The organism is Seminibacterium arietis (assembly GCF_042675725.1).
GTDB classification, from domain to species: domain Bacteria; phylum Pseudomonadota; class Gammaproteobacteria; order Enterobacterales; family Pasteurellaceae; genus Seminibacterium; species Seminibacterium arietis.
In genome coordinates this window covers 1-57,671 of the sequence record NZ_JBHTJN010000011.1, presented here as the reverse complement: position 1 = coordinate 57,671, position 57,671 = coordinate 1, and the positions used below count along the sequence as shown (strand labels likewise).

The following is a 57,671-nucleotide window of genomic DNA, read 5'->3' as shown; positions in this document are numbered from 1 at the left end:
TGAGCCAACTAAAGTTGCTTCATAAATTTTGCCATCTTGCAAAGCAACAACAATTTGATCTGCATTTTGAATAACATGTTTGTTAGTGAGAATATATCCATCTTTTGACATAATTACACCAGATCCTAAGTTATTTACTTGAGCTTGGTAATTATTATTTATAGAAGTAAACGATTGGTTATATACATTAACTACAGCAGGTGAAGCAATTCTAACGGCATCTTTATAAGATAAAATATCTTTCAAGAAAGGAGCTTGATTGTAGAAAAAAGGCGAAACAAAAATAATAATTATGGCAGTAATTAAACCAATTATTACAGCTTGTAGTAGCTTTTTTAACATTTTTATTCCTTATTTTGTTTTATAACGGTAAATTAGTTTAACGTCATCTTCTATTTGTTCTATTGATTTTAGTGTCCACAAAGGTGCATCTGCTAATTTATTTAAATAAGGCAAATCACATAATCCTTTTGCTTGATTTCCCAGTAGCTTTGGAGCAATATAAACAATTAGTTCGTCAACTAACTTTTCTTTAATTAGTGAGCCTGCTAAAGTGGCACCTCCCTCAACCCAAAGATGATTAATGTGGCGTTTACCTAATTCAATCATCAGTGTTTCTAAATAGGATTTCGTAGTGATATTAATCTGAATGTGTTTACAATATTCAGGAAGTGCGGTCATGTTTCTTGTTGTGTCGCTTATCAACCATATAGGTGACGCTATAGTAAATAAACGATGGTTAGAATTTATTTGATGCTGACGATCTAAAATGATACGTATAGGCTGACGTAAATTTTCTATTTGATATTCTTGTTGAACAGAATGAGGAAGCTGTTCCCAACGTACATTTAATAAAGGATTATCAGCCAAAACAGTCTGTGCAGTAGAAAGAATTGCACAAGCTTTAGCCCGTTCTTGTTGTACATCCTCTCTGGCTGCTTGGCATGTAATCCACTTGCTTTCACCACTTGCCATTGCTGTCTTACCATCAATGCTCATTGCTAATTTGAGTTGTACGAAGGGCTTGCCTGTTCTCATGCGTTTTAAAAAACCTTTATTTAAGATTTCTGCTTTTTCTTCTAATAAACCAACCGCACTTTCAATGCCAGATGCTTGTAGCATTGATAGTCCTCTACCCGCTACTTGTGGATTAGGATCTTGCATTGCTACAATTACTTTTGTTATACCAGCTTTAATTAGACTTCTCGCACAGGGTGGGGTCCGACCAAAATGAGAACAAGGCTCAAGCGTTACATAAGCTACGGCACCTTTCGCATTTTCCCCCGCGTGATTTAATGCCATCACTTCTGCATGGGGTTCACCAGCCTTAAAGTGGAAGCCTTGTCCAACAATTTCATTATTTTTTACTAATACACAACCAACTGAAGGATTTGGCGTAGTAGTGAATTGCCCTTTAGTCGCAAGATCTAATGCAAGTTGCATAAATTTTTCATCTTGTTTAGTAAATTTAGTCACATTAATCCTTTAATTTGTCAATTTCTTTAATAAATTCATTAATATCATCAAAACTTAAATAAATAGAAGCAAAACGGATGTAAGCAACTTTATCTAATTTTTTTAACTCGTTCATTGCAAGTGTTCCAACTAATTTACTTGAAACCTCCCGTTCTCCAGTCGCTTGCAATTGATGAACAATATAACTAATAGATTTTTCGACATCATCTGAACTCACAGGGCGTTTTTCTAGTGCATGTAGCATGCCTCGCCGTAATTTATTTTCATCAAAAGGTTGTCTGCTGTTATCACTTTTGATGATTTTAGGAATCACCATTTCAGCACTTTCAAAAGTAGTAAAACGTTCTTTACAATGACCGCACTCGCGTCGACGGCGAACTTGAAAACCATCAGAAACTAAACGGCTGTCGATAACCTTAGTTTCTTCTGTATAACAAAAAGGACAACGCATAAAATATACTCGATTACTAGCACATTAAATAGCATCATTCTAGCAAGATTTAAAAATATTGACGATCTATTTTATTAAGATTAGGAAATAGATATTGAATTTCACGATGATACTCAAATAACGTCATTATAAAATTAAGACTGCTGATAAAAAACCGCTTCCTACAAAAATATATTTAGTAGAGAAGCGGTATGAGGACTAACTCTCTGTTATTGGATAATTAAATAGAAATTTGAATTATCACGTAAAATGTTTAATGCAACAGCGGAAGGATTGTTTTCTAGTAATTTACGTAATTGACCTAGGTTCTCAACTTTTTGTCGATTCACTCCAATGATAATATCACCAGTTTTTAATCCACGGCGATCTGCTAAAGATTTAGGTTTGATTTTAGTAATAACAATACCTTTCAAATCTTTTTCATTATAGTTACTTAATTCAGCCCCATCGAGTTCAGGTAAAATTCCGTTCGCTCCCGTTTGACTTTGATCGTCTGATTGCAAGGTAACTTTAACATCTTTCGATTTACCATCACGTAGATAAGTTAGCTCTATTTCTTTATTTGCACCTGTTGTAGCAATTTTTGCACGTAGTTCAGCAAAACTTGATAGTTTTTGACCATTAATTGCGGTAATAATATCACCTGCTTTTATTCCAGCTTTTTCTGCCGCAGAATTAGGTAAAACTTCACTGACAAACGCTCCTTGTTTAGCTTCTACATCGAAAGCATCAGCTAAATCAGCATCTAATTCTCCTCCTTTGATCCCTAGAAAACCACGGCGAACTTCGCCAAATTCTAAAATTTGTTTCACTAAGCTTGTAGCCATATTGCTAGGAATTGCAAAAGCTATTCCTGCATTGCCACCACTTGGTGAAATAATCGCCGTGTTAATCCCTACTAATTCACCATTTAAATTAATTAGTGGACCACCTGAATTACCTCGATTTACTGCGGCATCGGTTTGAATGTAATTTTCATAAGTATTAATATCAGAACCTGTTGAACGTCCTAAAGCAGAAATAATACCAGATGTTACTGTTTGACCAAGTCCGAAAGGGTTTCCAATCGCTACAGTGAAATCTCCAACTCGTAGTTTGTCAGAGTCTGAAATTTTAATTTCTGCTAGATTTTTTGGATTCTTCAGTTGGATTAGTGCTACGTCAGACATTTCATCTTTGCCTACTACTTTGGCAGAAAATTCACGTCCGTCTTCTAGTTTTACAGTGATTTTATCAGCTTGGTCAATAACATGATTATTGGTTAATACATAACCTTTTTCTGCATTAATTATCACTCCAGAGCCAAGACCTCTAAATTTATTTGGTGCATTATCTTGGAAAGCATCTGGTCCAAAGAAAAATTTAAATTCCTCAGGAATGTCATTGTATTGGTAACGGGATTTTTGTTTTCCTTCTACAGAAATAGATACAACAGCAGGTAAAACCTTTTCTAGCATTGGGGATAGACTTGGTAATTGTTGTTCACTTACAAACGCAGGTAATGCAGCTTGAGTAGTTACTGAAGTTGTCAGTAAACTTAGTCCAAGGGCAATACTGGTTAATAAGATTTTTTTTGTTTTCATTTTCTCTCCGTTTAACAATAGTAGTTAATTTATGTATAAGGTGTGTACTAAGACAAAACAAATTAAAAAATGTTCAGTGATTTATATGAAATATTGAAGAAATATCAGATGTGTTTAAAAAGTAAATCCGAATTCTTATCAAAAAACCACCGCACTTTATTTGAAACTTCAAAAAAAAGTGCGGAGAAAAGATAGTTATTTTCTAATAAAGAACAGTATGAAGTTAGCTGAACATTGCAGAAATAGATTCTTCATTACTGATGCGACGAATGGCTTCAGCAAGCATGCCTGATAGAGTTAGTACGCGTACTTTATTCAATGCAATTATTTCTGGTGAAAGTGGAATTGTATCTGTTACGACAATTTCATCTAATACATCACTTGCGAGATTCTTAGCGGCTGAACCAGAAAATACAGCATGAGTTGCATAAGCAAAGATTCGTTTAGCTCCATTATTTTTTAATGCTTCCGCCGCTTTGCAAAGTGTACCACCAGTATCGATCATATCATCAACCAAAATACAATCACGGTCATTAATGTCACCAATAATATGCATAACTTGGGCTACATTAGCTTTCGGACGACGTTTATCAATGATCGCAATATCTGTATCATTAAGTAATTTTGCTACCGCTCTTGCACGAACTACACCACCAATGTCTGGAGAAACTACAATTGGTTTTTCCATATCGGTTTTTTTCAGAATATCATGAATGAGGACTGGAGTTCCAAATACATTATCAACAGGAACATCAAAGAATCCTTGAATTTGTTCTGCATGAAGATCACATGTTAATACTCGATCGACACCAACGCTAGATAAAAAATCAGCGACGACTTTAGCTGTAATAGGTACACGAGCAGAACGTACACGACGATCTTGACGAGCATAGCCAAAATAAGGAATTACAGCGGTAATACGTCCAGCAGAGGCTCTACGTAAAGCATCAACCATTACGATTAATTCCATTAAATTATCATTAGTTGGTGCACAAGTGGATTGGATAATAAATACATCACAACCCCTCACATTTTCGTTGATTTGGACTTGAATTTCGCCATCGCTGAAACGACCTACAGTCGCATCACCTAGGGAAATATACAAGCGGTCAGAAATTCGCTTTGCGAGTTCTGGCGTGGCATTACCAGCAAAAAGTTTGATATCAGGCATTTAAATTTAACCTCAGAATGTCATAAGATCTAATAATAATTTATTGATTTTATTAAGCTAAATCTTCCAGTTGTCGTAACGGTGAAATATTTAAGCCTTTTGCAACAAAACCAAACAAATTTTTCGGTTTAGCTCGAAACACTGCTTGTGCAGAATTTTCATTATCAAATTCAGCAAAGACGCAAGCACCAGTTCCAGTCAATCTTGTCGGTGCATATTTTAGCAACCACCGACTAGCTGCTTCAACTTCAGGGTAGTGACTGCGAACAATTTGTTCACAATCATTAGTATATTTTCCATGTAATAGTTCAGCAAAGGGTCTTTTAGGTGTATTACGAGGCAGATTAACTTCATTGAACACAGCCGCAGTAGAAATAGATACATTTGGTTTTAAGATTACATAATATTTTTCTAAAGGTTCACAGTAAGTGATTTTTTCACCTACCCCTTCAGCAAAAGCAGCTTTACCATGAATAAATACGGGAACATCTGCACCTAGTTGTAATCCTAATTCAGCTAATTCATGGGTTGTTAATCTTGTATCCCATAATTTATTAAGAGCTACAAGTGTAGATGCAGCATTAGAAGAACCACCACCGAGACCTCCACCAACTGGTAATATTTTATCTAAATGAATATTCGCACCAAGATTACATTTTGTTTTTTGTTGTAGCAAATGAGCAGCTCGATACACTAAATTTTGCTCGGTTCTTAAGTCGCTCATATTGGCTTGCAAGGAAATAATTTTATCGTGACGTAAATCGATATGTAACCAATCTCCAAAATCTAAGAATTGGAATAGTGTTTGCAACTCGTGATAGCCATCGGCACGTCTACCGTTAATGTAAAGGAATAAGTTTAACTTGGCTGGGCAAGGGAAACTTTTCCTTGTTTTTTCGGCTGTTAGCAAAAGTGAGGTTGAAAATCGGTAATTTTCCATTAGTACTTCCAGCTATCCACTTTAATTTTTAGCGTTTGATCCGCATTCTTTAATAAAATATCTTCTGGCAATGGCACTGACCCTGTCGAATATTTTAAATAATCTATGGTCCATAATTGATTCTCTATAAAGTAAAAGAAATCAGCTAATAAATGATTTTTACCTACATGATAATCAATTTGTTCATTAGGCTGACCTTTTAACCATGATGTTAATTGAGAAAGCGGAATAGCGATACCAATTATTTCTTTTAATAAAGTTTCTGTATTTTCAGCAGTGCGGTAGTGACCTTGAGTATCAGTAATACGTATATCTTTTTCATTTTTTTCTAAGACAACTTGGTCACCAGTTAGAGTCGATGATAAAGTTAAAGTATAAAACTGCGGATTGTTATATTGCCAGCGGAAATGAGTTGAAAAACGTTTTTTTGAGCTAATATAGCCAACTTTTCCTTCAGCTGTATAAGATTGAATTTGTTTAATTTTGTGTAAGTGCTGTTGCCAAGTGCGGTCATGTTTATCAATATATTGAACATTGCTTGGACGTTGTGTTTCCATATGTAAACTACATCCGACTAGTGCAATACTAATCGATAAGAGCAAAAAAAAACGTTTGAGGCGATTCATAGTTAAAGAAAAGTTAAACAAATTGGTCATATTTTACGTGGTTAATTTTAATTAGTAAAGTATGGCAATATTGTTAACCGTTTTTTAGTGAGAATATTTAGTCGACGACAGTTCAATTCCTGTTTGATTTCGGCTTTTTCAAATCCTTCAGCAATAATTTGCGAAATATCAATTTTTAATGTTGTTTGATAAAGTTCCAGTAAAAATTTAGGTTGCAGATAAGAGGATTTTTTAGATCCTATTTTAGCCCTAAATTCAGCTTCACAAACAAGTAATATCTCCTCAAAACGCTGTGGTTTTCTCCAAATATCTAATTTATTAAATAACGTTAAAATATCTTGAGGAGTAAGTTTAAAAGCTTCGTGGATATAGTGGTTGTATTCACAATAGAGTAGAGATATTTCCTTAATAGCGTTAGGTAATTTTAATCTAATACAGATTCTGCTCACTAGATCCATGATTAATTTTTTATAGTCGTGACAGCAAGATAACTCAGTATTTTTGGCTAGTGCAGAGGCTAAATTATAGCAAAGAGCAGAAAATCTTATAGCTGTTTTATTGTATTGAGTATTTTCTGTCAGAGCCACTGCTTGCTTTAATATCATCAAGTTGTGTGAGAAGTTATCAATTTTGGTATAAATACTATAAAGCTGATTAAATTCAGGGAATAAAACTGAAAATGCACCAATTTTATGCAAAACAGTAAAGTAAACTTCGGGATTTCTTTCATTCAAAGCTTTTTCTGTTTCTAGCCAAATTCGCTCGATAGTCAAGTGTTCTAATTCTCCTTGTGAAGTAATTTCCACCATTAGAGTCAAGGTCTCTGTCGCAATTTTAAACCCTAAATAATGATAGCGAGCAGCAAACCGAGCGACTCTTAGTACTCGCAGAGGATCTTCACTAAAGGCTGAAGATACATGTCGCAAAGTGCGGTTGTTTAAATCAGATATTCCTCCATAGGGATCGATTAATTTACCTGTCTGAGTTTGAGCAATTGCATTGATAGTGAGATCTCGACGCTGTAAATCCTGTTTAAGCGTGATGTTAGGGCTAAAATCACAAATAAATCCAGTATAGCCATGCCCAGTTTTTTTTTCTGTACGTGCTAGTGCATATTCCTCTTTAGTGGTGGGATGGAGAAATACGGGAAAGTTTCTTCCCACTTGTTGATAGCCAAGAGATAATAGTTCTTTGGGGGTGGCGCCTACCACAACCCAATCTCGATCTTTTACTTTAAGATTGAGTAACTGATCACGAACAGCACCACCTACTAAATAAATCTGCATAAAAGTGACCGCACTTGGTTAAAAAAGTATGTCATTTTTTATGATTATACTTAAATCATGCCCACCCGCCTCGATTGCGGCGTTTTGGTAATATAAATGGAATGACTAAACCAAATATTAACCCAATACCTAACACAATGCCACCATAGATAAACCATTGAATTGCAATTTCTCGTTTACCCACATCTAGCATTGCTTCTAAATCACGATTTTTATTTTTAGTTATCTCTAGTTCACGGTTAAGTTGAGAATTTTGCTCTAACAATTTTGCACTTTGTTCTTCAGCTTGTTTAGTTCGGCGTTGCATTTCTGAGGTACGTTGTTGCCAATCGCTGTCTAATTGATTTAGTTTTAAGCTGAGATCTTCGATTCTAGCTTTTAATTTTGGATTTTCTTCTTTGCTACTAGGGCTAGAAGTTAATTCGTTAGTTAAAATCCAAGCTTCACGGTTACGAGAGTCTCGAATCAAACTGTATTTTTCTTTTTGTGCTAATACAGTAACAGCCTCTCCAGCACGAATTGACCCAGATATTTTAAATTGATCTCCAGCTCCGCGTCGCAGGAAAGTTGAAAGATTTTCTGTAACGTATTTTGTTTCTGCGAATGAAACTTGAGTAGATAAAACTAATAGCAAAAAAGAAAAAAAGAGTTTGATTACATGTTGCATAATAACAGCCTTAAATAATAAACAGACGTAAAGCCATGATTGTATCTTACTTTTTTATAATGAAAAAGTCTGAACTGAACACATTGTTAGTTCAATTGATTTAAATTAATTGATTTACTTGTTAGCTTTTTTATTAGCTCAGTTACAGATTTCAGTTATAATGCTGAAATTTAATGTAAAACGTAAAAGGATTAGATTTATGGCAAATCAATCTTCCTCACTGCAAAATAAGAAGAATACTACGAGTATGAATAAACCTGATATTCCACCTCATTCAATTGAAGCGGAACAAGCTTTGTTAGGAAGTATTTTATTGAGTAATATTCATTGGGATGCAGTTGCAGAAAGAATCATTGCCGAAGATTTTTATACTTATGCACATCGTCTTATTTTTCAAGAAATGACCGCACTTATGCAACAAAATCAACCTGTTGATTTGCTGACTTTAGATAATGCACTAAGAAATAAAAATATTGCCGATGATGTAGGCGGATTCGCTTATTTAGCTGAATTGTCTAATAATACACCAAGTACAGCAAATGTTGTTGCTTATGCAGAGATTGTGCGAGAAAAGGCGATTTTGCGGGAGCTTATTGCTGCTAGTAATAAAATTGCAAAATCTAGTTATGATCCTCAAGGACAAGATATTAAAGCGATTTTAGATGATGCAGAACGAGTAGTATTTGCTATTGCAGAAAAACGTACAGCTTCAGGAGAAGGACCTCAAAATGTAATTAGTATTTTAGAAAATACAGTCAATAAAATTGAATCTTTAGCATTGAATAAAACCCATAATGGAATTACAGGAGTGACAACAGGATTTATTGATTTAGATAAAAAAACAGCAGGACTTCAACCTTCAGATTTAATTATCATAGCTGCTCGACCTTCTATGGGTAAAACTACATTTGCTATGAATTTATGTGAAAATGCCGCTTTAGCGAGTGAAAAACCTGTATTAGTATTTAGCTTAGAAATGCCTGCAGAACAAATTATGATGCGTACGATTGCCTCTCTTTCTCGTGTCGATCAAACTAAAATTAGAACAGGACAAGGGCTAAATGAGCAAGACTGGTCAAAAATAGCAAGTACATTGGGAATATTTAAGCAAAAACCTAATTTATTTATTGATGATTCTTCAGGTCTAACACCAACAGAATTACGTTCTCGGGCAAGACGAGTCTATAGAGAAAATAATGGATTAAGTTTAATTATGGTAGATTATTTGCAATTAATGCGTGTACCTGGTTTTACAGATAATCGCACGTTAGAAATCGCTGAAATTTCTCGTTCTTTAAAATCCCTTGCAAAAGAGTTGGGTGTACCTGTTATCGCCCTTTCGCAATTGAACCGTACATTAGAAAATCGGCAAAATAGACGACCGATCAATTCAGATTTACGAGAATCAGGTTCTATTGAACAAGATGCTGATTTAATTATGTTTATTTATCGAGATGAAGTTTATAATGAAAATTCAGAAGATAAGGGAATAGCAGAAATTATTATAGGTAAGCAACGAAACGGACCTATAGGAGCTGTGAGATTGAAGTTTCAAGGGCAGTATTCTCGTTTTGATAATTTACGAGAGCAGCCAGAATATATTGAAGGTTATTAAATTATGATGGTTAAACCAGCGACAGTAAAAATTAGTTCTGTTGCATTAAAGCACAATATTCAAGTCATTCGTCAAAAAGCACCTCATAGTAAAATTATCGCAGTGGTAAAAGCAAATGCTTATGGACATGGTGTACTGTTTGTAGCAAGTGCGGTGGAAAAATTAGTAGATTGTTTTGGTGTGGCTCGTTTGGAAGAAGCCTTAAGTTTAAGATCTCAAGGAATTACTAAACCAATTTTATTATTAGAAGGATTTTTTTCAGAACAGTATTTGCCGATTATTGCAGTTAATAACATTCAGACTGTTGTGCATAATAAAGAGCAATTACTTGCACTTCAACAAGCTGAATTACCAAATAAAATTAAAGTTTGGTTAAAAATCGACACGGGTATGCATCGTTTAGGAGTGGCATTAGAGCAAGTTGATGAGTTTTATCAGCAATTGCAAAATTGTCCTAATGTAGAATCGGATATTGGTTTTATCAGTCATTTCAGTCGTGCTGATGAAACCGATTGTGATTATACACAAAAGCAGTTAGAAGCATTTTTGCAGGTCACTAAAGATAAAAAAGGTGAGCGTAGTATCGCCGCCTCTGGTGGAATCTTATTCTGGGAAAATGCTCATTTAGATTGGATTAGACCAGGTATTATAATGTATGGTGTATTACCTGATAATAGTGCAACACATACACAAGGTCTCATTCCTGTGATGACATTAACTTCATCACTGATTGCAATTAGAGATCATAAAAAAGGCGAACCTGTAGGCTATGGTGGTATTTGGATAAGTGATAAAAATACTAAAATTGGAGTAGTGGCAATTGGTTATGGAGATGGCTATCCTCGCAATATTCCAACGGGTACACCTGTATATATTAATGGGCGTTTTGTGCCTATTGTGGGGCGAGTATCAATGGATATGCTTACGGTAGATCTTGGTACTGAGAGTGAAGAAAAAGTAGGCGATGAGGTTATTCTGTGGGGCAAAGAATTGCCAATAGAAGAATTATCTAAGATAACGGGTATATTAACATATGAGCTGATCACTAAGCTGACTCCTCGAGTTTTAACTGAATATATTGATTAAGTGTACCATTTGCTTGATAGAATGATTACAATTTTCATATTAGCTAAGATATAAATAAGGAAAATTCATGAAAAATATTAATCCAACAAAAACTCAAGCCTGGCAAGCATTGCTTCAGCATAAAGCAGAGCTTGCAGATATTAGCATTCAACAACTTTTTACTGAAAGTGCGGATCGTTTTACTAATTATTCTCTTACGTTTAATGATGAAATTTTAGTGGATTATTCTAAAAATAGAATTACTGCAAAGACGATGAAATTGTTACATCAACTAGCAGCAGAGTCTGGTTTATCACAAGCTATTGAAGCTATGTTTACTGGTGAAAAAATTAATCGTACAGAAAATAGGGCAGTGCTACACACCGCACTTCGCAATCGCACGAATAAACCAATTTACGTTGATGGAAAAGATGTGATGTCTCAAGTAAATACTGTATTAGCAAAAATGAAATCTTTTTGTGAACAAGTTATCTCAGGAGAATGGAAAGGCTATACAGGTAAAATAATTACTGATGTTGTGAATATTGGTATTGGAGGTTCAGATCTAGGACCTTATATGGTCACAGAAGCTTTGCGTCCGTATAAGAATCACTTGAATATGCATTTTGTTTCTAATGTTGATGGCACGCACATTGCTGAAACTTTGAAAAAGTTGAATCCTGAAACAACACTAGTTTTAGTTGCTTCAAAAACGTTTACTACTCAAGAGACGATGACTAATGCTCATTCGGCACGTGATTGGTTATTGAAAAGTGCGGTAGAAGAATCAGCCGTAGCGAAGCATTTTGTTGCATTATCCACAAATGCTACTGAGGTGGCAAAATTTGGTATTGACACTAAAAACATGTTTGAGTTTTGGGACTGGGTTGGAGGTCGTTATTCTCTTTGGTCTGCCATTGGGCTTTCTATTGCACTCTCTATTGGTTTTGAAAATTTTGAGCAATTACTGTCTGGTGCATTTGCGATGGATAATCATTTTCGACATACTTCAATTGAGCAAAATATTCCTACTACACTCGCATTAATTGGGTTATGGAATACTAGTTTTCTTGATGCTCAAACAGAAGCGATTTTGCCTTACGATCAATATCTACATCGCTTTGCTGCATATTTCCAACAAGGTAATATGGAATCTAATGGTAAATATGTAGATCGTAATGGAGAGATTGTAAATTATCAGACAGGACCTATTATTTGGGGGGAGCCTGGTACAAATGGACAACATGCATTTTATCAATTAATTCATCAAGGTACTACTTTAATTCCTTGTGATTTTATTGCTACAGCTCAAACTCATAATCCTCTAGGAGATCATCATAATAAGTTATTATCAAATTTCTTTGCTCAGACTGAGGCATTGGCGTTTGGTAAAACAAAAGCAGAAGTAGAAGCAGAATTTATTGAAGCAGGCAAAAATTTAGATGATGTTAAAAACATTGTTCCTTTTAAAGTATTCACAGGAAATAAACCAACTAATAGTATTTTATTGCGTAAAATAACTCCTTTTAGCCTAGGTGCATTGATAGCAATGTATGAACATAAGATTTTTGTACAAGGCGTTATTTTTAATATTTTTAGTTTTGATCAATGGGGAGTTGAATTAGGTAAACAGTTAGCGAATCGAATTTTGCCAGAATTAGCTAGCGAAGGAAACGTTACTACACATGATAGTTCAACGAATGGTTTGATTAACTGCTTTAAACAATGGAGATAATTAAATAGTAGGCTTTCTTTAATTATTCCATATAGTAAGGGGCGGTTTTCTGCCCCTTATCACATTGTTACTTTAAGCTCTTAACGGATTTACGAATGACTAATTCGGGATAAAATTCAAGGATATCCTGTTTGCGTATATCATTCTTATTTACTTTATTATTTATACGATCAAATAAAAAACTGAGAGCTTGAGCCCCTAATCGAGTTTTAGACTGGTGAATAGTTGTTAGCGGTGGAGAATAAAAACGGGAAGAGTGAATATTATCATAGCCGATAATAGAAATATCATCAGGAACTTCTAACCCTCTCTCTCTAATTGCCGAAATTGCACCTAATGCCATTACGTCGTTACAACAGAAAACGGCGGTTGGTAATTTGTTTTGAGACAAAATTTTATTCATGCATTCATAACCATCTTCAGGTTCAAAAAAGCCTTCCATAATCCATTGAGGATTAATTGAGAGATTTGCTTCTTGCATTGCTTTGACGAATCCATCATAACGAGTTTTTGCAGTAGTTTTATTCAATTCTCCTGCAATGATCGCAATATTTTTATGCCCATTGTCGATAAGATATTTTGTAGCAATATAGCCACCAGTAAAACTATTGTCTTGAATTACATCTGTACATGAATTATTCGGTCCCCAATCCATCACTACCATTGGTAGATCTGTTAAATTGGCGAATAAATCGAGAGAATCCTGAGAATACTCTGAACACATCACTAGTAAACCATCAACTCGTTTTTCTAATAACATTTTTAAATGATTTTTAATTTTTTCTGTGTGATTTTGAGTGTTACACAGAAATAGAGAATAACCTTGGCGATAGCAATGCTCTTCAACTGCATGGATAATTTCAGCAAAATAAGGAGCTTCACTAGTGGTGACAATCATACCAATAGATTTTGTAGTATTGATTTTCAGGCTACGAGCTACCGCACTTGGCGAATAATTAAGCTCTTGGATTGCTTGTAAAACCAGTTTTTCTGTCTCAGGAGCAACAAAACGAGTTTTATTAATAACATGAGAAACTGTCGTTGTAGATACGCCTGCCACTTTCGCGACATCTTTTATCGTTGCCATATTTCCTCCATAAATTTCACTTAATTATAAATATATCATTAAGATATTAAAAATAAAAATAAGCTTATTAACTATTATTAGTATTTATATTCATTATTTTTCAGGAAAAGTGCGGTTAAAATTACAAAAAAATCTGCCTAAAATAAGTAAGCAGATTTTCTTATAAAATAGATTTTATGACCGCACTTTAAATATTAAAGACAGCAAAAACAGTCAGCAAACTGAAAAGCATTGCTAATCCGTAGAAAATCCAACCACCTGCGGGAACATGTACTTTAAAATCATGCAATCCTAGATGGATACGATGAATACCACACCAAGCAGGAAAAATCACTAAAGCAAGGATAATTAATTTTCCTATCCAAGTGTGAGCAAAGGCGATAATATTATCAGGTTGTATTAATCCAAAAGGTAATAAAAAGCCTAGTATCAATACTAATACAGGAAAAGCAACCGCACTTATTGCTCCACCTGCACCAAATAAGAGCCATACAGCAGGTTCATTTGAACGTTTGGGATTGAGTTTATCCATGTTTGCCTCCCTATAATAAAACCAAAATTAGGGTAACGATACTAACTAATAATGTTACTCCCCAAAAGATACGGGATAGCAACTTTATGTCAATACGTTCATTTTTAATGATAAGATTCATCATTTGCGGTGCCATATTAAAGAATGTAGCACTGTTGAGCAATACTGCACCTAGAGTGATAATATTGAGAATTACTACAATTGGATTTTGTAAAAATCCGATGAAATCTGTTTGAAAACTATTTTCACTCCCCAGACAAATCAAGCCATAAAATAGTTCTAGACAGAACCAAATAGTTGGTACAGCAGTACTTTCACGCAACACATAAAATTTGTAAAAATCCAACTTTTTCCACCAAGAGGCTTTCATCTCGCGTACATATTTTTTGCGTTTACTTGCTATTGTTGTCATTTTACACTCCTTATTTTTGCGGTTTTAGCATCGCGAAAACATAGTCTTTAGCACTTTCTATTTTACCTTGGTTGACTGCCTCAGAGGGTTGTACATGTTTAGGACAAACTTCTGAACAGTAACCAACGAAAGTACAACTCCATACGCCATTTTTACCGTTTAAAATCTTCATTCGTTCAGCTTTACCATGATCACGGTTATCTAAATTATAACGGTGAGCTAAAGTAAGAGCTGCAGGACCTACGAACTCTGGATTTAAACCAAACTGCGGACAAGCAGCATAACATAGACCACAATTGATACACATTGAGAATCGGCGATATTTTTCTAATTGTGCAGGTGTTTGTTTAGTACGACTTTTCGCTAATTCTGCTGATGGATGTGGTTTCCCATCTAGTTCAGGTGCTTGGTTACCAATAATATAAGGCTTAATACTTTCTAAACTTTCAATAAAATGGCTTAGATCCACAACTAAATCTCTTTCAATTGGGAAGTTAGCTAAAGGTTCAATTCTCATATGACCGCTGTAGTCACGTAAAAATGTTTTACAAGCCAATTTAGGTTTATTATTTACCATCATCCCACAAGAACCACAAATTGCCATGCGGCAAGACCAACGATAGGAAAGTTCAGGTTCAAGTTTATCTTTAATATAGCCTAATGCATCTAGCAAAGAAGTTTGACTGTCATAAGGGACGTCATAAGACCGTAGATAAGGTTCTTTATCTTCTTCTGGATTGTACCGTAAGATTTCGATTTTCATCACTGTTTGGTTGACCATCTACTTACTCCTTAGCTTTTGCTGCAGCTTCTTGTGCTTCGGCTTCAGCACCATAAACACGTTTAGCTGGTTGAGATTTAGTGATTTTTACATTACTGTATTCTATACGAGGAGTACCCTCAGGGGTATAAAATGCTAGTGTATGTTTCAAATAATTTACATCATCGCGTTCAGTATAGTCTAAGCGTTGATGAGCACCACGTGATTCTTTGCGTTCTAAAGCTGAATTTGCTATAGATTGAGCGACATCTAAAATATAACCTAATTCTACAGTATATAATACGTTAGTATTGAACACACTTGAGCGATCTGCTATTCGAATGCGTTTGTATCTTTCTCTCAATTCTGCAATTTTATCTACAGTTTGTTGCATACTCTCTTCTGTACGATAAATGCCACAACCTTCTTCCATGGAGTTACCCATTTCATCACGAATTTGCGACCAAGATTCATTCCCTTCTTGATTGTACAAATCTTCTAAGCGACGAATGACATCTTTAGCTTGAGAATCAATCGCAGTTTGATTGATTGGTGTGGATTCTAAAGCACGTTGTGCGGCGTATTCACCTGCTACACGACCTAATACTACTAGTTCCGCTAATGAATTGGAGCCTAAGCGGTTTGCTCCGTGTAAACCTGAAGAGGCACATTCACCTACAGCAAATAGCCCTCTGATGCGAGTTTCACTGTTGAAATCTACTTCAATACCACCCATTGTATAATGTACTACTGGACGGACAGGGATTGGTGACTTAGCTGGATCGACTCCCTCGTAGGCGTGGGCTAATTCACAAATAAATGGCAAGCGTTCATGCAAATATTTTTCACCTAGATGTCGTAGATCAAGATGTACTACATCTACGCCTTTGGCTGTTTTCAATGTATTACCTTTACGCCATTCTTGCCAAAATGCTTGTGATACTTTATCGCGAGGTCCCAATTCCATGTATTTATTTTCAGGTTTTCCAATAGGAGTTTCTGGACCTAAACCATAATCTTGTAAATAACGGTATCCATCTTTGTTCACTAAAATACCGCCTTCGCCACGACACCCTTCGGTCATTAAAATTCCAGTGTTCGGTAAGCCTGTAGGGTGGTATTGGACAAACTCCATATCACGTAATGGTACGCCATGACGGTAAGCCATAGAGAGTCCATCACCTGTGACAATACCACCATTCGTGTTGAAACGGAATGCACGACATCCACCACCAGTTGCAATAACAACTGCCTTTGAATTAATTTGCACTAGAGTGCCTTCCATCATATTCATTGCGACCATACCACGTGCATGACCGTCATCTACAAGAATATCAAGTACAAAATGTTCATCAAAACGTTGAATTTGCGGATATTGAATAGATGTTTGAAATAGAGTATGTAGCAGATGAAAACCTGTTTTATCGGCAGCAAACCAAGTGCGTTCAATTTTCATGCCACCAAAACGACGAACGTTAACATCTCCGTCTTGCTTACGACTCCAAGGACAGCCCCAACGCTCAAGCTGAGTCATTTCCACTGGAGAGTGTTCTACAAAATACTCAACTACATCTTGTTCACAGAGCCAGTCACCACCCGCCACAGTATCGTGGAAATGTTTTTCATAAGAATCTTCTTCTTTAATTACTGCAGCAGCTCCACCTTCTGCTGCAACCGTATGGCTACGCATCGGGTAAACTTTTGAAACTAATGCGATTTTTAAATTAGGATTTGCTTCTGCTGCTGCAATTGCTGCTCGTAATCCACCGCCGCCAGCACCAACAATTGCAATATCGACATTAACAGTTTGCACGATATTCCTCCAATAGGATGAAAGTAAAAAAACAAATTTCAAGTAAATTGAAATCAATATTAAGGTGCTTATATTTTGACATGTTTTTTTAATTCGAATAACTTTTTTTTATAAAATAGCAGAAGAAAAATGCAAAATTGTGATCCAACTCAAAAAGTTACATAAATGTTAATAAAAATTGGCGGTTAAGATGATAATAACTCTCATTCAATCTGATTATTGAGCAAAAGTGCGGTACTTTTGAAAGAAATTTTTATTATTTTTCCGTTTGTTTTTTTCTTGATATAAAATAATCTCAATTAAAGTAATGAAAGGAAAAAATTATGCTTTTAGAACCTCAGTGGCAACCATCTGCTTCAATTAAAAACTTATTGGCAAGAGCAAAAATTATAACTGAAATTCGTCGCTTTTTTACTGAACGTGGTTTGCTTGAAGTGGAAACTCCAGTATTGAGTGAATTTGGCGTGACAGATGTTCACCTTTCCACTTTTAGCTGTGAATTTATTTCTCCGTTTAAAGAGCGGTCGAAAACACTTTGGCTTTCTACTAGTCCAGAATATCATATGAAACGCTTGCTTGCGGCTGGTAGTGGACCAATTTTTCAATTGTGTAAAGTATTTCGTAACGAGGAGAGAGGACGTAAACATAATCCAGAATTTACGATGTTAGAATGGTACAGACCGCACTTTGATATGTATCGTTTAATTAATGAAGTCGATGATTTATTACAAAATATTTTAGACTGTGAATCAGCAGAAACTGTTAGTTATCAATTTATTTTTCAGCAATATGTAGGAATTGATCCGCTTTCAGCTGAATTATCGGAACTTATTGAAAAAGCACAAGAGCAAAATTTAACAGGTGCAGAAAATGAAGATCGTGATACTTTACTGCAATTTTTATTTAGCACTCTTGTTGAGCCTGAAATCGGTAAAACCAGACCTATCGCAGTATATCATTTCCCTTCAACACAAGCTGCGTTAGCTCAAATTAGTTCGGAAGATCATCGAGTAGCAGAACGTTTCGAGTTCTATTATAAAGGATTGGAATTGGCAAATGGATTTAATGAGTTAACGGATGCTAATGAACAACAACATCGTTTTGAGTTGGATAATCGATTACGACAAAAAATGGGATTGCCACAACGAAAAATTGATAATAGATTTTTAGCCGCATTGCAAGCAGGTGTACCCAATTGCTCAGGCGTTGCATTAGGTGTTGATCGACTGTTGATGATCGCATTAAACGTAGATGAAATCAGCGATGTGATGTCCTTTGGGATTGATAATGCTTAAAGCTGTTTTTTATGATGTTAGTCACCGCACTTTTAATTTTATTTAATAGGTGCGGTATCATTTTGTTTTTGTTGTAGTTTTTCTTTTAACAAGTTTTTAATTTGTTTTCTTAAAGATTTATTAATTTCTACTTTGTATTTTGGGTAATAACAATCATCAAAAAATGTAATAGGTAGAGTAATATCTTGATATTTTTCATCATTTGAATAGAGATTGATTTTAAAAAGACATTGCATATTATGCAATTGAATTTTTCCAGCTCCTTTAAGATAAAAATATGTATTTGACATTAATAGTTGTGAAATATTAAGTGATTCTCTATTCCAATCTAATTTAGCCGTTAATTGATTGAAAGGGCTATCTAAGTTTTGTGAAATATCTTGAGGATAATTTATTGGTAGTCCCTGACTTATAATATTGAGAATATTTAATCCTTTTAAATTTCCCATTGTAATATTAAAGTTTACATTTCCTTGCTGAATTATATTATTTTTTAATAAAAGATCTGCATTAAGATTAGATTTCCCTGTTAGTATTACGGGAAGCTCCAATACACTGAGCCATTTGTCTGTATCTAAATAATTTGCCGTTATTTGTAGCGTTGAATTTTGGTGGGAAATAATATTATTAATAGGCGTGTAATTGAATTTTATATTATTTTTATCAATAACAAAATCTCCATTTATTTGTAAATGATCTTTATTAATGTTTCCTTCGATTTGGTTAAAATTAACATGATTTATTTGAATAGAATTAAAATTAACATTGATATTATGATTCACTTTCGAATATATTATCGCTCCTTTCTCTGCTTTAAGGTTAAGTTTATTTAAATGATTAAATACAGCTTGAGGTGTCTCAATTGTTAAGTCGAGAGATTTCATTTTTATTTTATCAGGTTGTAATGTAGAGTAAGTCTTTAATTTGACACGGTTGTTTTGTTGATCTGTCGCTTTTAATTCAATTAAGTAATCGTTATTAATTGTTTTCATATTACTATTCTTTTTAATAAGACCTAGTAGATCTTTTAAATAAAGTGCGGTTGGTTTAATAACAATATCTACTTCATTGAAATTTGGATTTTTGATTTCACCTTGTTGTAAATAAATTTCTTCTAATTGTATTTTTTTATTCAAAAGAAGAGATGATATGGAAGTTGAAATAATAATATTTTTAAAATGAAATTTACTTGTGTTAAGTTGTAATTTAACTTCTTCTAGTTGCAACTTTGGAGTGGGTAAAATATCAAAACTCAACTGGTTAAATTCGATATTATTTTCATGTAGTAATGGTATTATTTTTTGTTCTATATGATTTTTGTGTACATAAATAAAACTAAAGATCACAACTAATATAAAAATTATACCGCATGTGATCTTTTTACACATTTTACTTATCTTCATTGATTCGGCTAGCAACAGCATTTTGTTGATTTTTGTATTTTGCGTCGATGCGACAATTATAAGGGCGACTAGCATGTCCGCTGAGAGTCTCAAAACTTAATGCACCGATTACCATATTCGGACGAAGTGCTAATGGCAGTTTTCCTGAGTTAAAAAACTCTAATACGATTTTTCCTTCCCAACCAGGATCAATACGATGAGCAGTCACATGGACCATTAGCCCTAATCGTGCTAGTGATGAACGACCATCTAACCAGCCTATAATATTCGAAGGTAGCTTTACTGATTCTAAAGTTGTAGCAAGAGCAAGCTCACCAGGATGGAGAAAAAAAGCCTCGTTATCAGCAATGATAATTTCCTCACTCATTACAGCATTAAGTTGAGCTGTTACTTCTTCCTTTTGTCCACTTAAGTCAATATAAGGAGCCGTATGCTCTCGAAATACACGAAAAGAGTTCCCAAGTCTTACATCAACAGTTGCACCGTTGATTTTATCTTTCGTTGGGCGAGGAGTGAGAGAAATAATATTTTCATCTAGATAACGTTCAATATCAGAGTCACACAAACGCATATTATTTATCCTTATTTTTTTCCTAGCAACTGCAGAATTTGGGCTTTTAACATATTGACCGCAATGCGGTTTTTTCCACCCCTTGGAAAGATAATATCAGCATACTGCTTAGATGGTTCAATGAATTGTAAAAACATAGGGCGAACAGTTGCTCTGTATTGTTCAATTACAGATTGGAGTGAGCGACCTCGCTCTTCCATGTCTCGTTTTAGACGACGGATAAAGCAAATATCTAATGGGGTATCAACAAACACTGAAATATTAGCTTCTTGTCGCACTCGTTCATCAGTAAGAAGTAAGATTCCTTCTAAGATTATAATTTTTTTTGGTTTGAAATGGGTTATTTGATCAGTGCGAGTATGTTCTACATAACTGTATACGGGAATATCTACCGCCTCACCAGACTTTAATTTTTGCAAATGTTCAATTAATAGATCACGATCCATTGAATTAGGGTGATCATAGTTAGTTTTAACTCGCTCTTCTAATGCTAAATGGCTTTGATCTTTGTAGTAGCTATCTTCAGAAATAATACCAATTTCTTTGTAACCCAACTCTTCACATAGTTCTTTATAGATAGTTGATGCTATTAAACTTTTTCCAGAAGCAGAAGCACCAGTGATGGCAATAATAATGCAAGATTGATCTGACATAGGTAAACTCGAATAAATTGTCGTAAATAGAATTATAAAGAAAAATTAATGTTTTTGATAATAATTTAGCGAATAAATAAAATCAATATCTTATTCTGTGACTAAATTCACATTATTTTATTTTATTTTAGTGTAGCATTGCGAGGTATTTTAATAGTAGTGCTATGAGAGTACTTAATTAATTAAAACTGCTAGTCAAGAGGAGAATATTTATGCAATTAAAAAAACTTTCTGTCGCAATTTCCACCGCACTTTTTACCACTGGACTTATGTTGTCATCCCAAGCTATGGCAAAGGGGCGTTTAATAGTTTATTGCAGTGCAACTAATGAAATGTGCGAAGCTGAAACTAGAGCATTTGGTGAGAAATATGATGTTAAAACTTCTTTCATTCGCAATGGTTCAGGTAGTACTTTAGCTAAAATTGAGGCGGAAAAAAATAATCCACAAGCAGATGTGTGGTATGGTGGAACATTAGATCCTCAAGCTCAAGCAGCAGAAATGGAATTATTAACGCCATATCGCTCAGCGAATATTGAGCAAATTGTAGAGCGTTTTCAAGATCCAGCTAAAATGAAAGGTAACTATACATCAGCTATTTATATGGGCATTTTAGGGTTTGGAGTTAACACTGAGCGGTTGAAAAAATTAGGTATTACTGAAGTACCAAAATGCTGGAAAGACTTAACTGATCCTCGCTTAAAAGGTGAGATTCAAATCGCAGACCCACAAAGTTCTGGCACCGCTTATACAGCGATTGCGACTTTCATTCAAATTTGGGGAGAAGACAAGGCTTTCGATTACTTTAAACAGTTGCACCCAAATATTTCACAGTACACAAAATCAGGAATTACTCCTTCTAATAATACTGCCCGTGGTGAAACTGTAGTAGGAATTGGTTTCTTGCATGACTATGCGTTGCAAAAACAACAAGGAGCTCCGATAGAAATGATCGTGCCTTGTGAAGGTACTGGTTACGAATTGGGTGGTGTTAGCATCATTAAAGGGGCAAGAAATTTAGACAATGCTAAATTATTTGTAGATTGGGCATTATCAAAAGAAGGTCAAGAATTAGCTTGGAAAAAAGGAAAATCTTTCCAAACTTTAACTAATACTACTGCTGAACAATCACCAGTAGCGTTTGACCCTAAAAAATTGAAACTTATTAATTATGATTTTGAAAAATATGGTGATGCTACGGAGCGTAAGCGTTTAATTACAAAATGGATTAATGAAGTTAAATTAGTTAAATAAAAGATCATTCTTACTAGGAGGATGAATATGAAATTATCTAAAGTTGCTTTGTCTCTTTCTACGTTGCTTTTTGCAGAGTTATTTAGCTCTCAAACACTAGCTGAGCCATCGGGAAGAGTAGTAGTTTATTGTAGTGCTCAAAATGTAGTATGTGAAAAAGCAGTTCAGGGTTTTTCTGAAAAATACAATATTCAAGCTTCATTTATTCGCAATAGTTCAGGTAGTACTTTGGCGAAAATGGTAGCAGAGAAAAATAATCCTCAGGCTGATGTTTGGTTTGGTGGACCATTTGATACTCATTTACAGGCTGTAGAACTTGGTCTTGTTGAACCTTACTCTTCACCGAAATTAGCAGAAGTGTTGCCTCAATTCCAAAAATTGGGGAATGGAAACAGTTCTGTTGTATACATGGGGGTTTTAGGATTTGGTGTAAATACTGAGAGATTAAAACAGTTAGGTATTACTCAAACTCCAAAATGCTGGAAAGATCTCCTTGATCCTCGCCTTAAAAACGAGATTCAATTAGCAGATCCACAAAGTTCAGGTACTGCCTATACAGCGATTGCGACATTTATCCAGTTGTGGGGAGAAGATAAGGCTTTTGATTATTTGAAAAAACTTCATAAAAATGTTTCTCAATATCCTAAAGCTGGTACGGCTCCTTCAAGAAATACTGCAAGGGGTGAGACAGCAATTGGAGTTGGATTTTTACAAAATTATTCCTTTGAAAAAGCAAATGGAGCACCTATTGAGCTAGTTGTGCCTTGTGAAGGAACTGGTTATGAACTAGGTGGGATTAGCATCATTAAAAAAGCAAGAAATTTGGAAAATGCAAAATTATTTGCAGATTGGGTTATGTCAAAAGAAGCTCAAGAACTCTCTTGGCAAAAAGCACAATCCCATCATATTCCAACTAATGTTAATGCTAAACCGTCACCTTATTCACTTAAACCAACAGAATTAAATTTAATTAATTATGATTTTGATCGATTTGGGGCAAATGAAGTTCGTAGTAAGATAATTGATAAATGGGTTACGGAAGTCAAATTAGCAAAATAATTTTTGTTTCACGGAGGTTTTATGAGTGAACAGACACAGATATTTAAAAGTAACCTAGTGTGGATTTTATTGTCATTCATTGGGTTTATTGTGTTGCCAACGATGACACTACACTATGGTATAACAGACTCTACTGCTGAAGAAATTTACGAGGCAATGGGATGGTCTAAACTTAATTTGAGTTGGATTTGGTTTAGTTCATTATTAGTTGTACCAATACTCTCTTATTTATTTAAAAATGAAGGGGAGCAAAAACAAGGAAAGGTTGAGTTTCTTGCTGTTGTAGGGATCTTTTCTTTTATATTTTTGTCTGCCATTTTACAAAAATTTAGTCTTGGATATTCTATTTTTGTTTTAGTTATTGCATTGGTTGCATTAGCAACTAATGCTTTAGCAAAAATGAAATTTATGCAAGGAGATAAATTTATTATATTTTCTCTAATTAGCATTATTTTACTTATTTTCTTCTTTATCGTTTATCCAACTTTTGCCATTTTTATTTCAATGTTCTATGACGGTTCAGAATTTGTTCCAACCCAAGTATTGGACATTGTAAGTAAACCGTATGTCTTGCGTGTAATTGGAAACTCATTAGCTGTTGCATTTACTATTGGTATTTTAGCGACTTCATTTGGTTTAGTTTTCGCTCTTTATACTACTAGAATAGCTAAACGTACTGCTGTAATAGGTAAAATATTTTCTATTTTACCTATTGTTACACCTCCTTTTGTCGTTGGATTAGGGGTAACATTAATGTTGGGACGTTCTGGTTATGTAACGTCATTCTTAGTTGAATATTTTGGATTTAGCAGCAACTGGCTATATGGTTTTACGGGTATTGTAATAGCTCACACTTTGGCACTTACCCCTATGTCATTTATGATTTTAGAAGGAGCATTAAAATCTATACATCCTTCTATTGAGGAAGCTTCATATACATTAAGAGCTAACCGTTATCAAACTTTTTTTCATATTATTTTCCCATTATTAAAACCAGCATTAGCAAATTCATTCTTGGTTGTTGCAATTCAATCATTAGCTGATTTTAGTACTCCGTTGGTTCTTGGTGGTAGTTTTGATGTTATTTCATCACAAATTTATTTCTACATTGCAGGGTCTCAGTTAGATTATGCTTCAGCTAGTACATTAGGTACAATATTGCTCATATTTTCTTTAGCAATCTTTATTATTCAATATTGGTGGATTGGTAACCGCTCTTATGTGACTGTATCAGGGAAGTCTTACCGTGGAGACGTTCAAGAACTACCAACTACTTTAAAATATATTATTATTTTTACTTTAGGCTTTTGGGTCATTTTTAATGCGGTCTTATATGGAAGCATCTTTTATGGTAGCTTCACTAGAAATTGGGGGGTTGATTACACTTTCACATTACAACATTACATTACATTGTTTGGTCAAGGATTTAATGATGGGGCTTGGCCTTCACTAATTCAAACCGTAATTTTTGCTGCTAGTGCTGCACCAATTACAGCTATTTTTGGATTGCTTATTGCGTATATCACAGTAAGAAGGGATTTTAAAGGTAAAAAAACTTTAGAGTTTTTAACTTTGCTCTGCTTCGCTGTACCTGGTACGGTTGCTGGTGTTTCTTATATCATCGCATTTAATGATGCACCAATTTACCTCACAGGTACGGGGCTGATCATTATTCTTTCAATGGTAATGCGTAACATGCCTGTTGGTATGCGAGCAGCGGTTGCGGGGCTAGGGCAATTGGATAAATCTCTTGATGAAGCTTCACTCTCATTGAAAGGTAGCTCCTTAAAAACTATTTGGTTCATTGTTTTTCCATTATTAAAACCAGCTTTACTTTCTGCATTAGTGACTAGCTTTGTGCGAGCTATGACTACTGTTAGTGCGATAGTATTTTTAGTGACAGCAGATACTCGTGTTGCAACAGCTTATATCTTGAATAGGGTAGAAGACGGTGAATATGGTATTGCTATTGCTTATGGTTCAATTTTAATTGTTGTAATGATGGCGATTATTTTATTTTTCGATTGGATAGTTGGAGACACACGGATCTCCCGTTCTAAAGCGAAAAAAATGAATTAATAAATAAGAAAAAGTGCGGTGTAAAATTTGTTTTACCCAATTAAAAAAATTAAGGATAACTTATGAGCGATAATTTTTTAGTATTAAAGAATATAACAAAAGCCTTTGGTAAATCTGTTGTGATTGATGATTTGGATTTAGTGATTAAACGAGGAACAATGGTTACTTTGCTTGGTCCTTCTGGTTGTGGAAAAACTACAGTGTTACGATTAGTAGCAGGATTAGAGAATCCGACATCAGGACAAATCTTTATTGATGGTGAGGATGTAACTAAGTCTTCTATTCAGCAGAGAGATATTTGTATAGTCTTTCAATCTTATGCTCTTTTCCCTCATATGTCGATTGGTGATAATGTTGGTTATGGCTTAAGAATGCAAAGAGTGAGCGGTGAAGAACGTAAGAAACGCATCAAAGAGGCTCTTGAATTAGTAGATTTAGCTGGATTTGAAGATCGTTATGTGGATCAGATTTCAGGAGGACAACAACAACGAGTCGCTTTAGCTCGAGCATTAGTTCTCAAACCAAAAGTGTTACTGTTTGATGAACCTTTGAGTAATCTTGATGCTAATTTACGTCGTGCAATGCGTGAAAAAATCCGTGAGTTACAACAACATCTGGGCATCACTTCACTTTATGTTACTCATGATCAAACAGAAGCATTTGCTGTATCTGATGAAGTAATAGTAATGAATAAAGGAAAAATTATGCAAAAAGCACCAGCAAGAGTGCTTTATCAACGTCCTAACTCATTATTTTTGGCTAATTTCATGGGTGAAAGTAGTATTTTCGATGGCTATTTGAAATCTAATACAGTGACTGTAAACGGTTATAATTTTAGTTTACCAAATGCCACTGATTTTGGGGTATCGGAAGGTGAGTGCTTAGTTGGTATCCGTCCAGAAGCTGTGAGTTTAAAAGAAACGGGTGAAGGACATCAACAATGTAATATAAAAAGTGCAGTTTACATGGGAAATCATTGGGAAATTGTAGTTGATTGGGCTGGTCGAGATTTATTAGTTAATACCAATCCAGATTATTTTGATCCAAATGCGACAAAACTTTATGTGCATTTATCAGATCAAGGTGTATTCTTGCTGAATAAGTCTTAATTTATCAATAAAAAGTGCGGTTAAAATGACCGCACTTTTTGAGCTATCTAATGCTAGTTTTCAGATGCATCTATTTGGAATAGCGTCTAAAAATTAAAGCTGCATTAGTGCCACCAAAACCAAAGCTATTTGACATCACGGTATTTAAGCCAGCATCTTTTTTGGTTTCAGTCACAATATTCATACCTATAGCTTGTTCGTCTAAGGTTTCGATATTGATACTTGGAGCAATAAAATCATTTTCAAGCATCAGTAAAGAATAAATAGCTTCGTGAGCTCCCGCAGCTCCTAAAGAGTGTCCAGTCATAGACTTAGTTGAAGATATTGGCGGAATGTTGTCACCAAAAACAGCTTTAATAGCACAAAGTTCTTTGACATCACCCACTGGAGTTGATGTGCCATGTACATTGATATAGTCAATGGGACTATCTACAGTTGCCATTGCTTGTTTCATACACCGTTCTGCACCTTCGCCACTTGGTGCAACCATATCATAGCCATCAGATGTTGCACCATATCCCACAATTTCAGCATAAATTTTAGCACCTCGAGCAAGGGCATGTTCTAATTCTTCTACAACAACAACGGCTCCACCACCAGCAATTACAAAGCCATCACGATTTGCATCATATGCTCGAGATGCTTTTTCAGGCGTATCATTATATTTGGTGGAAACAGCCCCCATTGCATCAAATTCTGTTGCACATTCCCAAGATAATTCTTCCGCACCGCCTGCGAAAACGACATCTTGTTTACCTAATTGAATAAGTTCTAAGGCATGACCAATACAATGTGCAGAAGTAGCACAAGCAGAGCTAATACTGTAGTTTACACCTCGAATTTTATAGGGGGTTGCTAAACATGCAGATACACTAGATGCCATGGTTTTAGTTACTGCATAAGGTCCAATTGCTTTTACACCACGAGGTCCACGAACTGCATCGCAAGCAATCAATTGATTATGTGCCGAACCTGTTCCTGCACCAATCACTAAGCCAGTGCGATCATTAGAAACTTGCTCATCTGTTAATCCTGAGTCAGCAATAGCCTCTTTCATTGAAAGGTAAGCATATGCAGCGGCATCACCCATAAAGCGGAATACTTTGCGATCAATCAATTCTGCTGGATTTAATTTAATTGTACCAGCAACATGACTACGCATTTTTGCTTCAATAAATTCTGGTACAACTTCAATACCAGATTTTCCTGCTTTTAATGAATCTAATACTTCTTGTTTGTTATTTCCAATGCTGGAAATGATACCGAGACCAGTGATTACGGCTCTTTTCATGGATTATTCCTCATGAGTTGAAAAGTGATATAAAATTATTAGTTAAATTACTACTAATTGAAAATATTGCAAGTTTTTATTCTAAGGTTCGACCAATAAAAAAATTTCCGTTATTATAGCAAAATTCCGTAATAGCAACAAAAAGATGTTTTCCGATGTTTAAAATTCAGTATGCAGATATTAAGTTTAATGCACAAAATACCCCAGTATCTAATCAATTTGATGATATTTATTTTTCTACTCAAGATGGATTAAAAGAAACAGAGTATGTTTTTTTGCAAGGGAATCAATTATGGGAACGATGGCTTAATTTTAATCAACCTCATTTTATCATTGCTGAAACAGGTTTTGGAACAGGATTGAATTTTTTTGCTACAGTGCTGTTATTTCGTAAATTTCGGTTAGAGAATTCTCATTCACCATTAAAGCGTTTATTTTTTCTCTCTTTCGAACAATTTCCTATTCACCCTAAACAGCTAAAAATAGCTTATCAGTATTATCCGCAATTTACTGAATTAGTAGAGCAATTTTGTAATAACTGGATTGATCCTATTAATGGTTGTTACCGTTTTCATTTTACTGAATGTTATTTAGATCTTTGGTTAGGGGATATTGAAAAGAATTTACCTCAACTTGGGGACTATATGTACAATAAAATTGATGCATGGTTTCTAGATGGTTTTGCACCAAATAAAAATCCACAAATGTGGAATGAAAAACTTTATCAAGCGATGTATTGTTATACTAAACCGCAAGGAAGTTTTGCGACTTTTACAGCAGCAAGCACAGTTAGAAAAGGTTTGCAAGATGCAGGATTTGATGTTCAAAAACGCAAAGGTTTTGGACTAAAAAGAGAATGTTTATATGGGCTGAAACATGATAAATCAACAGAAAGTTTTAGACCTTCACCGCAATTTGCTTGGTATCTCGCACAATCAGCAAAACTAGAAAATAATCTAGAAAATGTTGATGTTGCTCTTGTTGGTGGAGGAATTGCATCATTATTTACCGCACTTTCTTTATTGGAACGGGGTGCAAAAGTGACACTTTATTGCGAAGATGAAGAGCCTGCATTGAATGCATCAGGTAACAAACAAGGAGCATTTTATCCACAATTAAGTGATGATGATAATCGTAATGTTCGTTTTTACATCCATGCTTTTGCTTATGGCTTGCAACGTTTACGTTGGGCAAAATCAAAATTTGTTTTTGAGCATGAATTTTGTGGTGTTGCACTTTGCGGCTATAACTGTAGAGCCACCTCAAAACTGAATAAAATTGCTCAACTTGGATTACCAGATTCTCTTTATCACGTTCTCAATCAAACAGAATTAAGTGAAAAAGTAGGATTGGATTTACCTTGTGGAGGGGCATTTATTGAGCAAGGTGCATGGCTTGCACCTCGTGAATTTGTACAAACAGCATTTACTTTTTTACAAAAGTACGGTCTAAAAATCAAAATTTTGCAAAAAATTACAGGACTAGAATGGCAAAATAATATGTGGGTTTTAACTAACCAACACAACACACAAATTAAACACCAAATTGTTGTATTAGCGAATGGATATAAAATCACAGACTTTCCACAAACTAAAGCATTACCTCTTTATCCTGTAAGAGGACAAGTTAGTCAAATTGCTACAACAAGAAAGTTATTGAACTTAAAAACGGTGCTTTGTTATGACGGCTATTTAACTCCTGTAGATTTAGCTAAAACTAGTCATTGTATTGGGGCAAGTCATGTTAGAGATAATGCTGAACGTACTTTTAGTTTACAGGAACAGTTAGAAAATCAAATAAAAATTCAGCAAAATTTATCACCAGCGAGTTGGATTAATGATGTTGATACATCAAAAAATCAAGCACGAGTTGGTGTACGCTGTTCGGTAAGAGATCGCATTCCAATAGTTGGAAACGTACCAAACTTTTCACAGCAATTGGTAGACTATAGAAATTTGTTCAATTTACGCCGACGTAAACAAGCTATTGCTGACGCTGCCCATTTTCCAAATTTATATTTAGTTGGGGCATTAGGCTCAAGAGGATTAACGTCAGCACCTTTACTTGGAGAATATCTGGCATCATTGATTTTTGGTGAACCTTTACCGCTTAGTGAAGATATTATTCATGCATTAAGTCCTAATAGAAGTTGGTTACGTAAATTATTAAAAGGTACATCAGTAGAATCAATTTAAAAGAAATGCCTTTCATTACCGAAAGGCATTGCTGAAATTAGATAGTAACTTTTAAATATTACTGAATGCTAGCTTACACGGCTACCAGCACGAACACCCTCATCGACGTTAAGTAGATAAAGATCCGTGCCATCTGTGCCAGCGGTTAGGATCATTCCTTCTGATACACCAAATTTCATTTTGCGAGGAGCAAGATTTGCTACCATCACAACAAAACGCCCAGCAAGTTGTTCTGGAGTATTATATGCAGATTTAATTCCTGAAAAAACTTGCCGAGTTTCACTACCTAAGTCAAGAGTAAATTTTAACAATTTCTTACTTTCTGGTACTGCTTCACACTTGATAACTTTAGCTATTCGTAAATCAATTTTGGAAAAATCATCAATGGTAATTTGCTCAGCAAAAGGCTCAATTTCCGTTGAAGTGCGGTCATTTTTGACTCTATTTTTTATTTCGTTAGAATTTATCGGCGGATTAAGTTTTGTATTTTCAGTCTTAGAGCTTTCGATCATCATTTCAATTTGTTTCATTTCTAATCGTGAGAAAAGTGGTTTAAATGGAGCAAGTTGATGATTTAGTAATGGTTTAGATAAATTTTGCCAGTTTATCTCTGTTTGTAAGAAAATTTCTGCACGTTGTGCTAATTGAGGCAACACTGGTTTTAAGTAACCCATTAGTATGCGAAATAACTGAATTCCCATTGAACAGACTTGTTGTAATTCTACTGAACGAGTTTCATCTTTTGCAATTATCCAAGGTGCTTTGTTGTCAATATATTTATTAGCTTTATCTGTTAGAGCCATGATTTCACGAATTGCTTTGCTAAATTCACGGTTTTCGTAAAATGTAGCAATTTGTTCTGATTGCATAGCAAATTCAGCAAAAAGGGACTCATCTTCAAGTTTATCTGCCAATTTTCCATCAAAACGTTTTTGAATAAATCCAGCATTTCGAGCGGCTAAATTTACTAATTTATTAACAATATCAGTATTAACACGTTGCACAAAATCCTCTAAATTTAAATCTAAATCATCAATTCGATTACTCAATTTTGCTGCATAATAATAGCGTAAGTATTCAGGATCTAAGTGATTTAAATAAGTAGAAGCTTGAATAAATGTACCGCGAGATTTTGACATTTTCTCACCATTTACGGTGACATAACCATGTACAAAAATATTATTTGGCTTACGTAAATTGGCTCCTTCTAACATTGCAGGCCAAAATAAGCTATGAAAATACATAATATCTTTACCAATAAAATGGTAAAGTTCTGTTTGACTATCTTTTTTCCAAAATTCATCAAAATCAATACCGCTCTTTTTATTACATAAATTTTTAAAAGATGCCATGTAACCAATAGGTGCATCTAGCCAGACGTAAAAATATTTATTTTCAGTGTTTGGGATCTTAAAGCCAAAATAAGGCGCATCTCGAGAAATATCCCATTGCTGCAAGCCCGCTTCAAACCATTCTTGCATTTTATTTGCTACTTCTTGCTGTAAGGAGCCAGAAGAAATCCAATTTTTTAGCATAGTTTCAAATGCAGGAAGATCAAAGAAAAAATGTTCGCTTTGTTTTAGTATAGGCGTTGCTCCAGATACAGTTGAACGTGGATTGTTTAATTCGGTTGGACTATAAGTTGCAGAACAAACTTCACAGTTATCTCCATATTGCTCTTCAGCTTTACATTTTGGACAAGTGCCTTTTACAAAGCGATCAGGTAAAAACATTGATTTTTCAGGATCGAAAAGTTGCGAAATAGTACGATGTTTAATGAAGCCATTTTCATTCAATTTATTATAGATTATTTCAGATAATTGACGGTTTTCATCGCTGTGAGTAGAGTAGTAATTATCAAAATTAATATTAAATCCAGCAAAATCAGCCATATGACTTTTTTGTACATCGTTGATCAGTTGTTCTGGCGTTATACCCATTTGATCTGCTTTCAGCATGATTGGTGTACCATGAGCATCATCGGCACATACAAAATAAATTTCATTACCACGCATGCGTTGAAAACGTACCCAAATATCCGCTTGAATATGTTCTAACATATGCCCTAAATGGATTGGTCCATTGGCATAGGGTAAAGCACAAGTAACTATAATTTTACGAACTAAATTTGACATATTATTTCTTTAACCTTCGATAATTTTTCAAAAAATTGACAAAATTTTACCTGAATAGCAGTATTTTTTCCAGTTTAACCGCACTTTTTGAAAATTAGACTTAACATAGTCCTTTTCACGTGGTTAAATACTCTCAACATTATTTTTACGCTGAGGAATGTTATGGCGATTTCCTTTTCTGCAAATTTAATTGAAGAACAGAAGCAACAAATTAAAGAAAAATTTACAGAATTTCAATTTGATAGTTTAGAAAAAAATTTAATTGCTCTTGGAGCATTGAAAAAAGTCGAGCTAAAGGACGATGTTTTGTATGTCAAAATAGTTTTGCCTTTTTTATGGCAACAAGGATTTGAACAATTAAAGACCGCACTTTCTGTAAGTTTAAAGGAAATCGCTGCTGCTAAAGAAATTAAATGGCAGCTAAACTATAACATTGCTACTTTAAAACGGGCGAACAATCATCCAGCAGTGAAGGGTGTAAAAAATATTATTGCAGTCAGCTCAGGTAAGGGTGGGGTAGGAAAATCAACGATTTCGGTGAATCTTGCTTTAGCATTGAAAGTGTTAGGTGCAAATGTCGGAATTTTAGATGGCGACATTTATGGTCCCTCTATACCTCATATGCTTGGTGTAGCAGAACAGCGTCCAACTTCACCCGATAATAAGCACATTGAGCCAATTCAAGCTTATGGTATTGTTGCAAATTCTATTGGTTTTTTAATGGATGCAAATAGTGCAACTATTTGGCGGGGACCAATGGCAAGTAGTGCATTAAATCAATTATTACAGGAAACGCTGTGGGCTAAAAATAGTGTGGAATTGGATTATTTAATTATAGATATGCCACCTGGAACGGGTGATATCCAGTTGACTTTATCTCAACAGATCCCAGTGACGGGGGCTTTAGTGGTTACAACACCACAAGATATTGCTTTAATTGATGCAATAAAAGGTGTCTCAATGTTTCAGAGAGTATCTGTGCCTGTTGTCGGGATAGTAGAAAATATGTCAGTGCATATTTGTAGTAAGTGCGGTTATCACGAGCCTATTTTTGGTACTGGTGGAGCCTTTAAAATGGCGGAAAAATATGGTGTAAAAGTACTTTCTCAGCAGCCATTACATATTCGTTTACGTGAGGATATGGATAAAGGTGAGCCAACAGTAGTTTCCGAGCCTAACAATCCGATTTCTCAGTCTTTTTTAAAGTTGGCAGAGACAGTTTCAACTCGACTTTATTGGCAAGGCGATGTTATTCCAAGCGAGATTTTATTTAAAGCGGTAGAATAACTCCTATTATATTAGCGTGTTATATTTTTTCTATTTTTGTATTCGCTTTTTATTTTTGAGTAAAGAAAAAGAGGATTAGATTTTGTGAGCTGAAAGCAAGGCTTTACCGAAGCCTTGAAGCCGTAAAATATAGCCCGCCCCTGCTAAAAGCAGGGGAAGCTCAAAAATGTTACAGATTAGATGCAGCAATTAAACGTTTTGTATAAGGATTTTGTGGATTATGGAAAATTTGATCTGCATTACCTTTTTCCACAATATCCCCTTTACTCATTACAATTACATTATCACTTAAAGCTTTTACCACAGCTAAATCATGGCTAATAAAAATGTAACTCAATCCATACTTGCGTTGTAAACGATTTAATAGTTCTACGACAGTAATTTGCGTAGAACGATCTAGAGCAGAAGTCGGTTCATCAAGTAACACAAATTTTGGTTCAAGGATAATTGCACGAGCAATAGCGATACGTTGACGTTGTCCGCCTGAAAATTCATGAGGATAGCGATTGATCATACTCGGTGATAAATTTACTTCTTCGAGTGTTTTCATCACTTTTTCACGTCTTTCTTTTTTAGTCATTTGCGGATAATGTACGGTTAAACCTTCAGCAATAATTTCACCGATAGTTAAGCGTGGTGACAACGAATTAAAAGGATCTTGAAATACAATTTGCATATCTTTTTTCAAGGCTTTTCGTTCTGTTTTTGAAAGAGAAGAAATTTCTTTTCCCTCAAATTTTAAATTGCCATCGTACTCTAGAATTTGCATAATGGCACGTCCTAAAGTAGATTTTCCTGAACCAGATTCTCCAACTATGCCTAATGTTTCACCTACTTTTAAATCAAATGAAACATCTTTTACAGCATGAAACAGTTTTTTTGCTTTACCAAATAAATTACGTTTTAATATATAATCAATGAAAATACGATCGCCACGAATTAGTGTGTCAGCATTTTCTTTAATTGGATGCTTTAAATCTTCTGGAATTGGCGTGAGCAATTCTTTAGTGTAAGGATGTGTTGGATTATTAAACACATCTTGTGTCTTGCCTCGCTCTACGATTTCACCATTTTGCATTACACAAACATTATCGCTGTATTTCTGCACTAAGCGTAAGTCATGAGAAATCAGAATAATCGCCATTCCCATATCTCTCTGTAATTCCAACATTAAATCAAGGATCTCAGCTTGAGTAGTAACATCAAGTGCGGTTGTTGGTTCATCTGCAATGAGCAAATCAGGCTTGTTAATGATTGCCATAGCGATCATAATGCGTTGCAATTGACCGCCTGAAAATTCATGAGGATAACAATTAAATTTTTTTGTCACATCAGGGATTTTTACTTTTTGTAACATTTCTAAAGCATGTTGTACAGTTTCTGATTTTGACATTTGGGGATTATGGATTGCAGCAGCTTCGGCAACCTGTTCACCGATTGGTAAATAGGGATTAAGAGAAGTCATTGGCTCTTGGAAAATCATTGCCATGCGATCACCACGAAGGCGTTGCAAGTCTTTCTCCGATAAAGTTAAAATCTCATTATTTTCAAATAAAATACTAGAATCCGCACTATAGCTAATGATATTTTTGGGTAATAACTGCATAATTGCCATAGAAGTGACGGATTTTCCTGAACCTGACTCACCTACAATAGCGAGAGTTTGTCCCGAGCTAATACTGAAAGAAACGTTACGCACAGCGTGAATTTGTTCTTCATCGGTTTTCAGATAAACATTTAAATTCTTAACATCTAATAAATTCATAATTATTCCTATTTATCTTTTGGATCAAGTGCGTCACGCAAGCCATCACCGATAAAATTAAAACAAAATAGCGTTAAACATAAGAAAAATGCAGGAAATGCAAGTAACCAAGGTGATGTTTCCATCTGTGCCGCACCATCGCTTAATAATGCTCCCCAGCTACTCATAGGCTCTTGTGTCCCTAATCCTAAAAAGCTCAAAAAAGATTCAAATAAAATGAGTGATGGCACTTCCAAAGAAGCATATACAACAACAATCCCTAGCACGTTAGGAACAATATGTCGCCAAATGATTTGACGCTTTGATACGCCACAGACAATTGCAGCCTCTACAAATTCTTTATTTTTTAAACTAAGGGTTTGTCCTCGAACGATACGGGCTAAACTTAGCCACGCTATCATGCCGATGGCAACAAAAATAAGTAGAATATTTTGTCCAAAGAAAGTGACTAGCAGAATCACAAAAAACATAAATGGGAAAGAACTTAAAATTTCTAAAGCACGCATCATCAGCATATCTGTTTTACCACCGATATAGCCTGAAATAGCACCATAAATTGTACCTATGATAACAGCAATAAATGCACCAGCAATTCCAACCATCAATGATACTCGTCCACCTATAGCGACTCTAACTAATAAGTCACGTCCAGAAGAATCGGTACCAAAGTAATGTCCAGATGCTAAATCGGGAGCAATATTCATCATATTCCAATCCGTATCATCATAACTAAAAGGCATGAGCATTGGTGCAAATATGATAAACAATAACATGATAAAAATTGTTACTAAACTAGCAACGGCTGCTTTATTGCGGAAAAAACGGCTACGTGCTTTTTGCCAAAGGCTACGACCTTCTACGATAGCCTCTTCAGTTTGTTGCATAAAGTTGTCTGCAACTTGTTGATTTTTTTGATTATTAGTTAACATTATCAGTCCTTATGAATAGCGGATCTTTGGATCAATTACAGCATATAAAATATCCACTAAAGCGTTAAAGGTGATGGTTAAAGTACCAACTAAAATAGTGAGGCTTAATACTAAAGAATAATCTCGATTTAATGCACCGTTAACAAATAGCTGTCCTAAACCAGGTAAACCAAAAACACTTTCAATTACCATTGAGCCAGTTATGATCCCAACAAAAGCTGGAGCAAGATAGCTAATTACTGGAAGCAAAGTTGGGCGTAATGCATGTTTGAATATAATTTTTTTCATTGGTAATCCCTTAGCTCTAGCCGTGCGGATAAAGTTAGAATGCAACACTTCAATCATAGAGCCTCTTGTGATACGAGCAATTCCTGCTACATAACCAATAGTTAGAGAGAGAACTGGTAAGACCATATAATAAACTTGTCCACCATTCCAACCTCCAGCAGGAAGCCATTTTAACCAAATAGCAAAAAATAAAACTAATAACGGAGCAAAAACAAAACTTGGCATAATAATCCCCGTCATTGCAAATCCCATGACAATATAATCCCAGCGAGTATTTTGTTTTAGTGCTGCGACAGTACCAGCTAGAATGCCAATAATTACAGCGAAAATAAAAGAAACAATACCTAGTTTTAAAGAAACAGGAAAAGCTGAAGCGATTAAATTATTAACTGTTTGATCTTTATACTTAAATGATGGTCCAAAATCACCGTGAGCAAGATTTTTTAAATATAATCCATATTGAGTTAAGAGCGGTTCATTTAAGTGATATTTTGCTTCAATGTTTGCCATTACTTCGGGAGGATAAGCACGTTCAGATGTAAAAGGACTACCAGGTGCTAAACGCATAAGAAAAAATGAAAATGTAATTAAAATAAACAGAGTAGGAATGGATTCCATTATCCGTTTAATGATAAATTTTAACATCAGTAACTCCAACTTTAAAACAGTGAGGAAACGACCGCACTTCTCACTGGAAAATAGTAGCCAAATTTCCTCGTCTGTCAATGAGGAAATTTGACTCAATAATTGATTAGTGTTTAATGATATACAGATTTCTCAAATAAATATGATCTTGAGGATCTTTACCTGTATAACCTTTCACATAAGGCTTGACTAAACGTGGGTTAACATAGTTGTAGATTGGTACAATAGGTGCATCTGCAGCCAAAATAGCTTCTGCTTTAGCATAAGCTGCAGCACGTTCTTTTGCGTCAGCGGCTTTATAAGATTCTGCAATCGCTTGGTCATAAGCTGGATTTTGATAAAAAGCTGTATTATTACTTGAATTTGATAAGAAATAATTTAAAAAAGTAGTTGCTTGATTGTAATCAGCTGACCAGCCTGCACGAGCAATATCATATTGTTTGTTACGTTTTCTATCAATATAAGCTTTCCATTCTTGATTTTCTAATTTTACATCAATTAAACCATTAGTATTTTTTTTCCAAATAGACGCTGCTGCAATAGCAATTTTTTTGTGATTTTCATTGGTGTTATATAGAATAGTAAATTTCAATGGATTAGTTTTACTAAATCCAGCCTCTTGTAATAATTTAATTGCTTGTTCGTTACGATCTTTCATTGAAAGCTCAGAATAAGCAGGTTGTTGAATTGCTTCTCCTTCGGGGATATAAGTAGGTGTAAATACATAAGTTGGTACTTGTCCTTGACCTAGTACTTTATCTGTAATTACATTACGATCTAAAGATAAATTTAGAGCTTTTCTTACTCGTAAGTCAGTGAATGGTGCCTTAGTATTATTGATTTCATACATATAAGTGATTAGCGTTTTGCTCGTGAAAACTTCATTCGGTAATTCTTTTTTCAACTTAACAAATTGTTCAGGCGGTAATCCTGAGTTAGTTATATCTACATCACCAGCACGGTAACGTTGCACATCAGTACTAGGATTTTGAATCGCAAGGAAAGTAGCTTTATCGATGACAGTTTCTTTATCATTCCAGTAATGAGGGTTACGTGCAAATTCAATTTTTTCATTGATTACATGCTTAGTTAATTTATAGGCTCCATTTCCTACGTAATTTTCAGGCTTTACCCAAGCATCACCGAATTTTAATACCGCACTTTTTGGTACAGGTAGGGTAGATTGATGAGTAACCATGCTTGCTAAATAAGGGACTGGAGCATCTAAAGTGATGACAAGAGTTAAGTCATCGCTAGCTTTTACGCCGATTTCTTCAGGTTTTTTCTTACCTTCAATAACATCTTGAGCATTTAACACTCTCATATAACTCAAGTAACTTGCGTAAGGAGAGGCCGTTTTCGGATCAACTGAACGTTGCCATGCAAATACAAAATCGTGAGCAGTAACAGGTTCGCCATTGGACCATTTAGCATTAGGACGAAGTTTAAATGTCCATTGTTTAAAATCAGGGGTGCTTTCCCAAGATGCAGCAACTCCTGGTAGAGGTTTGCCATCGCTATCTTGAGTTACCAATCCCTCAAGTAATTGATAAAGTACTTCGGCTTCTGGCACTCCTTCAGTTTTATGTGGGTCAAGACTTTGTGGTTCGGCACCATTATTAATGACGATTTCTTGTTTTTCTGATAAAACTGTACCAGCAGGTACTTTAACTGCCAAAGCAGAGCTAGAAACGATTAGTGCTACACTGGCAGCAAGGAGAGTTCGGGTTAATTTTGTGTGCATGATGAATTCCTCATTATTAGTACTTGTTGTTAGCTCTTAATTAATACAATAAAAGATAGTATTTGTAAATAATTAATTACAGCTAAAGTTATTAGGTTGACAATTTATTCATTTTAGATACTAAGATATTTTATTTTTCATAAAAAACACAAAAATCATTTTATTTCATTCATTTTTAAAGGAAAAAATTTTTATAAAAAGTTTAGGTGCTTTTTTTGAACAATTCCATAATTAACGAAAGATAATAGTGGGCAATTTACTCCAAAGTGCAGTTGAAATACTTTTATGTTTTATGTTTTGTGGTGTATTTATATCATGTTATTTAGTGAGTATTACTATAATTAAGACTTTCAAACATAAAGGCTTAACGCAATGTTTTGAAAAAGGAATAACACAAGGCGTTCAACTTAATCATCAACGAAAAATTGACGGTATTTTTGATTTGATTGACTGAGCAGAGCGTATTGATGGATTTATTCAAAAATAATTGTGATACAGGTCACAATGTTCTATTTTTCTTAAATGCAACTCTTGTTTCAGATTAATCAATATGCTATAAAAATTTCAACGCAGGGAATGATGAAATGTTTATTTTGTGTAGTTAAATAAACTCTTCTCTAACTTCTTTCCTATAGAAGATTTAAAGAATGTTCTAGGCAGCTCATTAATTTATCTTTATACGGATAATTTAAGGAGAAAGTTATGGATATTGAGATTAAAAGACGCTATGAATTTTGTCGGCAATTAATTCAAAACGTAGTAAAAACCGCATTATCTTTTTATTTAAATCAGTATTCTCTGGAAACCCAATATAAACAGGGAGAAAAATTAGATTTAGTCAGTATCGCCAATCGAACCGTTGAAAATGAAATAAAAACAGCACTAAAGGAATACTTTCCTAACGATAATTTTTTAGACGAAGAATCCAGTGTTACTGATTTAGATCGGGGATTTTGTTGGTTCGTTGATCCAATAGACGGCACAAATTCATTTTTATTAAAAAATCTCAGTTAATATCCTGAATTATCTTAGAAATCTATTTCTAAGCCGTTAAATTTCAAAAAATAGGAGTATAGTATGAGTAACTTTTTAAAGCAGTACGGATTTACTCCCGCTTCATTATTTCAATTAGCTTTGATTACTGTAAATGCCCAATTAATTTATGCCTTTTGGGATATTCGTAATAGTGTCCCAGGCGGTTTTCCCGCTGCATTGGGAGTAACTGATCAGCAAGCTGGTTATCTTTATTCTATGCAAGGACTTGTGATTATTCTGGGTACTATTGCTGTAGGATGGGTTGGTGACAGATTTTCGATCCGAAACATTATGTTATTGTCTACAATAGGAGTTGGTGGAATATCATTGTTTCTCACTTTAGCTTCACCTGGTTTAAGTATGCCTGTATTATTGGCTTGCTTTTTCTCAATGCTGTTTTTCAGCGAAGTGCTTTTTAAACCTGCTAACTTTAAAGCATTGCGGATTTCTACTACTGAAAAGCATCAAGGAACCGTATTTGGTTTATTTGAATTCGGTCGTGGTTTATTGGCATTTCTCATTTCGTTATTATGGACAGTTATGCTGTATTTTAAGGCTGGTCCGAAAGAAATGATGATGACGAGTTGTATTATCGTTATTATTACTGGAATTGCTGTATTTTTCATTGTGCCTAAAGATCAAAAAGTAGGTGATGAAGAAACACAAGTTCATACTACTAAAGAAGCGATTATCGGTGTAGGGCGTGTTACAAAATTACCCGTTATTTGGATCGCTGGCATTAATGTATTCTGTATTTACGGTGCATTTGTTGCTGCTGGAACCTATTTTGCCCGCTTCTTGCAAAGCGGATACGGAACTAGTGCTGTAGCAGCTGCTGTATTTGCGATAGTTGTTATTGCATTAAGAATGTTACCTTTAGTATCTTCTGTTCTTGTAGAAAAAATATTTGATTCTACGTCTCATTTTATGAGAACGATGCAAATCATATTAGTCTTTCTTCTAGTAGCGATTAGCATTATATTTTTTGCCAACCATCCAGACATCTCTTTATATGCTAATGGCTACACGCCTGATCAAGCACCTGCTAATTTAATTAGTTCGGGGATGTTTTTGACCTTAATTATCCTTATGTTATTAGCTGCCGCTTGTATTTTTATGATTCGAGGCGTGTACTATGCTCCGATAGGTGAATTTGGCGTAGATAAAAAGCATTCTTCGGCGGCAATGTCTTTTGCGATTACTATCGGCTATATTCCAGCTTTATTAGCACCTATTGTATTAGGCGGTTTAGTGAAGTCGCCAGATAAAGATACTGCTGGTCAAATCATTAAATCTTATCTGACAGATACGCATATATTAGGTTATGCTTTTTTAGGTTTGGCTGTACTAGTTCTGATATCCGTATTTATGTCTCACTCATTAATAAAGCTCAAAGAAAAACAGGCGGGATATTCTGACAAATAAGAGATGATAATATGAAAAATATAAAAATACCCAGCCATAGATGGGGCACAGAATGTGACCCTCAACGATGTATCACAGATTTACTCATTCCTGGTACGCATGACACAATGACATCAAGTTGCAATCTGAGATATTATCAAACGCAAACGCTTTCTTTGGAACAACAATTACAAATTGGCGTGCGTTTTTTAGATATACGGCTAACCAAAGAAATGATCGCCGCTCATAGAGAATGGTTCAGTGACATAAGTGCGGTTAAAATTTTCGATGTTTTAGGCGAATTTCTACACCAAAACCCAAACGAGTTCATTTTAATCAGATTACAAAATGCAAATGAAAAAAAAGATGATTTTTTGCAATATGGTCATGCTCTTATTGCTCAAATCAGTCAATATAGGGACTTGTTTTATCAATGGAATAACAAGAAATCTAGCCAATCATTTTGGCCTAATATAAAAGAAGTTATGGGAAAAGTTATCGCCTTAGAATGCTCACCACCCGATATGAAATTAACTCACTTAAACGACAATCAAATATGGGCAACAAATTGGCATAGTAACCCACATATTTTATTGCAGGATTTATGGGATGGTCCCTCCATCACAGAAAAACGTAATGCCATAAAAGAGCTGATGATAAAAAGTAAATCCGTGTCTGATACATTAGTATTAAACCATATTAGTGCAACAAATGGGATATTGGAGTTTCCAGATGCTTACGCTCGACAACTTAATTTATATACGACTGAACTTTGGCAACAGAAATAAATCATATTAAAGGTGTCCAAATATATGATTTTATTACCGCCGATTTAAGCCAAAATTTATTGGCATTAAATTTCTAATTACATTGTACAATAGTGCTTATAAAAATGCCCTTCTTTCAAAGGGCATTTTTTCATAAATAATCCCCTCGCATTTAAGCGAGGAAAGATAGTAATGAACAGGAGAATTATTTTTCAAGATAAAGATCACTAATCAAATACATACCAACAGGGTTTTTACCTTCATAACCTTTTAATTTTGGATTTTTGATTATCAAGCCTGCATAATGATAAATAGCAACAAAAGGGTGGTGCTTGCCTAGTTCATCTTCTGCTTGAGCATAAATATCAGCCCGTTCCTCTTTAGTTTTAGCTAAGTAAGAAGATTTCATTAATTGATCGAATTTTTCACTTTTGAAACCGATTTTATTTTGTTCATTATCAGACAAATAATAAGTGAGAAAAGTACTAGCTTCATTATAATCAGCTAACCATGCATTAAATGCTAATTGATAATTTCTCGCCTGTTTTGTATCTATAAAAGTTTTCCATTCTATATTTTTTAAATGGATATTTGCCATATTATCTAAATTTTTCTTCCACATTGATGTTACTGCAATAGCTATATTTTTTAATCCTTCATTTGTGTTATAAAGCAATTCCGCTTTTAGCGGATTATCTTTACTGTAACCAGCTTGTTGCAACAGTTTTTTAGCTTCTTCATTACGTTGTTGCTGAGTCCAGTTAGCGTATTCAGGTTGCTTGATTTTGTCACCAGCACCAACATAAGGTGGTGTAAAACGATAAGTTGGGAGTTGTCCAAAGCCTAATATTTTTTCAGTGATAATTTGTCGATCAATAGACAAATCCAACGCTTTTCTTACTCGAATATCGTCAAAAGGTGGCTTAGAAAGATTCATCTCATAAGTAAAAGTACCAAGTTTTGGTGAAGATATGATTTGCGAGTCGTATTCTGCACGGAAAGTTTTATTATGATAAGCTGATGACGGGATAAATGAAATGTCTAGTTCACCTGCACGGTAGCGAGCGATCCCAGCACTTTCAGTTAAAATCAAAATAGTGGCTTGATCAATCACTGTATTTGCATTATTCCAATAAGTAGGATTACGTTCCAGTGTTATTTTTTCATTCAATACTCTAGAATGTAATCTATATGCACCATTGCCAACAAAATTTTCAGGTTTCGTCCATTGATCGCCATATTTTTCTATTGTTGCTTGATGTACAGGTAACAAAGAAGAATGCTCAGTGATCTCTACAGCATAAGGTACAGGGGCGGTTAATGTTAATTGTAACGTATAATCATCTAATGCTTTTACACCTAATGTATCGGGAGATTTTTTACCTTCAATAATTTCTTTTACATTTTCCATTTTCATGAAAGAAAGATAGCTTGCATAAGGAGAAGCAGTCTGAGGAGATACTAATCGTCGCCATGCGTACACAAAGTCATGAGCAGTAACAGGATCACCGTTAGACCATTTGGCATTTTTACGCAAATAAAAAGTAAAAGTTTGGTTATTATTTGATGCTTCCCAGCGTTCCACAACAGCAGGTAGAATATTGCCTTGTTCATCACTTTTGACTAAGCCTTCTAACAGTGTGACTCGACAAAATGTTCTGGTGCTCCTTCCGTTTTATGTGGATCAATACTGGCTAGCTCCGAAGTTAATTGAAGTCTTACTTCTTGTTTATCAGCAAGTTGTGTGCCAGCTGGTACATTTGCTGCAATAGCTATTGAATGAGAGAAATAAGCTGTTGTGCCAATCAGAGTAACAATCATATGTTGCATGATGTTTTTTTTAAAAGACCATTGGTAATTCATAAAGTTATCCTTGATTTAGTAAAATAGATAATAAATTTAGTCTTTACCAGTATTAAACTTATTTTGTGCAAGTGAAATAGTTATACCAATTTTTTGTCAATTTTGTGATTAACTTCACATTTTTTAATGTGAACTGTAAACAGAAAAGTGCGGTTAGTTATTTTGATAATTATATTGTAAAGCGACCTATTAAATAGATTGGATTTATAAAGTTGAAAAATAGTAAAAAAATTGCATAATTAACGACAATTTTTATAGCAAGGAAAATTAATGAAACCAATTTATATTAGTTTAGGCTGTATTTTTTTAGGATTAGGGGTTTTGGGCGTTATTTTACCTATTTTACCTACAACACCGTTTTTATTATTGACAGTATTTTTTTTCGCAAAAGGTTCAGATCGTTTACATAACTGGTTTTTACAAACTAAATTATATAATCTTCATTTAAAATCTTTTAAAGAACAACGAGCCTTAAGTCGAAAATCAAAAGTAACTATTTTATCTTTTGCGACATTAATGCTGATGATTGGTTTTTATTTCACTCCAAGTGTTATTGGACGAAGTATTATTTTACTGGTTTTACTAGTCAAATATTGGTTCTTTTTCTTCTGGATAAAAACAATTAAAGAATAAATTGCGATCAAAATCTGCATTTTTGTATAATGGCGATGATGTTTAGTTTATTTGTTATCGCTAATGTTTAATTTTCACATTTCACTATTTTCTTTTTGTAAAAGTGCGGTTTGTTTATTGCTCTTTTTATCATTAATAGCCTGCGATGATCGTACATTTTCGCCAGAGAATGTGAAGAAAGCGGCTACTACTCTTGAGCAACTTACTCAATCTACTTCAGTGTCTCATCAAAATACGAAGCAGAGTAATAAGCTAGTTCGTGGCGGATACAGCGATTTAGTTACTACAGTACAAGTGATCAAAAATCAAGAACAAACCGCATTATTATATGATCTCTATGAAGGATTAACGGCTTATGATCCGCAAGGTCGAGTTGTTCCCGCAGTCGCGGAAAGTTGGCAAACACAAGATAATAAAAATTGGTTAATCACGTTGCGGAAAGACAGTAAATGGTCAAATGGTGAGTTAGTGACAGCAGAGGATTTTGTGAAAAGCTGGCAACAATTAGCATTATCAGATACCCCATTAAAACAATATTTACTTTTTTTAAATTTAGAAAATGCACAAGCAGTCATTGATCATAAACTACCCGCAAATAAATTAGGCGTTAATGCTCAAAACGAATATGTATTACAAATTCAATTGACAAAAGAGGTGCCTTATTTACCAGCCATGCTTGCTCATGTTGCTTTATTACCGCAATATCAACAAGATAGCTCAGGAAATGTAGCAAATGGTGCTTACTATGTAGTGAAATCTTTACCGAATCAAATTCAATTGACAGTAAATCCGCATTATCGTCATGCTGACAAAATATATTTTAGAGAGTTGGAATATCAAAAATTAGCGACAGAACAAAACTTAAATGATATTGATCTTTTAGCTCAGCCAAAACAAATTACTCCAAATACAATTTATTTGCCTAGTTTGTGTAACTATTTTTATGAATTCAACTTTAATCATACTATGTTACAAAAAAGAGCGGTCAGAAAAGCATTGGTTTCGATGATTTCAGCACACAACTTAGTGCATCAACAGACAGAAAATATGATTATAGGGAGCCGTTTTTTACCGCAGTCTATGTTATTGAATTATAATATGGCTTGGGAACCAGTAGTTGTTGAACAACTCTTACAGCAAGCAAACATCACGGATAAGAAACCTTTAAAAATTAAATTATCTTTTGAAAATAATGGATTTCACCCAGAAATTGCCCGCACTTTAATACAAAATTGGTCACAATCAGATTTAATTAAAGTGAAAGCTGAAGCGTTATCATCGTCACAATTATCTAAAAAACGAGCAGACGGTGATTTTCAAGTTGTTCGTTCAGGCTGGTGTGGAGATTATAATGAACCTTCAGCATTTTTAAATCGTTTTTACTCAAAAAGCCCAGATAATAAGAGTGGATATCGAAATGAGAAAGTAGATAAATTGTTAGAAAATACGCTAGAACCGATTTCTGAGCAAGAACGCACCGCACTTTATGGCAAAATTTTTATGTTATTACAACAAGATTATGCGGTATTACCTATTTTTCAGTACAGCGTTCCTTTTTATTTGAACCCTACTTTATTGGGGGTGGAAACTAACAATCCTACACAAGTTATTTACAGTAAAGATTTATCTCGCCGTCACAATTGATATTAATTGAATATTCTTTATAGATAAAATGATATGTTCTAATAAAGAAATAGAATACATATTTAGGAATACCAGTCTTATTAAAAAAAGCATGAATTATTTTTAATAATTTAATATTTTCTGCCTATTGATTAATCAAATGAAAGGAGTATCCTTGCTACTGGATGTAGCTAATGTAGCTAATGTAGCTAATGTAGCTAATGTAGCTAATGTAGCTAATGTAGCTAATGTAGCTAATGTAGCTAATGTAGCTAATGTAGCTAATGTAGCTAATGTAGCTAATGTAGCTAATGTAGCTAATGTAGCTAATGTAGCTAATGTAGCTAATGTAGCTAATGTAGCTAATGTAGCTAATGTAGCTAATGTAGCTAATGTAGCTAATGTAGCTATTGGTAGTTGGAGTAAAGCATTTGAAGGTGGCGTAGCTATAGGAGGAAACACTGACACTCACATAAATGGAGTTGCAATTGGTAAGTCTACACATGTTAAAGATGGTGGAGCTGGTGGAGTTGCTATTGGACAATACTCAGAAGCAAATAGAGAAAAAGGAGTTTACGGGTATATACCAGAACTTGATAAACAAATTGAAAGCAACGAAGAATTTGCTAAATTTGTTGGAAAAGAAGCTGAATACGGTGAATATCTTAAAAAATTAGATGCTAAAAATAATGCTGAAAAAGAATTAAATGCTGCAAAAATGAAGGAAGAAGAAACTAAACTTAGCTATTTAAATGAAAAAACTAATTATTTAAGATTTAAAGGCAAACCAACAAGCGAAAAAGAATATAAAGCAAAAACAGAAACTGCAAAGCAAAAATATGAAGAAGCAAAAACTCAAAGAGAAGCAGCTGAAAAGATATATAAAGAAAAACGTAATGAATTTAAAGATAAAAAAGAATTAGCTGAATCTTTAAGTGTATATAGAAATACTAAAGGTGCATTTGCTGTTGGTGGAGAAACATGGGGGTACACTAGACAAGTTACTGGTGTAGCTGCAGGTGCAAAAGACACAGACGCTGTCAATGTGGCTCAACTTAAATCTGTAGTTAAAATGAATAAAAATTTACAGAATGCAATTGGTTTAACTGATGAAGAGATTAAACAAATTAATGATGTAAGTATACTAGAAGACAAAAGACCTAAAACTATCGTTAAGAGAATAGAGCAATTAGAAGCAAATTCAGGCAATAATATGCGAGAAATTTATTCTCAAATAGATTCCAATAAACAAAGAGCAAATGCTGGAATAGCAGCGGCTGTTGCTTTAGGTATGATATCAAGTCCTCCACCAGGAGCAAAAAGTATGATATCACTCGGTACGGGATTCCACGGTGGTCAAAGTGCTTATGCTTTGGGGGTGAGCAGAATAAGTGAAAACGGAAAATGGGTTTTCAAAGGTGGTCTCGGTTATGATAGCAAAAAAAATACAACTGCGGGTGCGAGCATAGGCTTTGCATTCTAAAAAGTTGTGAAAATAGCATTTTATTTAAATTTGACATTCTCTCAGCTTGCTTTAGTGGGAGAATGTCATTTTAATTAGTGGGTACTGCATCTTCTATCGGTGCAACATTGAAATCAGGCTTTAAAACGTCCCAAATACTGTTTTTTTCTTCGTTATTTTCTACCGCACTTTGTTGATTTTGTGATGAATATGAGCAGAACGATTGCTTATTTTCAGTCCAAACAGGTATTTTGCGAGAACTTGAGCAATCCCAACCGCCGTAACTGTTAATACCAATCCAGTCAATATTATCAACTGTAGCTAATTGCAAAGGGGTGACTTGATTTTGTTGAAGATAGTGTCGATACAATTGCAATGCACCGCTTGCACCTGTCAGCTTTGTTTCATTATTATCATCACGCCCTAACCAGACTGTAGCCACGTTCCTACCATCAATACCTACAAACCATGTATCTCTTGAATTATTTGTGGTGCCTGTTTTTCCCGCAAGATGTAGATGAGAAAATTCCTGTTGTAAACGGCGTGCAGTACCACGTTCTACAACTTGTTGCATTGCAAATAACGTTTGTAATGCAGCTTGTGCGGGTACAACTTGTTCTGGTTGCATAGCACGTTGATACAAAATATTACTTTGTTGATCAGTAATTCTATCAATCGTTGTTAAAGTAATGCTGTTGCCGTAATTAGCAATAGTTTGAAAAAGTTTAGTAACTTGATAAGGTGAAATTGCATATGTCCCTAAAAGCATAGAAGGCATTTTAGGAATATCAACTTTATTCCATCCCATTGCTTTTTGTGTTTCAATAACTTGTGTGAGACCTACTTTCATACCGATATTGACAGTCGGAATATTCAATGAGCGGACTAAGGCATCTATAAGCAATACAGAACCACTATAAGTGCGGTCATAATTTCGAGGTTGCCAAGGTGGGCTACCTTTGATGCGAATAGTCAATGGTTGGTTTTCAATAGGCGTATTTAATTGAAATTGTTTTGGATTAGAAAGTGCGGTCAAATAAATGGCAGGTTTGACTAGTGATCCAATTTGACGCTTCGCAACTGAAGCACGGTTAAATCCCGCATAATTTGTTTGTGAACCACCAACGATAGCTTGCACTTCGCCATTATGATAATCAGCGACGACCATAGCAGCTTCTAAATGAGGATTTCGATATTTAGTTTGTAATTGGCTTAACCCTGTAATAACTGCGTTCTCGGCTTGGCGTTGTTGTTCAATATCTAGTGTAGAGAAAATTCTTGCACCTGAAAGCATATTTGCTTTTATGTCATTTAATTTACGTAGTTCTGTTTGTAAAGTCTGAATGAATGCTGGATATTTACGATTAATTCGTCCTTTTTCTTGCACGCCAAGTGGACGTTTGCTCAATAAGTGATAGAGTTCTTGATTAATGACTTGATGTTCTAGTAGTAAATGCAATACGACATTGCGACGTTCAATTGCTTTTTGTGGATTTCTCCAAGGATTATAAAGTGATGGTCCTTTAACCATGCCAACTAATAAAGCAATTTGATCTAAACTGATTTCTCGTGCGGAGCGTCCAAAATAAAAATGACTTGCTAGTTCAAAGCCGTGAATTTGGCTATCACCATTTTGCCCTAAATAAATTTCATTGAGATAAGTTTCTAAAATACGATCTTTGTCATAACGCCAATCTAAAATTAATGCCATTAGTGCTTCATTGATTTTACGTGTAAATGTTCGTTCATTACTCAGAAAAAGATTTTTCACAAGTTGTTGAGTTAGTGTGCTACCACCTTGCACACGATGTCCTGCTTGGATATTGGCAATAGTTGCACGAATAATACCTAAAAGGCTTATACCTTCATGTTGGTAAAATCTGTGATCTTCTGTCAGCAACAGGGTATCAATTAGTAAACGAGGGTAATTTTGTAATCGAATAGCTAGACGTTCTTCATTTTCAGACTCGGATTGTAGCATTGCGATTAACTTAGGCGGCAATTGAAATTCTTCAATAGCACTTAAATTAATCAGATCTTCAATTACGTTTAGTTTATTTTGTTCAAAACGTAAACGGAGAAATCGTTGAGGTTCGGAACGGTTTGGAAAAGGGAAAGCATCACGTAACAAAACAATAGTATCATTCTCAATTTTGAAGTCACTAGGGGTAGCAACCATAGTGGTTTGTCGAAAACCATTTTTTAGTAAAATTTGTTTTGTCTGAGCTAAAGTTAATTTATCTCGTAAGCGAATGCTATTGATTTTGCTGTAAATTTCAGCGGGTAAAATCCATGTCTGCCCATCCATTTTGGAGCGAATTTTACCGTCAAGATAGATGCCGTAAAAAGCAATATAACAAATAATGACGAGAGTAATTTTGAACAAAAAAGTGCGGATAGATTTTTTACTTCTTTTAGACGATTTTTTTTCGTCTTTTTTTCGTCTTCTTCCGCTTTGCGTCATTGCTATTTGCCTTGAAAAGCTAAATAAGACTGTAAAAAGCGTTCAAAATCTTCTAAGCCACAAAAAGCAATACTTTCAGAATCATAATAATGAAAGTCATCGTCTAAACTTTCTTGAGATTCAATATCCAAGCTATTTGCTCTGATCATAACTTCATCAGCATTAATGAACAATCCGTACTCTTTGCCAACTAGCTTGATTTCCGCCGACGATGTTTGAGCTTGATGCAATTTTTCAAGTACAGTAGAAACTAATGTTGGATCTGACCGCACTTCTGAATTTAACCAAGCGGCTACAGCTTCATGTCCCATAGAACACTTAGCGAGTATTTTGCCTGAATGTAAAATAAATTGATAATCCATAATATATTCTATGTGTTAAATACTAAATGAAGAACCACAACCACAAGTAGTTGAGGCATTAGGATTATTGACAACAAAACGAGAGCCTTCTAATCCCTCAGTATAATCTACAGTACCACCAATCAAATACTGTAAACTCATTGGATCTATAACCAGTTGCACACCAGCGTTTTCTACAGTTAAATCACCTTCATTCACTTTCTCATCAAAAGTAAATCCGTATTGAAAACCACTACAGCCACCGCCAGTAATATACACTCGTAACTTAAGTGCGGTGTTTTCCTCTTCTGTAATTAGTGCCTTAACTTTATTTGCTGCTGCATCAGTAAAAGTTAAAGGTACGTTCATTTCTTCAGCCATAATATATTCCGATTAATGTCACCTATTCTTACTTGTTTTATAGTTTGTATTATCTAATAACCAACTATTTCATTCAACTAATTTTAATCAAGGATTTTTCAATAAAATGGTGGTACAATCAAAAAACTGTTTGTTTTATAGAGAGAAGTTATGCAAATTCCATTAAGAACAGAAGATGAAATTGAGAAACTACGCGTTGCTTGTAAATTAGCAGCGGATGTTTTAATAATGATTGAGCCTTATGTAAAAGCAGGGGTCAGCACTGGTGAACTGGATCGTATTTGTCATCAATATATTATCAATGAACAACAAGCAATTCCTGCTTGTTTAGGTTATCATGGCTTCCCCAAAGCAACTTGCATTTCATTAAATGAGGTTGTTTGCCATGGTATTCCAAGTGAGGGTAAAATTTTAAAAAATGGAGATATTGTTAATATTGATGTTACAGTGATTAAAGATGGCTATTATGGCGATAATTCTAAAATGTATGTAGTAGGAGAACCACCGTTACGGAGTAAAAAATTGATTCAGGCTGCACAAGAGGCATTATATGTAGGTTTACGAGTAGTGAAGCCAGGAGTGAGATTGAATCAAATTGGTAAAGCAATTCAGCAATATTCTGAAGCTCAAGGTTTTAGTGTTGTACGCGAATATTGTGGTCATGGTATTGGAACAGAGTTTCATTGCGATCCACAAGTGTTACATTATTATTCAGACGATCATGGCATCGTTTTACAAGAAGGAATGGTATTTACTATAGAGCCAATGATTAATGCAGGTAAAAAAGAAGTGCGGTTAATGAGTGACGGCTGGACAGTGAAAACCAAAGATCGCAGTCACTCAGCACAATATGAGCATCAAATTGTAGTTACTAAAACGGGTTGCGAAGTGATGACTATTCGTGAAGAAGAAGAAAAATCGGGGCGAATTAGTCGTATTATGCATAATCAATAAATACTTTAAAATCACTGCGGCGTATGCCCCATTTTTGTTAGGTTAAATTATGTTTAAATATGTTCCTATTGAAATACCAACCTCAAGTGCGGTGAAATTGCAAAAAGACCAACTAAAATTATTTGAAATTGCACATTTTAATCAATTTTCTGTTGAGGAGTTAATTGCTAATCGCACTGTATTTTACGATGAAATATTAAAACATCTTTGGCATTATTTTAAATTAAATGAACATGATGCGACAGTTATTGCTGTTGGTGGTTATGGAAGAGCAGAAATGTTCCCTTTATCAGATTTAGATTTTCTGATTTTAACAGCAGAGTTACCAAGTGCGATTTTTGAAGAAAAAATTTGTTGTTTTGTGCAGTTTTTATGGGACTGCGGTTTTGATGTTGGTCATTCCGTCAGAACGCTTTCTCAATGTCATGAAGAGGGACAAAAAGATATTAGTATTGCCACAAATTTATTAGAAAGCCGTTATTTATGTGGAAATATTGTGTTATTTGAAAAGCTTAACAAACTTTTAAATCAAACTGATTTTTGGACGTTAAAAGATTTTTATTACGCTAAGATAGCAGAAAAAGAGGAACGTTATCAAAGGTATAATAATACAGGTTATAATCTAGAACCAGATGTTAAATTTAGTCCAGGTGGATTGCGAGACTTACATTTATTATACTGGCTTGCTTTACGTCATACTGGACTAAAAAAGTTTGCTCAAATTTTGCAAGTAGGCATGCTTTATCCTGAGGAATATCAACTTTTACAAAAAAGTCAGCAGTTTTTATTTAAAGTGCGGTTCGCTTTGCATCTCATTTTAAAACGCTATGATAATAGGTTATTGTTTGATCGCCAATTAAAAGTAAGCGAAATGTTAGGATATACAGGTCAAGGCAATCAAGCAGTAGAGAATATGATGAAAGATTTCTTTCAAACCTTACAATCAATTTCGCTACTGAGTCATATTTTAGTAAAATATTATCGCAAACATATTATTAGTGGTGATGAATTTTATATTGAACAAAATTTGGATCAAAATTTTAAATTAGTTAATAATGAAATTAAGTTAATTAATCAAAATTGTTTTACTGAGCAAGTTGAAAGCATTTTAGATTTGTTTTATCACCTTACAGTTTATCCCGAGTCAGAAATTCATGCTACTACATTGCGTAACCTTCATTTACGGCTAAGAAACTTTGAGGGATATTTAAGTCAAAGTGCGGTCGCTCGGCAAAAATTTTTACGAATATTAGCTCAACCAAAAGCAATTAAACGTGCGTTAGTGCCAATGCATCAATTTGGCGTATTAGATATTTATTTACCTGAATGGAAAGGTATTAAAGGTTTGATGCAGTTTGATTTGTTTCATGTTTATACTGTTGACGAACATACTTTGCGAGTATTACAAAAATTAGAAGATTTTCTCGATCCTAAATATGTAGATGCACACCCACTTTGTACTATGATTTTTCCGCAATTATCTGATCGTACTTTAATTTATTTAGTTGCATTATTTCATGATATAGGTAAAGGAAGAAATGGAGATCATGCCCAGCTAGGAGCAAAAGATATGGCTAAATTTGCTGCAATGCATGGATTTGATCAACGTGAAATACAAACAATGTCTTGGTTAGTGGATAAACATTTATTAATGTCAATTACCGCCCAGAGACGAGATATTCACGATCCACAGATTGTCATGGCATTTGCTGCTGAAGTACAAAATAAAGTGCGGTTAGATTATTTAATTTGTTTAACTGTAGCAGATATTTGTGCTACTAACGAAACACTATGGAATAGCTGGAAACGATCTTTATTAGCCACTCTGTATCATTATGCTCACAAACAGTTTCAGCAAGGCATGGATCACTTATTGGATAATCAAGAAAAAATAAAACAAAATCGCAATCAGGCATTGACTTTGTTAGAACGAGAATACCCAATATTGAGTGAAGATGATATTTTGCAACTTTGGTGCTCTTGTCCCGATGAATATTTTCTGCGTAATACGCCAAAACAAATCGCATGGCATACAGGTTTGCGTTCAGAATTAGATAGCGAGTTTCTCGTTAAAATTAGTAACCGTTTTTCTTTAGGCGGTACGGAAATTTTTATTTATTGTAAAGATCAACCGCACTTATTTAATAAAGTAGTGACTACTATTGGTGCAAAACAGTTTAGCGTTCATAACGCTCAAATTATCACCGCCCCTGATGGTTATGTATTTGACACTTTTATTATTACAGAACTTAATGGAGATTTAGTTCGCTTTGATCGTCGTCGTTATTTAGAGCAAAGTTTGCGTGCTACTTTAGAAACTGAAAAAATACCTTGCTTAAATCTAAAAAAAGATCAGCAATTACAACATTTTCGTGTAAAAACCGAAGTGTGCTTTTTGAATACAGAAAAAACAGAACATAGTGAAATGGAGTTGTTTGCACTGGATAAAGCTGGATTGTTAGCTCAAGTTAGTCGTATTTTTACAGAATTAGAATTGAATTTACTTAATGCAAAAATTACTACTATTGGTGAAAAAGCTGAAGACTTTTTTATTTTAACTAACAAATTAGGGAAAGCATTGACAGAAGCAGAGCGACAAGAGCTGAAATATCGTATTATTAGCGAACTGTAAGTATTGAAAAAATCAGTAAAAGTGACCGCACTTTATATAAATTCAAACTTTTGCAAAGTGCGGTTCAAGTTTTTAATTTTTTAATGTAGCAAAAGCTTGATCGGCTGCTTGTAAAGTGCGGTCAATATCTTTATCGCTGTGAGCTAACGACATGAAGCCAGCTTCAAAAGCAGAAGGTGCTAAATAAATACCCTGTGCTAGCATGCTATGAAAAAATTGATTGAATTTTTTGCTATCACATTTCATTACTTGAGCATAAGTAGAAACTTCTTTTTGATCAGTAAAGAACAAACCAAACATGCCCCCTACATAATTTACTACAAAGGGAACTTGATGTTTATCAGCAAGATTTCTTAAACCTAAAGCCAATTTTTCAGTAAGATCAGCAATACGTTGTTGATTACCAGCCTTTTTCAACTCATTCAAACAAGCTAAACCTGCCGCCATTGCAATGGGATTACCTGATAATGTGCCTGCTTGATAAACTGGACCAGTTGGAGCAATGTATTCCATTATCTCTTTTTTGCCACCAAACGCACCTACAGGCATTCCTCCACCAATAATTTTACCTAAAGTAGTTAAATCAGGCGTTACACCATAATAGCCTTGAGCTCCATTCAATGCTACTCGGAATCCCGTCATGACTTCATCAATAATGAAAAGAGTGTTGTAATGATCACAAAGTTCACGAATGCCTTGCAAAAATCCTGCTTTTGGCGGTACACAATTCATATTGCCTGCTACAGGTTCGATAATCACACAAGCAATCTCATTAGGATATTGTTCAAAAGCTTGTTTAACGGAATCTAAATTGTTGTATTCACAAGTAAGTGTGTGTTTAGCAAAATCCTCAGGTACTCCAGGCGAGCTTGGCTGTCCTAGAGTTAATGCACCAGATCCTGCTTTTACTAATAAACTGTCAGAATGGCCATGATAACAACCTTCAAATTTTAAAATTTTATCACGACCAGTGTAACCACGAGCTAAACGAATAGCAGACATTGTTGCTTCCGTACCCGAATTTACCATGCGTACCATTTCAATTGAGGGTATAAGCTTACACACGAGTTCTGCTAGTTCAATTTCCAAAGGGGTTGGAGCTCCAAAACTCAACCCTTTTTCGGCTGTTTTTTGAACCGCACTTAAAATTGCAAGATGATTATGACCTAGTACCATTGGTCCCCAAGAACCTACATAATCAATATATTGTTTGCCATCGGTGTCAAAAATATATGCACCTTTAGCACTCTCTATAAATACTGGGGTGCCGCCTACACCTTTAAATGCACGTACAGGGGAATTTACGCCTCCAGGTATTACCATCTTAGCTCGCTCGAATAAGCTAGTTGAAGTCGTCATATGTTAATCCTTTTGATATGTTGTTTATGATGTGATTATTGTACTGTAAAACAGTAAAATTAATAAAATTATTTATTGTGTTATTTGCTTTATGATATGCTTGTGAAAGATTTCATCATGTGCTTTTAATTATGTTACTAAGTTTACTTTTAACTTTTATTGTTGCTTTAGTCACGCTATTTTTCATGCATCCAATTGCTCGGAAAATTGGTCTAGTAGATAAACCTAATTATCGTAAACGTCATCAAGGGGCTATTCCACTAATTGGAGGGATATCTCTATTTATGGGATGCTTATGTTTCTATTTATTAGAATGGAATCAAATGCGATTACCTGCACTTTATTTATGCAGTATTTTAACTTTATTGGTGATTGGTATTTTAGATGACCGCTTTGATATTAGTCCTTTTATTCGAGCTGGCATTCAGGCTTTACTAGCTATTTTAATGATTGATATGGGAAATCTTTATTTAGATCATCTTGGTCAAATTATTGGGCCATTTCAATTAACACTTGGTTCTATCGGTTTAATGATCACGGTATTTGCAACTATTGCGATAATTAATGCTTTTAATATGATTGATGGTATTGATGGTTTATTAGGAGGATTATCAAGTGTCGCTTTTTGTGCAATTGGAGTATTGCTTTTACTAGATAATCAACAGGATCTCGCTTATTGGAGCTTTGCATTAATTGTTGCAATTCTACCTTATTTTATGATGAACCTAAGTTTGTTCGGAGCAAAATATAAAGTATTTATGGGAGATGCTGGAAGTACATTAATTGGATTTACGATTGTTTGGATCTTATTACTTAGTACACAAGGGAAAGGACATCCAATGAACCCAATTACAGCTCTTTGGATTATTGCAATTCCAGTCATTGATATGATTGCAATCATTTATCGGCGTTTACGTAAAGGCAAAAGTCCATTTAGACCAGACAGATTACATGTTCATCATCTAATGATTCGAGCAGGATTAAATTCTCGTCAAGCACTCCTTGTAATCACTTTTATTGCGGCACTCTGTGCAGGATTTGGTATTTTAGGAGAAATTTACTATATCAATGAATGGATCATGTTTATTGCTTTTATCTTTCTCTTCTTTATTTATTCTTATTCTATTGCAAGAGCATGGAAAATCACACGCTGGATACGGAGAATGAAGAGACGAACCAAGCGGCTTAAACAATCAAATTCAAAATGATATAAAATTTGACCGCACTTTGTTCGTGGTAGATCATAGTAACAAATTTTTTCATTATACGTTGTAGATAAAGGTTACAAAACATAAACAGATAAATTATACTTTGTGAACAAATTGCACAAAAAATTATCTTATAGTAAAAAAAACTAAAAAAACTGAAAAAAAAACTAGACAAGCAATTGTGAAACTCTTAATATACGCTCCGCAACGACGCATTGTAATGTAAAACGCGTTCGTAGCTCAGTTGGATAGAGCGTTGGCCTCCGGAGCCGAAGGTCGCAGGTTCGAATCCTGTCGAACGCGCCAGAGGATGTTGCTCTAACTAATGCAGTGGTGGCTATAGCTCAGTTGGTAGAGCCCTGGATTGTGATTCCAGTTGTCGTGGGTTCAAGTCCCATTAGCCACCCCAATTTTAATAGTCGGCGAGTAGCGCAGCTTGGTAGCGCAACTGGTTTGGGACCAGTGGGTCGTAGGTTCAAATCCTATCTCGCCGACCAATTTTTTGTTCTTTAACAACTGATAGACAATCTGTGTGGGCACTTTGGAGATTTGTTTTTTTGTATATTGATATATTGAATTAACTAAGCTTTATTAGTGCTGACTGATTATTCATTGAGAAATTACG

Annotated in this window: 48 protein-coding genes, 3 tRNA genes and 1 pseudogene (1 of these 52 running past the window's edge); 23 read left to right on the top strand and 29 right to left on the bottom strand. The window is 34.7% G+C overall.

Going from position 1 to position 57,671, the window contains the following annotated elements:
• The 9 genes from degS to ACFQ02_RS05840 form a co-directional block, all read right to left on the bottom strand.
• Positions 1-342, bottom strand: the start of a protein-coding gene (gene degS / locus ACFQ02_RS05880) for an outer membrane-stress sensor serine endopeptidase DegS (RefSeq protein ID WP_380820511.1). The gene continues 696 nt to the left of window position 1, outside the view; 342 of the gene's 1,038 nt are visible here — the first part of the coding sequence; its start codon is at positions 340-342; its stop codon lies off the left edge, out of view.
• Between the two features lie 9 nt (positions 343-351).
• Positions 352-1,443 carry a bifunctional diaminohydroxyphosphoribosylaminopyrimidine deaminase/5-amino-6-(5-phosphoribosylamino)uracil reductase RibD gene (ribD, locus tag ACFQ02_RS05875; protein WP_380821002.1) on the bottom strand — a complete coding sequence of 364 codons (1,092 nt, stop codon included), beginning with the start codon at positions 1,441-1,443 and terminating at the stop codon, positions 352-354.
• A gap of 34 nt (positions 1,444-1,477) precedes the next feature.
• A complete protein-coding gene (gene nrdR, locus ACFQ02_RS05870; protein WP_380820509.1) occupies positions 1,478-1,927 on the bottom strand; it encodes a transcriptional regulator NrdR in 450 nt (149 codons plus the stop codon).
• Positions 1,928-2,136: 209 nt separating this feature from the next.
• Positions 2,137-3,510, bottom strand: a complete 1,374-nt coding sequence (locus tag ACFQ02_RS05865) for a Do family serine endopeptidase (protein ID WP_380820506.1) — start codon at positions 3,508-3,510, stop codon at positions 2,137-2,139.
• Positions 3,511-3,733: 223 nt separating this feature from the next.
• Positions 3,734-4,681 carry a ribose-phosphate pyrophosphokinase gene (locus ACFQ02_RS05860; protein ID WP_380820503.1) on the bottom strand — a complete coding sequence of 316 codons (948 nt, stop codon included), beginning with the start codon at positions 4,679-4,681 and terminating at the stop codon, positions 3,734-3,736.
• 52 nt (positions 4,682-4,733) lie between these two features.
• Positions 4,734-5,621 (bottom strand): 4-(cytidine 5'-diphospho)-2-C-methyl-D-erythritol kinase, encoded by an 888-nt coding sequence (gene ispE / locus ACFQ02_RS05855; RefSeq protein ID WP_380820500.1) that lies wholly within the window; start codon positions 5,619-5,621, stop codon positions 4,734-4,736.
• Positions 5,621-6,178, bottom strand: a complete 558-nt coding sequence (lolB, locus tag ACFQ02_RS05850) for a lipoprotein insertase outer membrane protein LolB (RefSeq protein WP_380820494.1) — start codon at positions 6,176-6,178, stop codon at positions 5,621-5,623. Before lolB ends, ispE begins: the two co-directional genes overlap by 1 nt.
• A 116-nt stretch (positions 6,179-6,294) precedes the next feature.
• Positions 6,295-7,533 carry a multifunctional CCA addition/repair protein gene (locus ACFQ02_RS05845; protein ID WP_380820489.1) on the bottom strand — a complete coding sequence of 413 codons (1,239 nt, stop codon included), beginning with the start codon at positions 7,531-7,533 and terminating at the stop codon, positions 6,295-6,297.
• 55 nt (positions 7,534-7,588) lie between these two features.
• Complete coding sequence (locus ACFQ02_RS05840; protein WP_380820484.1) at positions 7,589-8,200, bottom strand: TIGR04211 family SH3 domain-containing protein; 612 nt, start codon at positions 8,198-8,200, stop codon at positions 7,589-7,591.
• 199 nt (positions 8,201-8,399) lie between these two features.
• On the opposite strand from ACFQ02_RS05840, the gene ACFQ02_RS05835 reads away from it, so the two are divergent.
• The 3 genes from ACFQ02_RS05835 to pgi all read left to right on the top strand — a co-directional run bounded on the left by ACFQ02_RS05835 (position 8,400) and on the right by pgi (position 12,615).
• Positions 8,400-9,815: a replicative DNA helicase gene (locus ACFQ02_RS05835; RefSeq protein WP_380820481.1), complete on the top strand. Its 1,416-nt coding sequence runs from the start codon at positions 8,400-8,402 to the stop codon at positions 9,813-9,815.
• Between the two features lie 3 nt (positions 9,816-9,818).
• Positions 9,819-10,901: an alanine racemase gene (gene alr / locus ACFQ02_RS05830; protein WP_380820479.1), complete on the top strand. Its 1,083-nt coding sequence runs from the start codon at positions 9,819-9,821 to the stop codon at positions 10,899-10,901.
• A 67-nt stretch (positions 10,902-10,968) separates the two neighbouring features.
• The gene (gene pgi, locus ACFQ02_RS05825) at positions 10,969-12,615 is read left to right on the top strand and encodes a glucose-6-phosphate isomerase (RefSeq protein ID WP_380820476.1); all 1,647 of its coding nucleotides are present in this window, start codon (positions 10,969-10,971) and stop codon (positions 12,613-12,615) included.
• Positions 12,616-12,682: 67 nt separating this feature from the next.
• Here pgi and purR read toward each other — a convergent pair whose 3' ends face one another.
• The 5 genes from purR to frdA form a co-directional block, all read right to left on the bottom strand.
• Positions 12,683-13,702 carry an HTH-type transcriptional repressor PurR gene (gene purR, locus ACFQ02_RS05820; RefSeq protein ID WP_380820473.1) on the bottom strand — a complete coding sequence of 340 codons (1,020 nt, stop codon included), beginning with the start codon at positions 13,700-13,702 and terminating at the stop codon, positions 12,683-12,685.
• A gap of 187 nt (positions 13,703-13,889) precedes the next feature.
• Entirely contained in the window at positions 13,890-14,234 is a 345-nt protein-coding gene (frdD, locus tag ACFQ02_RS05815; protein ID WP_380820470.1) for a fumarate reductase subunit FrdD, read from the bottom strand.
• 10 nt (positions 14,235-14,244) lie between these two features.
• The gene (gene frdC / locus ACFQ02_RS05810; protein WP_380820467.1) at positions 14,245-14,646 is read right to left on the bottom strand and encodes a fumarate reductase subunit FrdC; all 402 of its coding nucleotides are present in this window, start codon (positions 14,644-14,646) and stop codon (positions 14,245-14,247) included.
• Between the two features lie 10 nt (positions 14,647-14,656).
• Positions 14,657-15,427: a succinate dehydrogenase/fumarate reductase iron-sulfur subunit gene (locus tag ACFQ02_RS05805; RefSeq protein WP_380820464.1), complete on the bottom strand. Its 771-nt coding sequence runs from the start codon at positions 15,425-15,427 to the stop codon at positions 14,657-14,659.
• A 4-nt stretch (positions 15,428-15,431) separates the two neighbouring features.
• Complete coding sequence (gene frdA, locus ACFQ02_RS05800; RefSeq protein WP_380820461.1) at positions 15,432-17,219, bottom strand: fumarate reductase (quinol) flavoprotein subunit; 1,788 nt, start codon at positions 17,217-17,219, stop codon at positions 15,432-15,434.
• Between the two features lie 323 nt (positions 17,220-17,542).
• On the opposite strand from frdA, the gene epmA reads away from it, so the two are divergent.
• Positions 17,543-18,514: an elongation factor P--(R)-beta-lysine ligase gene (epmA, locus tag ACFQ02_RS05795; protein WP_380820459.1), complete on the top strand. Its 972-nt coding sequence runs from the start codon at positions 17,543-17,545 to the stop codon at positions 18,512-18,514.
• A 38-nt stretch (positions 18,515-18,552) separates the two neighbouring features.
• Here the strand turns inward: epmA and ACFQ02_RS05790 are convergent, their stop codons facing one another.
• Genes ACFQ02_RS05790 through udk form a run of 3 tightly spaced genes read right to left on the bottom strand, consistent with a single transcriptional unit; the run spans position 18,553 to position 21,141 of the window.
• Positions 18,553-19,917, bottom strand: coding sequence for a hypothetical protein (locus ACFQ02_RS05790; RefSeq protein ID WP_380820456.1), 1,365 nt, complete (start codon positions 19,915-19,917; stop codon positions 18,553-18,555).
• On the bottom strand, positions 19,904-20,488 hold the full coding sequence (dcd, locus tag ACFQ02_RS05785) for a dCTP deaminase (RefSeq protein WP_380820455.1): 585 nt from the start codon (positions 20,486-20,488) through the stop codon (positions 19,904-19,906). The genes ACFQ02_RS05790 and dcd overlap by 14 nt, the downstream gene beginning before the upstream one ends.
• A gap of 11 nt (positions 20,489-20,499) precedes the next feature.
• On the bottom strand, positions 20,500-21,141 hold the full coding sequence (udk, locus tag ACFQ02_RS05780; protein WP_380820453.1) for a uridine kinase: 642 nt from the start codon (positions 21,139-21,141) through the stop codon (positions 20,500-20,502).
• A gap of 212 nt (positions 21,142-21,353) precedes the next feature.
• On the opposite strand from udk, the gene ACFQ02_RS05775 reads away from it, so the two are divergent.
• The 4 genes from ACFQ02_RS05775 (at position 21,354) to fbpC (ending at position 26,641) form a co-directional block, all read left to right on the top strand.
• Positions 21,354-22,394 (top strand): ABC transporter substrate-binding protein, encoded by a 1,041-nt coding sequence (locus tag ACFQ02_RS05775; protein WP_380820450.1) that lies wholly within the window; start codon positions 21,354-21,356, stop codon positions 22,392-22,394.
• A 27-nt stretch (positions 22,395-22,421) separates the two neighbouring features.
• Entirely contained in the window at positions 22,422-23,453 is a 1,032-nt protein-coding gene (locus ACFQ02_RS05770) for an ABC transporter substrate-binding protein (RefSeq protein ID WP_380820447.1), read from the top strand.
• A 21-nt stretch (positions 23,454-23,474) separates the two neighbouring features.
• Positions 23,475-25,532, top strand: coding sequence for an ABC transporter permease (locus ACFQ02_RS05765; RefSeq protein WP_380820445.1), 2,058 nt, complete (start codon positions 23,475-23,477; stop codon positions 25,530-25,532).
• Between the two features lie 62 nt (positions 25,533-25,594).
• On the top strand, positions 25,595-26,641 hold the full coding sequence (gene fbpC, locus ACFQ02_RS05760) for a ferric ABC transporter ATP-binding protein (RefSeq protein WP_380820442.1): 1,047 nt from the start codon (positions 25,595-25,597) through the stop codon (positions 26,639-26,641).
• Positions 26,642-26,711: 70 nt separating this feature from the next.
• Here fbpC and fabB read toward each other — a convergent pair whose 3' ends face one another.
• A complete protein-coding gene (gene fabB / locus ACFQ02_RS05755) occupies positions 26,712-27,932 on the bottom strand; it encodes a beta-ketoacyl-ACP synthase I (protein WP_380820440.1) in 1,221 nt (406 codons plus the stop codon).
• 155 nt (positions 27,933-28,087) lie between these two features.
• Between fabB and mnmC the strand changes: the two genes are divergently transcribed.
• Positions 28,088-30,127: a bifunctional tRNA (5-methylaminomethyl-2-thiouridine)(34)-methyltransferase MnmD/FAD-dependent 5-carboxymethylaminomethyl-2-thiouridine(34) oxidoreductase MnmC gene (gene mnmC / locus ACFQ02_RS05750; RefSeq protein WP_380820437.1), complete on the top strand. Its 2,040-nt coding sequence runs from the start codon at positions 28,088-28,090 to the stop codon at positions 30,125-30,127.
• 68 nt (positions 30,128-30,195) lie between these two features.
• Here the strand turns inward: mnmC and metG are convergent, their stop codons facing one another.
• Positions 30,196-32,262 carry a methionine--tRNA ligase gene (gene metG, locus ACFQ02_RS05745; protein WP_380820434.1) on the bottom strand — a complete coding sequence of 689 codons (2,067 nt, stop codon included), beginning with the start codon at positions 32,260-32,262 and terminating at the stop codon, positions 30,196-30,198.
• Between the two features lie 162 nt (positions 32,263-32,424).
• On the opposite strand from metG, the gene apbC reads away from it, so the two are divergent.
• A complete protein-coding gene (apbC, locus tag ACFQ02_RS05740; RefSeq protein ID WP_380820432.1) occupies positions 32,425-33,549 on the top strand; it encodes an iron-sulfur cluster carrier protein ApbC in 1,125 nt (374 codons plus the stop codon).
• A 169-nt stretch (positions 33,550-33,718) separates the two neighbouring features.
• On the opposite strand, the gene ACFQ02_RS05735 is transcribed toward apbC, so the two are convergent.
• The 4 genes from ACFQ02_RS05735 to ACFQ02_RS05720 form a co-directional block, all read right to left on the bottom strand.
• The gene (locus tag ACFQ02_RS05735) at positions 33,719-35,314 is read right to left on the bottom strand and encodes an ABC transporter ATP-binding protein (protein ID WP_380820429.1); all 1,596 of its coding nucleotides are present in this window, start codon (positions 35,312-35,314) and stop codon (positions 33,719-33,721) included.
• Between the two features lie 8 nt (positions 35,315-35,322).
• Entirely contained in the window at positions 35,323-36,243 is a 921-nt protein-coding gene (gene oppC / locus ACFQ02_RS05730) for an oligopeptide ABC transporter permease OppC (protein WP_380820427.1), read from the bottom strand.
• A 9-nt stretch (positions 36,244-36,252) separates the two neighbouring features.
• Complete coding sequence (oppB, locus tag ACFQ02_RS05725; RefSeq protein WP_380820424.1) at positions 36,253-37,176, bottom strand: oligopeptide ABC transporter permease OppB; 924 nt, start codon at positions 37,174-37,176, stop codon at positions 36,253-36,255.
• Between the two features lie 106 nt (positions 37,177-37,282).
• Entirely contained in the window at positions 37,283-38,920 is a 1,638-nt protein-coding gene (locus ACFQ02_RS05720; RefSeq protein WP_380820421.1) for an ABC transporter substrate-binding protein, read from the bottom strand.
• A gap of 337 nt (positions 38,921-39,257) precedes the next feature.
• Between ACFQ02_RS05720 and ACFQ02_RS05715 the strand changes: the two are divergent.
• From ACFQ02_RS05715 to ACFQ02_RS05700, 4 genes and pseudogenes are all read left to right on the top strand, one after another.
• Positions 39,258-39,371: pseudogene (locus ACFQ02_RS05715) on the top strand (type II toxin-antitoxin system RelE/ParE family toxin); the annotation flags it as partial.
• Between the two features lie 251 nt (positions 39,372-39,622).
• The gene (locus tag ACFQ02_RS05710; RefSeq protein ID WP_380820418.1) at positions 39,623-39,934 is read left to right on the top strand and encodes an inositol monophosphatase family protein; all 312 of its coding nucleotides are present in this window, start codon (positions 39,623-39,625) and stop codon (positions 39,932-39,934) included.
• A 63-nt stretch (positions 39,935-39,997) separates the two neighbouring features.
• Positions 39,998-41,380 carry an MFS transporter gene (locus ACFQ02_RS05705; protein WP_380820416.1) on the top strand — a complete coding sequence of 461 codons (1,383 nt, stop codon included), beginning with the start codon at positions 39,998-40,000 and terminating at the stop codon, positions 41,378-41,380.
• An 11-nt stretch (positions 41,381-41,391) separates the two neighbouring features.
• Positions 41,392-42,147, top strand: coding sequence for a phosphatidylinositol-specific phospholipase C domain-containing protein (locus tag ACFQ02_RS05700; protein WP_380820413.1), 756 nt, complete (start codon positions 41,392-41,394; stop codon positions 42,145-42,147).
• 184 nt (positions 42,148-42,331) lie between these two features.
• Here ACFQ02_RS05700 and ACFQ02_RS05695 read toward each other — a convergent pair whose 3' ends face one another.
• Complete coding sequence (locus tag ACFQ02_RS05695) at positions 42,332-43,711, bottom strand: ABC transporter substrate-binding protein (protein WP_380820411.1); 1,380 nt, start codon at positions 43,709-43,711, stop codon at positions 42,332-42,334.
• 47 nt (positions 43,712-43,758) lie between these two features.
• A complete protein-coding gene (locus ACFQ02_RS05690) occupies positions 43,759-43,989 on the bottom strand; it encodes a hypothetical protein (protein WP_380820408.1) in 231 nt (76 codons plus the stop codon).
• 270 nt (positions 43,990-44,259) lie between these two features.
• Here ACFQ02_RS05690 and ACFQ02_RS05685 point away from each other — a divergent pair, with 270 nt between their 5' ends.
• The 3 genes from ACFQ02_RS05685 to ACFQ02_RS05675 all read left to right on the top strand — a co-directional run bounded on the left by ACFQ02_RS05685 (position 44,260) and on the right by ACFQ02_RS05675 (position 47,728).
• On the top strand, positions 44,260-44,622 hold the full coding sequence (locus ACFQ02_RS05685) for a YbaN family protein (protein ID WP_380820405.1): 363 nt from the start codon (positions 44,260-44,262) through the stop codon (positions 44,620-44,622).
• Between the two features lie 63 nt (positions 44,623-44,685).
• Positions 44,686-46,266, top strand: a complete 1,581-nt coding sequence (locus ACFQ02_RS05680) for a peptide ABC transporter substrate-binding protein (protein WP_380820402.1) — start codon at positions 44,686-44,688, stop codon at positions 46,264-46,266.
• A 139-nt stretch (positions 46,267-46,405) separates the two neighbouring features.
• Complete coding sequence (locus ACFQ02_RS05675; protein ID WP_380820399.1) at positions 46,406-47,728, top strand: YadA-like family protein; 1,323 nt, start codon at positions 46,406-46,408, stop codon at positions 47,726-47,728.
• Positions 47,729-47,798: 70 nt separating this feature from the next.
• Here ACFQ02_RS05675 and mrcB read toward each other — a convergent pair whose 3' ends face one another.
• From mrcB to erpA, 3 genes are read right to left on the bottom strand one after another with little or no spacing between them, the layout of a single operon-like run.
• The gene (gene mrcB / locus ACFQ02_RS05670; RefSeq protein WP_380820396.1) at positions 47,799-50,171 is read right to left on the bottom strand and encodes a penicillin-binding protein 1B; all 2,373 of its coding nucleotides are present in this window, start codon (positions 50,169-50,171) and stop codon (positions 47,799-47,801) included.
• Positions 50,172-50,173: 2 nt separating this feature from the next.
• Positions 50,174-50,533, bottom strand: coding sequence for a YacL family protein (locus ACFQ02_RS05665; RefSeq protein ID WP_380820391.1), 360 nt, complete (start codon positions 50,531-50,533; stop codon positions 50,174-50,176).
• Positions 50,534-50,548: 15 nt separating this feature from the next.
• The gene (gene erpA, locus ACFQ02_RS05660; RefSeq protein WP_380820384.1) at positions 50,549-50,893 is read right to left on the bottom strand and encodes an iron-sulfur cluster insertion protein ErpA; all 345 of its coding nucleotides are present in this window, start codon (positions 50,891-50,893) and stop codon (positions 50,549-50,551) included.
• A gap of 150 nt (positions 50,894-51,043) precedes the next feature.
• Here erpA and map point away from each other — a divergent pair, with 150 nt between their 5' ends.
• Both map and glnD read left to right on the top strand, forming a co-directional pair.
• The gene (map, locus tag ACFQ02_RS05655; protein WP_380820381.1) at positions 51,044-51,847 is read left to right on the top strand and encodes a type I methionyl aminopeptidase; all 804 of its coding nucleotides are present in this window, start codon (positions 51,044-51,046) and stop codon (positions 51,845-51,847) included.
• Between the two features lie 49 nt (positions 51,848-51,896).
• On the top strand, positions 51,897-54,479 hold the full coding sequence (gene glnD / locus ACFQ02_RS05650; protein WP_380820378.1) for a bifunctional uridylyltransferase/uridylyl-removing protein GlnD: 2,583 nt from the start codon (positions 51,897-51,899) through the stop codon (positions 54,477-54,479).
• A gap of 72 nt (positions 54,480-54,551) precedes the next feature.
• On the opposite strand, the gene hemL is transcribed toward glnD, so the two are convergent.
• Complete coding sequence (gene hemL, locus ACFQ02_RS05645; RefSeq protein WP_380820375.1) at positions 54,552-55,838, bottom strand: glutamate-1-semialdehyde 2,1-aminomutase; 1,287 nt, start codon at positions 55,836-55,838, stop codon at positions 54,552-54,554.
• A gap of 131 nt (positions 55,839-55,969) precedes the next feature.
• On the opposite strand from hemL, the gene wecA reads away from it, so the two are divergent.
• The 4 genes from wecA to ACFQ02_RS05625 all read left to right on the top strand — a co-directional run bounded on the left by wecA (position 55,970) and on the right by ACFQ02_RS05625 (position 57,543).
• A complete protein-coding gene (gene wecA, locus ACFQ02_RS05640) occupies positions 55,970-57,046 on the top strand; it encodes a UDP-N-acetylglucosamine--undecaprenyl-phosphate N-acetylglucosaminephosphotransferase (protein WP_380820372.1) in 1,077 nt (358 codons plus the stop codon).
• Between the two features lie 229 nt (positions 57,047-57,275).
• A tRNA-Arg gene (locus tag ACFQ02_RS05635) sits at positions 57,276-57,352 on the top strand.
• 27 nt (positions 57,353-57,379) lie between these two features.
• Positions 57,380-57,455 (top strand) — tRNA-His (locus ACFQ02_RS05630).
• A gap of 11 nt (positions 57,456-57,466) precedes the next feature.
• A tRNA-Pro gene (locus ACFQ02_RS05625) sits at positions 57,467-57,543 on the top strand.
• Positions 57,544-57,671: the final 128 nt, after the last annotated feature.

Coding starts and splice junctions, on each gene's coding strand:
- ACFQ02_RS05700 (WP_380820413.1), top strand. CDS start 41,392: ATGAAAAATATAAAAATACCCAGCCATAGATGGGGCACAGAATGTGAC.
- ACFQ02_RS05735 (WP_380820429.1), bottom strand. CDS start 35,314: ATGAATTTATTAGATGTTAAGAATTTAAATGTTTATCTGAAAACCGAT.
- ACFQ02_RS05665 (WP_380820391.1), bottom strand. CDS start 50,533: ATGGATTATCAATTTATTTTACATTCAGGCAAAATACTCGCTAAGTGT.
- metG (WP_380820434.1), bottom strand. CDS start 32,262: ATGTCAAATTTAGTTCGTAAAATTATAGTTACTTGTGCTTTACCCTAT.
- oppB (WP_380820424.1), bottom strand. CDS start 37,176: ATGTTAAAATTTATCATTAAACGGATAATGGAATCCATTCCTACTCTG.
- frdC (WP_380820467.1), bottom strand. CDS start 14,646: ATGACAACAATAGCAAGTAAACGCAAAAAATATGTACGCGAGATGAAA.
- apbC (WP_380820432.1), top strand. CDS start 32,425: ATGGCGATTTCCTTTTCTGCAAATTTAATTGAAGAACAGAAGCAACAA.
- ACFQ02_RS05845 (WP_380820489.1), bottom strand. CDS start 7,533: ATGCAGATTTATTTAGTAGGTGGTGCTGTTCGTGATCAGTTACTCAAT.
- nrdR (WP_380820509.1), bottom strand. CDS start 1,927: ATGCGTTGTCCTTTTTGTTATACAGAAGAAACTAAGGTTATCGACAGC.
- ACFQ02_RS05805 (WP_380820464.1), bottom strand. CDS start 15,427: ATGGTCAACCAAACAGTGATGAAAATCGAAATCTTACGGTACAATCCA.
- ACFQ02_RS05685 (WP_380820405.1), top strand. CDS start 44,260: ATGAAACCAATTTATATTAGTTTAGGCTGTATTTTTTTAGGATTAGGG.
- purR (WP_380820473.1), bottom strand. CDS start 13,702: ATGGCAACGATAAAAGATGTCGCGAAAGTGGCAGGCGTATCTACAACG.
- dcd (WP_380820455.1), bottom strand. CDS start 20,488: ATGCGTTTGTGTGACTCTGATATTGAACGTTATCTAGATGAAAATATT.
- ACFQ02_RS05770 (WP_380820447.1), top strand. CDS start 22,422: ATGAAATTATCTAAAGTTGCTTTGTCTCTTTCTACGTTGCTTTTTGCA.
- pgi (WP_380820476.1), top strand. CDS start 10,969: ATGAAAAATATTAATCCAACAAAAACTCAAGCCTGGCAAGCATTGCTT.
- ACFQ02_RS05840 (WP_380820484.1), bottom strand. CDS start 8,200: ATGCAACATGTAATCAAACTCTTTTTTTCTTTTTTGCTATTAGTTTTA.
- ACFQ02_RS05790 (WP_380820456.1), bottom strand. CDS start 19,917: ATGAAGATAAGTAAAATGTGTAAAAAGATCACATGCGGTATAATTTTT.
- ACFQ02_RS05835 (WP_380820481.1), top strand. CDS start 8,400: ATGGCAAATCAATCTTCCTCACTGCAAAATAAGAAGAATACTACGAGT.
- lolB (WP_380820494.1), bottom strand. CDS start 6,178: ATGGAAACACAACGTCCAAGCAATGTTCAATATATTGATAAACATGAC.
- ACFQ02_RS05860 (WP_380820503.1), bottom strand. CDS start 4,681: ATGCCTGATATCAAACTTTTTGCTGGTAATGCCACGCCAGAACTCGCA.
- fabB (WP_380820440.1), bottom strand. CDS start 27,932: ATGAAAAGAGCCGTAATCACTGGTCTCGGTATCATTTCCAGCATTGGA.
- alr (WP_380820479.1), top strand. CDS start 9,819: ATGATGGTTAAACCAGCGACAGTAAAAATTAGTTCTGTTGCATTAAAG.
- ACFQ02_RS05765 (WP_380820445.1), top strand. CDS start 23,475: ATGAGTGAACAGACACAGATATTTAAAAGTAACCTAGTGTGGATTTTA.
- frdD (WP_380820470.1), bottom strand. CDS start 14,234: ATGGATAAACTCAATCCCAAACGTTCAAATGAACCTGCTGTATGGCTC.
- map (WP_380820381.1), top strand. CDS start 51,044: ATGCAAATTCCATTAAGAACAGAAGATGAAATTGAGAAACTACGCGTT.
- ACFQ02_RS05775 (WP_380820450.1), top strand. CDS start 21,354: ATGCAATTAAAAAAACTTTCTGTCGCAATTTCCACCGCACTTTTTACC.
- glnD (WP_380820378.1), top strand. CDS start 51,897: ATGTTTAAATATGTTCCTATTGAAATACCAACCTCAAGTGCGGTGAAA.
- ACFQ02_RS05865 (WP_380820506.1), bottom strand. CDS start 3,510: ATGAAAACAAAAAAAATCTTATTAACCAGTATTGCCCTTGGACTAAGT.
- ACFQ02_RS05675 (WP_380820399.1), top strand. CDS start 46,406: ATGAAAGGAGTATCCTTGCTACTGGATGTAGCTAATGTAGCTAATGTA.
- ACFQ02_RS05720 (WP_380820421.1), bottom strand. CDS start 38,920: ATGCACACAAAATTAACCCGAACTCTCCTTGCTGCCAGTGTAGCACTA.
- erpA (WP_380820384.1), bottom strand. CDS start 50,893: ATGGCTGAAGAAATGAACGTACCTTTAACTTTTACTGATGCAGCAGCA.
- ispE (WP_380820500.1), bottom strand. CDS start 5,621: ATGGAAAATTACCGATTTTCAACCTCACTTTTGCTAACAGCCGAAAAA.
- wecA (WP_380820372.1), top strand. CDS start 55,970: ATGTTACTAAGTTTACTTTTAACTTTTATTGTTGCTTTAGTCACGCTA.
- ACFQ02_RS05710 (WP_380820418.1), top strand. CDS start 39,623: ATGGATATTGAGATTAAAAGACGCTATGAATTTTGTCGGCAATTAATT.
- ACFQ02_RS05705 (WP_380820416.1), top strand. CDS start 39,998: ATGAGTAACTTTTTAAAGCAGTACGGATTTACTCCCGCTTCATTATTT.
- udk (WP_380820453.1), bottom strand. CDS start 21,141: ATGTCAGATCAATCTTGCATTATTATTGCCATCACTGGTGCTTCTGCT.
- ribD (WP_380821002.1), bottom strand. CDS start 1,443: ATGCAACTTGCATTAGATCTTGCGACTAAAGGGCAATTCACTACTACG.
- fbpC (WP_380820442.1), top strand. CDS start 25,595: ATGAGCGATAATTTTTTAGTATTAAAGAATATAACAAAAGCCTTTGGT.
- mnmC (WP_380820437.1), top strand. CDS start 28,088: ATGTTTAAAATTCAGTATGCAGATATTAAGTTTAATGCACAAAATACC.
- hemL (WP_380820375.1), bottom strand. CDS start 55,838: ATGACGACTTCAACTAGCTTATTCGAGCGAGCTAAGATGGTAATACCT.
- ACFQ02_RS05690 (WP_380820408.1), bottom strand. CDS start 43,989: ATGAATTACCAATGGTCTTTTAAAAAAAACATCATGCAACATATGATT.
- mrcB (WP_380820396.1), bottom strand. CDS start 50,171: ATGACGCAAAGCGGAAGAAGACGAAAAAAAGACGAAAAAAAATCGTCT.
- epmA (WP_380820459.1), top strand. CDS start 17,543: ATGCTTTTAGAACCTCAGTGGCAACCATCTGCTTCAATTAAAAACTTA.
- ACFQ02_RS05680 (WP_380820402.1), top strand. CDS start 44,686: ATGTTTAATTTTCACATTTCACTATTTTCTTTTTGTAAAAGTGCGGTT.
- oppC (WP_380820427.1), bottom strand. CDS start 36,243: ATGTTAACTAATAATCAAAAAAATCAACAAGTTGCAGACAACTTTATG.